Genomic DNA, 49,241 nt, shown 5'->3' with positions numbered 1-49,241 from the left:
CCACGGCCTCGTCAACGCCCTGGACGCAGTCAGCTAGCCCCACCGCTAGTTGTAGGTCCGTGAAGGCCACATTGAGGGACTCAGAGTCCCTCAATGTGGCCTTCACGGCATTTTGGGGGAGAGGTAGACGGGCGGGCGGGGGCGGGTGGTGGCGGTCAGGTAGGCAGCCTGGAGTTCGGCAATGACGCCGTCGGGATCCTTTATGAGGCGGGACGGCAGAGTTTGTACGACAGGAATGCCCGCTGCCGCGTACCGGGTGTTTCTCTCCAGAGTTCGGGCGTAACCGTCTCGGCCGAAGTGGAAGTCGACGGAGTCGATTTCCCAAGCCAGACCCACGTCTTCCCACCAGGCATCCGGACAGCCGACGTAGTTTCCCGCGCGACCCCAGACTTCGATGTTCCAATGACTTGGCTGGAACTGGAGTCGACGGCTCAACGTTTTCGCTCTCGCTTCGGCTACCGATCGAAGGTTTGCCCATTCGGCCAGGAGTCGCCTGGGAATCGCGGTTCCTCTCTTGGTCCCGCGATCCAGTTCGTAAGCGAGGGCGTTTGGGGCGCATCGACCATGTTGAATGGCTTCGATCAGCAATTGCCCGATCGGCTCGACCTTGCGAATACGTCGAATCGCGTCAGTGGTGGCACGTACCAGCGGCGCGAGCGGGATGCCATCCTTGAAAACGGCTTTCGGCAGCCTGACGGTACGTTCGACGGTCACGAACTCGGAGCTGAGGATCTTGTGCTGATGCGGAACCAGCACAAGGATTCCGTCTCCCTGAGGCAGTTCGCGCGATCTCAGCCCCTGCCGACGACATGCTTCGGTTCCGGTGATGACAGCGTCCGCCCCGGCGTAGAGCAGGGCCGCGATGGCTCGTTGATCCTGTGTCGGTTCGTTGCTATGTAGCAGGATTATCCCCGGTAACAAGCGCTGCCAGGGACCCCCGGGTAAGCATTTTCGGTAGATCGACTTGCTGCCCATATCGAGCGATTCCAACGTGGTGGCTTTGACGACGCCCATTCGGCTGCGTTCCTGCAGCAACTCCGGGCGATCAGCCCACCTTCCCCTTTTCCGCACACCCCCATGGTGCGAACTCTCTCCTTCCTACACCAGGCCCTCGCTCTACGCCTGTGGATAACTCACCCCCTGTGGACAACTCGCCCCTTCCTCTCGCCTAAAGGCAGAAAGACCGTGAAGGCCACATTGAGGGACTCAGAGTCCCTCAATGTGGCCTTCACGGACCGTAGTGGAGCGGAGCGAAACGGAGGTCGCTTAGACGCGCTTAAACAACAGGGCGCGCTTCACTTCTTGGATTGCCTTGGTCACCTGGATGCCGCGGGGGCAGGCGTCGGTGCAGTTGAAGGTGGTGCGGCAGCGCCACACGCCTTCGGAGTCGTTCAGGATGTCGAGCCGCTCTTCGGCGGCTTCGTCCCGTGAGTCGAAGATGAACCGGTGCGCGTTGACGATCGCGGCCGGGCCGAAGTAGGAGCCGTCGTTCCAGTACACCGGGCACGAGGACGTGCAGCAGGCGCAGAGGATGCACTTGGTGGTGTCGTCGAACCGGTCCCGGTCGGCCTGCGACTGGAGACGCTCGCGGGTCGGCTCGGGGCTGTAGTTGATCAGGTACGGCTTCACCGCGCGGAAGGCCTCGAAGAACGGGTCCATGTCGACGTAGAGGTCCTTCAACGTCGTCATGCCCTTGATCGGGGCGATCGTGATGGTGGTCTTGCCGTCCTTCGACAGCAGGTCCTTCATCAGCACCTTGCAGGCCAGGCGGTTGACGCCGTTGATCTGCATCGCGTCGGAGCCGCAGACGCCGTGCGCGCAGGACCGGCGGAACGCGAACGTGCCGTCGAGGTAGTCCTTCACGTAGAACAGCAGGTTCAGCAACCTGTCCGTCCGCTGCGCGGGGACTTCGTAGGTCTCCCAGTGGGCTTCGCTGTCGATCTCCGGGTTGAACCGCAGGATCTTGAGCGTCACCGTGATGGGGGTGTGGTCCGACTTGGGAGAGTTCTCAGCGGAAGTTTCATCTGTCACTGTTGCGGTGGTCATCAGTACTTCCGCTCCATCGGTTCGTAGCGGGTGAAGGTGACGGGCTTGTAGTCGAGCCGGATGTCCGAGGACAGGCCATCCCCCTGCTTGTAAGCCATGGTGTGCCGCATGAAATTCGTGTCGTCGCGGTTCGGGTAGTCCTCGCGGGCGTGGCCGCCGCGGGATTCCTTGCGCGCCAGCGCACCGACGATGAGCACCTCGGCCAGTTCCAGCAGGAAGCCGAGTTCGGCGGCTTCGAGCAGGTCGGTGTTGTACCGCTTTCCTTTGTCCGCCACCGTGATGCGTCCGTAGCGCTCCTTCAGTGCCTGGATGTCGGTGAGCGCCTGCTTCAGCGTCTCCTCGGTGCGGTACACCGAAGCGTGCGAGTCCATGGTCTTCTGCATGGCGGTGCGGATGTCGGCGACCCGCTCCTCGCCGTGCTCGGACAGCAGCATCGCGAGCTGGTCTTCGACGACCTTGGTCGGGTTCTCCGGCAGTTCGACGAGCTCGTGGTTCGACGCGTACTCGGCGGCGGCGAGCCCGGCGCGGCGGCCGAAGACGTTGATGTCGAGCAGCGAGTTGGTGCCGAGCCGGTTCGAGCCGTGCACCGAAACGCAGGCGACCTCGCCGGCGGCGAACAGGCCGGGGATGACGTGTTCGTTGTCCCGCAGCACTTCGCCGTGGACGTTGGTCGGGATACCGCCCATGACGTAATGGCAGGTCGGGAAGACCGGCACGGGCTCCTTGACCGGGTCGACGCCGAGGTAGGTGCGCGAGAACTCCATGATGTCCGGGAGCTTCGCGTTCAGCGTCTCTTCGGGGATATGCGTGACGTCGAGGACGACGTAGTCCTTGTTCGGGCCACAACCGCGGCCCTGCAACACTTCCTGCACCATCGAGCGGGCGACGATGTCCCGCGGCGCGAGGTCCTTGATCGTGGGCGCGTAGCGCTCCATGAATCGTTCGCCGTCGGAGTTGCGGAGGATCCCGCCCTCACCGCGCACGGCTTCGGAGATCAGGATGCCCAGGCCCGCGAGGCCGGTCGGGTGGAACTGGAAGAACTCCATGTCCTCGAGCGGCAGGCCCTTGCGGAACACGATGCCGAGACCGTCACCGGTCAGGGTGTGCGCGTTCGACGTCGTCTTGAAGATCTTGCCGGCACCGCCGGTGGCCATCACGATCGACTTCGCCTGGAACACGTGCAGCTCGCCGGTGGCCAGCTCGTAGGTCACGACGCCGGAAGCGACCGGGTTGCCGTGCTCGTCCTCGCTCAGGAGCAGGTCGAGCACGTAGAACTCGTTGAAGAACTCTGTGCCGTGCTTGACGCAGTTCTGGTACAGCGTCTGGAGGATCATGTGGCCGGTGCGGTCCGCGGCGTAGCAGGCGCGGCGCACCGCGGCCTTGCCGTGGTCACGAGTGTGCCCGCCGAAGCGGCGCTGGTCGATCTTGCCTTCGGGTGTCCGGTTGAACGGCAGCCCCATCTTCTCCAGGTCGAGCACCGCGTCGATGGCTTCCTTCGCCATGATCTCGGCGGCGTCCTGGTCGACCAGGTAGTCGCCACCCTTGATCGTGTCGAAGGTGTGCCACTCCCAGTTGTCTTCTTCGACGTTGGCCAGCGCGGCGCACATGCCGCCCTGTGCCGCGCCGGTGTGGGACCGGGTCGGGTAGAGCTTGGTGAGTACCGCGGTGCGGGCGCGCTGGCCGGACTCGATGGCCGCGCGCATCCCGGCGCCGCCGGCGCCGACGATCACCACGTCGTACTTGTGGAACTGCATCTTCAAGACTCCGCTTACTCGTGGTGGGTCAGTCGGCCGGCATGTTCGGGTCGAAGGTGAAGATCACCATCGTGCCGACGGCCAGGATGAGCACCATCGAGACGTAGAGCACGATCTTCAGCCAGAACCGCGTGCTGTCCTTGCGGGCGTAGTCGTCGATGATCGTGCGCAGCCCGTTGCCGCCGTGGATCTCGGCGAGCCACAGCATCGACAGGTCCCAGAACTGCCAGAACGGGGACGCCCAGCGACCGGCGACGAAGCCCCAGTTGATGCGGTGCACCCCGCCGTCGAGGATGTTCATGATCAACAGGTGGCCCAGCACGAGAATAACCAGTGCCAGCCCGGAAATCCGCATGAACAGCCAGCTGTAGAGCTCGAAGTTGCTGCGGCGCGGGGTCGGGCGGCGCGGGGCGCGCGGGTTCGCGATCGAGGGAGGTCCGGCACTCAATGCTGTTTTAGACAACTCAGTTTCCCCCGAACATGATTTCGACGGTCCGCTTCATCATGAAGAAAGCACCGGGAAGCATCACGGCGATCCAGATGACGGCGATAGTCCAGAGCATCGGCTTCTGGTACTTGGGGCCCTTTTCCCAGAAGTCCACGAGCATCACGCGGATCCCGTTGAGGGCGTGGTAGAGCACGGCGCCGACCAGGCCGACCTCGAGGAGGTTGACGATCGGGGTCTTGTAGGTCTCGATGACCTGGTTGTAGGTGTTCGGGGAAACCCGGACCAGAGCGGTGTCGAGTACGTGCACGAACAGGAAGAAGAAGGTGAGTACGCCGGTGATGCGGTGCAGCACCCAGGACCACATGCCCGGGTCGCCCCGGTAGAAGGTCCCCTGCCGGCGAGAGGCACCCGCCCGATTGCTCGCTCCCGCTTCAGCGGTGCTAGCCGTGGTGGACATCGGTGAACGGCCTCCAACGTCATGACTGTTGTGCCCGCTTGACCGTAATTCCGCCATATCACTGAAGCGTCCACTTGGGACATCTCCGGCGACGGTGCCGAGATCTGGGGTCATCGAGCGTGGATAAAAGGATGCTAGACCCGGCCACCGGATGCGGCTCACCCTCGGGTTCCCGTCTGTGACCGACCAGACACCGAGGTGGCAAGCCACGGCCCGAAAATGTGGCGCAGGCCACTTGAAATAGTCATTTTCACCCGGATAAAGACGTCACTCAGCGTTCCGGGCGACACGTAAGGGGCGTCACGCCACAGGGCGAAACCGATCACAGGGGGTGTGCGAACGGTAGCCGCGCCGACTCGCCAGTAAACGTTTAGGTTACGTAGCGTGGCTTTCCTATGGCGCTTTCGGGGCAGCCGGGTACGGTTCGCCAGTCGAACCCGGCAACTGGGGCCGGGTCGTTCTTCAATTCATCCGCTGGATCAGCGGGGAGGGAGACACACCTTGCATCGCATGCGTGGAACCGCGCTGGTAGCGGTGGCTGCGGCCGGCGTCCTACTGCTGTCGGCCTGTGGATCGTCGTCCGACACGGGAAGCACCCCTGCGCCCTCGGGCACCGGTGCGGCGACGTCGTCCATCAAGGTCGGGCTGGCCTACGACATCGGCGGCCGTGGTGACCAGTCGTTCAACGACTCGGCGGCGCGCGGTCTGGACAAGGCCAAGGCCGAGTCCGGCTTCGAGGTCAAGGAGCTCGAGGCGGCTCAGGGTGAGACGGACGCGCAGAAGGAAGACAGGCTGCGCCAGCTCGCCGAGGGCGGTTACAACCCGGTGATCGGTGTCGGCTTCGCCTACGCCAAGGCCATCGGCACGGTCGCCAAGGACAACCCGGACGTGAAGTTCGCGATCATCGACGACTTCACCGCGGGCACCGACGACGGCCCGAACATCGCGAACCTGACCTTCGCCGAGAACGAGGGCTCGTTCCTCGTCGGTGTCGCCGCCGCGCTCAAGAGCAAGACCGGCAACGTCGGCTTCATCGGCGGGGTCAACACGCCGCTGATCCAGAAGTTCGAGGTCGGCTACATCGCGGGTGTCAAGGCTGTGAAGGCCGACGCGACCGTCCAGTCGAAGTACCTGACCCAGCCGCCGGACTTCTCCGGCTTCAACGACCCGGCCAAGGGCGAGACCGCGGCGAACGGCATGTTCGACGCCGGCGCCGACGTCGTCTACGCGGCGGCGGGCGGTTCCGGTAGTGGCGCGTTCAAGGCCGCCAAGGCCAAGGGCAAGCTCGGCATCGGCGTCGACTCCGACCAGTACAACCTGCCCGCGATGGCCGAGGTCAAGGACGTGATCATCACGTCGATGGTGAAGGAGGTGGACCTCGCGGTCTACGACTTCGTCAACTCGGTCAAGGACGGCAAGTTCGCCGCCGGCAACAAGATCTACGACCTCAAGGCCGGTGGCATCGACTACGCCACCAGCGGTGGCAAGATCGACGACATCAAGACCCAGATCGACGGATACAAGGCCAAGATCGTGTCCGGGGAGATCAAGGTCCCCGCGACCAAGTAGTGCTTCGGCGTTCTGCCTAGGATGCCTGGGATCTAGACGACGACGGACCCGTGGCGGGTATCAATCCCGCCGCGGGTCCTTCACCGTTCTCAAGGAGTGTGCGCGATCAGCGAGGATATTTTGGGCGACACAGCTGTGACTCCTCCGTCTGAATACGCGGTGGAACTGCGAGGCATCACCAAGCGGTTCCCCGGCGTGGTAGCGAACTCCGACATCAACGTCGGGGTTCGGAGCGGCACCGTGCACGCCCTGGTGGGTGAGAACGGCGCGGGCAAGTCGACCCTGATGAAGATCCTCTACGGGATGCAACGTCCCGACGAGGGCACGATCTCGATCAATGGCGGGCTCGTCGACTTCCAGACCCCGGCGGACGCCATCACCGCCGGGATCGGCATGGTGCACCAGCACTTCATGCTGGCCGACAACTTCACCGTGCTGGAGAACGTGGTTCTCGGCACGGAACCCAAGGCGGGCATGGGCCTCGACTTCAAGGCCGCCCGCGCCAAGATCAAGGACATCTCCGCACGCTACGGCCTCGGTGTCGACCCGGACAGGCTCGTCGACGAGCTCGGGGTCGGCGAGCGGCAGCGCGTCGAGATCCTCAAGGTCCTCTACCGCGGCGCGAAGATCCTGATCCTGGACGAGCCCACGGCCGTGCTGGTGCCGCAGGAGGTCGACGAGCTGTTCGGCAACCTGCGTGAGCTCAAGGCCGAGGGCCTCACGATCCTCTTCATCTCCCACAAACTCGACGAAGTGCTTTCGGTCGCCGACGACATCACCGTCGTCCGCCGCGGCACCACCGTCGCGAGCGTGGTGCCCGGTGAGGTCACCGCGCGCCAGCTCGCCGAGCTGATGGTCGGCAGCGCGCTGCCGGTGCCGGAGCTGCGCGAGTCGACGGTGACCGAGACCCCGGTGCTGGAGGTCCGCGACCTCAAGGTGACGTCGTCCGACGGCCGCACGGTGCTGGAGAACCTCTCGTTCACCATCCACGCGGGCGAGGTACTCGGCATCGCGGGGGTCGAAGGCAACGGGCAGGCGGAGCTGGTCGAAGCGCTGATGGGCATCCGCCCGCTGAGCGCCGGCCACATTTCGCTGTCGGGCAAGGACATCGGCAAGCTCAACACCCGCAAGCGCCGCGACGCCGGGATGGCCTACATCCCCGAAGACCGGCACCGCCAAGGGCTGCTGCTCGAGGCGACGCTGTGGGAGAACCGGATCCTCGGTCACCAGACCAAGGCGCCCAACGTGCGCGGCCCGCTGATCAACCGCAAGGGCGCGCGGGCCGACACCGAGCGCATCGTCGCCGAGTACGACGTCCGCACCCCGGGCATCGAGGTCGCGATCGCCTCGCTTTCCGGTGGTAACCAGCAGAAACTGATCATCGGCCGCGAGATGACCGGCGACCCGGTGGTGCTGATCGCCTCGCACCCGACCCGTGGTGTCGACGTCGGCGCGCAGGCCGCGATCTGGGAGCACATCCGGCGCGCCCGCGCCGAGAAACTGGCGGTACTGATGATCTCCGCTGACCTCGACGAGCTCATCGGCATGTCCGACCGGCTCTCGGTGATCCTGCGCGGCAAGCTCGTCGCGGAGTACGACCCGAAGTCGGTCACCCCGGAGGAACTCGGTTCCGCGATGACCGGGGCGGGGGACCAGGCCTGATGAAGAAACTCTCCCTCCGCTCGGCCGGGCTCGGCCTGGCCGCGCCCGTCGGCGCGCTGATCTTCGCGCTGCTGCTGTGCGCGCTCATCCTGGTGATCACCGGCCACTCGCCGGTCGAGGTCGTCGACCAGATGGTCAAGTCGGTGCAGCGGCCCCGGACCGTGGCCAACTCGCTGAACAGCGCGACGACGTACTACCTCTCGGCTGTCGCGGTGGCGATCGGCTTCAAGATGCGGCTGTTCAACATCGGCGTCGACGGGCAGTACCGGCTCGCCGCGATGATGGCCGCCGCGGTCGGCGGCGCGTCCTTCATGGGCAGCCTGCCGTCGTTCCTGCGCATCCTGATGACGATCGTCGTCGCGATGCTCGTCGGTGCCGTGTGGGCCGGGATCGCCGGTTTCCTCAAGGTGACGCGAGGGGTCAGCGAGGTCATCTCGACGATCATGCTGAACGCGATCGCCACCGCGGTGGTCGCCTACCTGCTCAACCCGGCGCGGCTCGCGGTTTCGGTGGCCGGCAGCAACAACATCGGCACCGCGCCGATCACCGAGGGCGGCCAGGTGCCCGGGTTCGACTACCCCGGCTCGTCGTCGAAGATCTTCGGCCTGATCTTCCTCGCGGTGCTCGTCGGTTTCCTCTACTGGTTCATGCTCAACCGGACACGCTTCGGTTTCGACCTCAAGGCGACCGGGCTGTCCGAGTCCGCCGCGGTCGCGAGCGGCGTCAACGTCAAGAAGATGATCGTGGCGAGCATGCTGCTCTCCGGCGGGGCCGCGGGCCTGGTCGGGATGCCGCAGCTGCTGGGCGCGTCGCATTCGTACGCGCTCGATTTCCCTTCGGGCCTGGGTTTCACCGGGATCGCGATCGCGCTGCTCGGCCGTAACCATCCGGTCGGCATGGCGTTCGCCGCGCTGCTGTGGGGTTTCCTCGACCAGGCGTCGAACGTCCTGGACATTTCCGGGGTGCCCAAGGAGATCGTGGTGATCATGCAGGGCGTTATCGTCCTGTCGGTGGTCATCGCCTACGAGCTCGTGCGGCGCTACCGGCTCCGGCTCGAACAGCGAGAAGTCGGTAAGGCACTGGGCACGACCAAGACCCCTGCGGAGGTTTCAGCATGAGCGCGGGTGGATTGACCGTCGGCGTGGAGGACACGCTCGCTCCGGCCAAACGGCGCATGTCGCCGATGATGTACCTCTACATCGCTGTGGCGGCAATGCTTTCGGTGTCGCTGGTCCGGGTGCTGACCGGCGCCGACGACCTGACGTCGAGCGGAACCGTCGCCGCCGCGCTGACGGCCGCGGTGCCGATCGCGCTCGCCGGTCTCGGCGGGCTGTGGTCGGAACGCGCCGGCGTGGTGAACATCGGTCTCGAAGGCATGATGGTGCTCGGTACCTGGGGCGCCGGGTTCGCCGGTTACCAGTGGGGACCGTGGGCCGGGGTCGTCGTCGGCGTGCTGCTCGGCGCGTTCGGCGGGCTGGTGCACGCGGTGGCCACGGTGACCTTCGGTGTCGACCACATTATTTCCGGTGTGGCGATCACCTTGGTGGCGCCCGGTTTGACGCTGTTCCTCGCCAAGCTGTACTTCGCGAAGGCACCCGGCGGCGGGCAGAAGCAGTCGCCGCCGATCGAAGACGTCAGCCGGGTCAGCGTGCCAGGATTGTCGACGGCGTTGGGTGATCTGGAGTCGAAGCACTGGTTCTTCGTCTCCGACATCGCGGGCATCCTGCGCGGGCTGATCACCAACCTGTCGCTGCTTTCCCTGCTGGCGGTGGTGTTGTTCGTCGTCACCGGGTACGTGCTCTGGCGGACGCCGTTCGGGCTGCGGCTGCGGTCCTGTGGTGAGGCGCCGCACGCGGCCGAATCGCTGGGTGTGAACGTCTACAAGTACAAGTACGCGGCGATCGTCGCCTCGGGTGCCTTGGCCGGTCTGGGTGGCGCGATCCTCGCGATCAACTCCAGCCAGTTCCGTGACGGGCAAACAGGTGGCCGCGGGTACATCGGCCTCGCGTCGATGATCTTCGGCAACTGGCGGCCGGGCGGGCTGGCCGCGGGTGCCGGGCTCTTCGGGTACACCGACGCGATGCAGTTGCGTGGCGAGGATTCCGTCCACGCGCTGCTGTTGCTGCTCGGTCTCGCGCTGCTCGTGCTCGCCGTGATCCAGTTGCGTGCCAAGCGATTCGCCGTCTCCGTCGTCGCGGCCGTGCTCGGCGTGGCGTTCATCATCTGGTTCGCCACCACCGACCAGGTGCCGCCGGAGCTCGTCGGCGCGACGCCGTACGTCGTCACGCTGCTGGTTCTTTCCCTTGCGGCACAACGGCTTCGGATACCGAAGTACGTCGGTCAGCTGTATCGGCGGGGGCAGGGCGGATGATCGACTGGGACGGGTTGCGGGCACAGGCGGTTCAGGCCGCGCAGAGCGCGTACGCGCCGTACTCCGGCTTGCTGGTCGGCGTCGCCGGGATCGTCGACGACGGCCGCGTGGTGCTGGGCTGCAACGTGGAGAACGCTTCGTACGGGCTCGGGCTCTGCGCGGAGTGCACGATGGCCGGGCAGCTGCGGCTGTCCGGCGGCGGGCGGCTCGTCGCCGTCGCGTGCCGCAGCGGGTCGGGTGACCTGCTGATGCCGTGCGGACGGTGCCGCCAGATCCTGTTCGAGCTCGGTGGTGGCGACTGCCTGGTCGACACCCCGAGCGGGATCCTGCCGATGACGTCGGTGCTGCCCGACGCGTTCGGCCCGGAAGACCTGCCCGCCTGAAGACCACTCAGCTGAGGACCCGTTTTCCGACGGAGCCTTGGCAGAGTTCGACGGAGTACGCCATCAGCGCACCCGCCTGCGCGTCACGGAAGTGGCGCTGAATAGGCGAACTCTTGAGGTAACCGGAGCCGCCGCCGACCCGGACGCCGAGTTCAGCCACGGACTTGGCGACCTGGTTGGCGAGCAGCTTCGCTTCCATCGAAGCGTCGAGCGAGCCGGGGTCGCGGCGGTCGGCGAGCCACATGGCTCGCTGGGCGAGAAGCCGGGCGGACAGCAGCTGGACGTGGGCGTCGGCGACACCGAACTCGACCCACTGCAGTTCGGCGACCGGGCGCTGGGTGGTCGGCACGATCCGGGCACGGGCGTGCGTGATGAGGGCGTCGAGCGCGGCTTCGGCAACGCCGATCGACAGCCAGGGCAGGCCCAGCGCGATGATGTTCGGATCGACGGGCGAGAGGTTCTCGCACTGGTTTTCCTCGCGCAGCAGCGTTCCGTCGAGGGTGACCAGCTGGCTGCGGGTGGCGCGCAGGCCCATCGAGTCCCAGATGGGCTCGAACCGGACGCTGTCGTCCTTCGGCACCCCGAAGAACGACGGAACCCCGTCGACCTGGGCGTTGACCAAGAAGTGGTCGGCGATCTCGCAGCCGGAGACGAACCGCTTGGCTCCGTCGAGACGGTGGCCGCCGGGCGCGGGTTCGGCCTGCTGGAGCGGGAACAGGAAGAGGTTCCCGCCGGTCGGCTCGGACAGCGCGTTGGCGAAGCGGGCGCCGCGGGCGAGCTCGGCGGCGTAGAACGCGCCGGATTTCCCGTACCGCACCAGGGTTGTCGCCGCGCCGAGGTGCATCACCCAGATGCACGCGGTCGACGGGCAGGCCTTGCCGACGACGGCGATGATCTCGCCGAGCGCCTGGTACGACAGGTCCGAGCCGCCGTGCCCGGACGGCAGGGTGGCGACGTCGAGGCCGGCGGCGTGCAGCGCGCGCAGGTTCTCCACCGGCAGGGTCGCCCGGTCGTCGTGCTCGTCGGCGCGGGCCGCGAACTCGGGCGCGAGCCGCTCGGCGGCCTCCACCCAGTGCCGTTCGTGGTCAGGGATCGGGAACGGGGAGGCCGTCATGGACATAGGCTAACCAGAGCTTGAGAAACGAGGAACGATTATGAGCACCTTCGCGGCAGTGGATGTCATCCGGACCAAACGGGACGGTGGCAGGCTCAGCGACGAGCAGATCGCCTGGGTCGTCGACGCCTACACGCACGGGGCCGTCGCGGAGGAGCAGATGTCCGCGCTGGCCATGGCGATCTTCCTGCGCGGGATGGACGCGGGCGAGATCTCGCGGTGGACCGGCGCGATGATCGACTCCGGTGAGCGGCTCTCGCTCGAGGTCGACCGCCCGACCGTGGACAAGCACTCCACCGGCGGCGTCGGCGACAAGATCACGCTCCCGCTCGCGCCGCTGGTCGCCGCCTGCGGTGCGGCGGTGCCGCAGCTGTCCGGGCGCGGGCTCGGGCACACCGGCGGCACGCTCGACAAGCTGGAGTCGATCCCCGGCTGGCGCGCGGAGCTGTCGACGGCCGAGATCATGAAGCAGCTCAACGAGGTCGGCGCGGTGATCTGCGCGGCCACCGAAGGACTCGCGCCCGCGGACCGCAAGCTCTACGCGCTGCGAGACGTCACCAGCACGGTCGAGTCGATCCCGCTCATCGCGAGTTCGATCATGAGCAAGAAGATCGCCGAGGGATCCGCCGGGCTGGTGCTGGACGTCAAAACCGGGTCCGGCGCGTTCATGAAGACGCGTGAGCAGGCTCGGGAGCTGGCGCGGACGCTGGTCGAGATCGGGACCGCGCACGGCGTCGCGACCACGGCGTTGCTGACCGACATGGGCACGCCGCTCGGCAACGCCGTCGGGAACGCGGTCGAGGTCGCCGAGTCGGTCGAGGTGCTCAAGGGCGGCGGACCGGCTGACGTCGTCGAGCTGACCGTCGCGCTGGCTCGGGAGATGCTGGCGCTGGCGGGGATTTCGGTGGATCCTGCGGAGGTTCTGGCGTCCGGACGGGCGTACGAGACCTGGTGCCGGATGATCAGCGCGCAGGGCGGCGATCCCGAGGCCGCGCTGCCGAAGCCGAAGCACGTGCACGTCGTCTCGGCGGAGCGCGACGGGATTCTGTCCACTGTGGATGCTTACGGCGTCGGTGTCGCGGCTTGGCGACTCGGGGCCGGACGTGCTCGCCGGGGCGATCCCGTCCAATACGCCGCCGGGATCCTCTGCCTCGCGAAGCCCGGCGCCCACGTCACCGCCGGTCAGCCGCTTCTGGAACTCCACACCGACACCCCCGACGCCGTCCCCTCCGCCCTCGCTTCCCTAGACGGCGCCCTCACCATCTCCGACACTTTCCCAACCTCCACCTCCGGCATCGTCCTCGAAACCATCAAGCCCTAGGCGCGATCTCTCTCGCGCCAGACGTCGCCATCTGTCGACAGATGGCGAGCACGAAGAAGGGCCCGTCACCAGGTGACAGGCCCTTCTTCGTGGGGTGGCTTAGCTTTCGGAGCCTTCTTCGACTACTTCGCCGTTGGTCTTGGCCTTGCCGTTCTCGTTGGCCTTCGGCGACCGGCCGTTACGCGCGGTGCGGCGCGGCTGGCGCGGGGCCGGGGGCGGCGGAGCCATCAGCTGCATCTGCGACTGGGCCGCGGGGCCGCCACCGAGCATGAGCTCGGCGAAGGTCGCCATGGCCTCGTCGAGCTGGCCGCCGATGCGACGCTCGGACTCTTCGGCGCTCTTGCGGACCACCGAGGTGACCGAGTCCGTGTCCGGCTGCTTCGACAGCGTGCCCTCGACCTTGGACAGGCCGGACTTGAACGAACCGTCGAGATCGCCGAGCTGTGAGGTGAAGCCGTCCTCGACCTTGTCCAGCCGGGCGGCCAGCGCGTCGAGCGTGCCGGTGACCTTCTCGAGCCGGTCGCCGAGCTTGTCGAGCCGGTCCGAGGCGTCGATCATCTCGCCGGTCTCGGTCAGCGCGACCTTCAGTGCTTCGGTGTTCTCGCCGATGCGGGCCTTCGTGTTCTTGTCGAGCTCTTCGACCCGGGTGCGCAGTTCGTTGTCGGAGGTCTCGATCCGGGCGCGCAGGTCGTTGTCCGAGGTCTCGATGCGGTCGCGCAGACCGGCTTCCGAGTTCTCGATCCGCTCGCGCAGGCCGGTCTCGGCGGCGTCGACCCGCTCGCGGACCGGGCTGATGACCGACTGCGGCAGCGCGTCGAGCTTGCTGTCCTGCTTGTCGAGGTGACCACCGAGCTCGTCGAGCCGGCGGTGGATGTTCTGCAGCTTGTCCTCGAGGCCGTCCATCCGGCCGGCCACACCCTCGAAGCGGGCGCCGACGCCGTCGAGCCTGCCGTCCAGCTGGGCGAACGGCTTGGCCAGCTTGTCGACGATGCTCTCGACCGTGCGGGCGAGCGCCGCGATGGCGTTGTCCTGAGCTTCGAGCCGCGCCATGGTCTCGTCGGCGCGCTCGGCCAGGACGCTGACCTCGGTACGGTCGGGCAGTTCGGAGAGCCGCTTGCGGACCGCGCCGAGCGAGTCCACCGGGGCGAGCCGGGCGTAGATGTCGTCCAGCGCGTCGAAGATCTGCTGCTGCTCGCTCTCGCGCACTTCGGCCGCGCGCACCAGCATGTTGCGCATCCGGTCGAAGGACGGTGCTGCAATCTGGTTATCAGTGGTCACTGCGGTGTCCTTCGTGGGCGGGGAAATGGGGGAGGGACGTCACGGCAGCTTATCTATTGCGGAATTGCTGTGTGTATGGCCCCCGTGAAGCCGACAATGCTGTGGTCAACTCCGATGGCCGATTCAGCCCATGATCAGCAAGCTGAGGGTTAAACCGACCTCGGGAACCTACGTCCACGTAGGTGAATCACACCGATACTACTGTCGGGCTATGTCCGACGAAACACCTGTCTTGTCATCGACAACTATTCGCCGTGTGCCCAAAGTCCTGTTGCACGACCACCTGGACGGCGGATTGCGCCCCGGCACAGTGGCTGAACTGGCGGAATCGACGGGCTACCGCGACCTCCCCGTGGTCGGCGCCGAGGAGCTCGGCCGGTGGTTCGTGGCCGCCGCGGACTCGGGATCGCTCGAGTCGTACCTCGCCACATTCGCCCATACGTGTGGTGTCCTGCAAACGGCTGACGCGCTGGTCAGGGTATCCGCGGAATGTGCCGAGGACCTGGCTGAAGACGGGGTCGTCTACGCCGAAATCCGTTACGCACCGGAGTTGTTCGTCGAGCACGGACTGTCACTCGATGAGGTGATTCAAGCGGTGCAGGAGGGGTTCGCGGAGGGTGAGCGGCGGGCCGCCGCGAAGGGCGGGCGCATCCGGATCGGCACCCTGCTTTGCGCAATGCGCCATCGCGACCAAGGTCTCGAAATCGCAACGCTTGCTGTGCGTTACCGCGACGAGGGGGTCGTCGGCTTCGACATCGCCGGGCCCGAAGCCGGGTATCCACCCGCCCGTATTTCGGACGCATTTGACTATTTGCGTGACAATAATGCGCATTTCACTATTCACGCGGGTGAGGCTTTCGGGTCGGCGTCGATCTCTGAAGCGATTCACCGATGTGGCGCCGAGCGACTCGGGCACGGTGTGCGGATCGTCGACGACATCTTGGTCTCCGGTGATGAAGTCCATTTGGGACGGTTGGCGCGTTATGTGCGGGACAGGCGAATCCCTTTGGAGATCTGCCCTTCCTCGAATGTCCAGACGGGAGCGGCCTCCTCGATCGCCGAGCATCCGTTCGGCCTGCTCGCCCGGCTGGGCTTCCGCGTCACGATCAACACCGACAACCGGCTGATGAGCGGCTGCACCATGTCCGGCGAGTTCGAGGCGCTGCGCGACGCGTTCGGCTACGGTCTCGCGGACTTCGAGCGGTTCACCGTCGACGCGATGAAATCGGCCTTCCTGGATTACGACGAGCGCCGAGACCTGATCGACAACGTCATCCGGCCCGGCTACGCCCTGCTCGCACCAACGGGTTGTGTTACTTAGCTCCGGTAAGTAAAATCCAGAATGTAAGATTCATCTCTCATATTCTGGGACGGCGGCGGACGTGGCACGAGTAGCGGAACAGGATCCGGTGAAGACACCCAACCGATGGCTGATCCTCGGCCTCGGTCTCGCCGCCCAGACCGCGAGCTGCGCGTTCCTCTACGGGATCCCGTTCCTGGTCCCGCAGATGCGCGCGGCGGAAGGGCTCACACTCGCCGAAGCGGGCACGGTCGTCGCGGCGCCGAGTATCGGCCTGCTCTTCACCCTGATCGCCTGGGGCGCGCTCGCCGACCGGTACGGCGAGCGGCTGATCATGGCGCTAGGGCTCGGTTGTTCCGGCCTGCTGTTGCTCTACGCCGGACTTGGCTCACATTCGCTGACCGCGCTCTTCGTGCTGTTCCTGCTGGCGGGCGCGAGCACAGCGTCGGTCAACGCCGCGAGCGGGCGGGTGGTGATGGGCTGGTTCCAGCAGTCGGAGCGCGGCGTCGCGATGGGGATCCGGCAGACCGCGCAGCCGCTCGGTGTCGGCGTCGCCGCCGTCGGACTTCCGCCGCTCGCGGACCACTGGGGTTTCCAAGGCGCGATCCTGCTGCCCGCCGGGCTGGCTATCGTCGTCGCGTTGCTGGTCACGTGGTTTGTCGTCGACCCGCCGCGGCCGGCGAAGACGGCCGACGCCGGACCCAAACCCGCGTCGCCTTACCGGAAACCGACGCTGTGGCGGTTGCACGGCGCGAGCAGCCTGCTCGTGGTGCCGCAGTTCGCCGTCTCCGCGTTCGCACCCGTGTACCTGGTGACAGTGCATCACTGGAGCGCGTTGTCCGCGGGCTGGTTCCTCGGCGCGGTTCAGGTGCTCGGCGCCGGCGGACGGCTGGTTTCGGGATATTGGTCGGATCGCGTCGGCAACCGGCTCGGCCCGATGCGGCAACTCGCCGTCGCCAGCGCCGGGGCGATGCTGCTCGTCGCGCTCGGCGACGCGACCTGGCCGTGGCTGGTCGTGCTCGCGCTGGTGCTCGCCGCGGTGATCACGGTGAGCGACAACGGTTTGGGCTTCACCGCGTCGGCCGAACTGGCCGGGATCTCGTGGGCGGGCCGGGCGATGGGGGCGCAGAACACCACCCAGAACATCGCCGCTTCCCTGACCCCGCCACTGCTCGGCCTGGTCATCGGCGACTCGCGCTACGCGCTGGCCTTCTGTATCGCCGCGGTTTTCCCGCTGCTGGCCATCGCCCTGGTCCCCGTCCGCGCCGAGCGGGTCGCACTTTCTCGCTGAAGTGCCCTCTCTCACGACGTGAAAGAGGGCACTTCGGCGAGAAAGTGCCGGGGCTAGCCGACGTTCAGGCGGTCCTCGAAGGAGGCGACCAGCTTGCGCCACGATTCCTGCTCGGCGTCGAACGGCGCGCTCGGCGCGAGCCGCGTCGGGTCGGGCTTGAGCACGAACGAAACCAGCCACCCGAGGGTTTCCGAGCTGGACAGCTCCTCGAGCACGCTCTCGTCACCGGCCCACTCGGCGGTGTCCGTCAGCAGTTCGACGGCCAGCTCGAGTTGGGTCGGGTCGATCGCCTCGACGCCTTCGGCGATGTCGTCGTCGATGCCCGTGAGCACGTAGGTGTTATCCGAGTCGACGTCGATCTCGAGCTCACCGGCCGTCGCCTTCTCCAGCACGTCGTCCCAAGTGGACATTCCGGCGATGTCGGTGCCGGAGAGGTCGTTGCCGTCGGCGAGCTTGCGGATGAGCGCCTTCTCGGAGGTGAAGACGTCGATCTCGCCGTCGGAGCCGAGGAACACCGGCTTGTCGTCCTGGTAGAAGCACCGGAGCGTGTAGTACTCGTGCCCGGCGGTGATGATCTTGATCGGGTCGATGCCGACCTCGGCCCAGAACCCGACCGGCTCGTCGTCTTCCTCGGCCGCGTCCTCGTCGGCGTCGTCCACCGCGTCGAGGTCGTCGTCCGCCGCGGCGGCTTCGGCTTCGGCCGACTCCTCCAGGAACGTCGCGAGCTCTTCGGCTGTCTGCTCAAGCAGCGGCGCGTCGACGTCGGGGACGGTGATGAGCTCGTCGATCGTGTCGAGGACGATGTCCCACTTCTTGGAGACCGCCTCGGAAAGCTCGATCCACAGCAGGTCGCCGTCGCGGCCGGTGAACGGCAGCGTGCCCTGCTCGAGCAGCGAGAAACCTTCGACGCTGTCGAGGATCTCGTGCACCTCTTCGAGGTCGCAGACGTCGGCGAGCGACCGCACGATGCCGACGATCTCGGCGAGCTCGGCGATCGTCCAGTGGGTGCGCTCCTCGGCGATCAGCTCCGGTACGCCGACCAGGTCGTACGAGTGGTCGTCGTCGGGGATCAGCTCGGGGACGTTGAGCGACGGGACCGTCTTCCACGCGGGGTGGTCGATCAGATCGTGCTGCTCCGCGGTCCGCACGAACGCGGCCAGATGGGCCGCGTCCGGGAAGGCGTACAGGTCGTCTTCATCGCCGAGGAAGGCTTCCCATTCCTCGCCGTCTTCCCGCCAGCGCGGGGCCCACAAGGTGACCAGGTCGCCCTGCGGAAGCCCGAGTTCGATCGGGATGATGTCCTGTGCCATTCCTACCCTCCGGAACTACCTGCCTGTGTGCGCCCCGGCCTGGGGTTACCCCAAAGATGGTGCGCGGTACGCGCAGCCTACGGGTTTCGCCTGTGCGCCGCGATCGCCCCTCGGCAACTCGGTACGAAGGGATGGCACCATAGGGGGTCTCATGACACTCGCAGACGCTCTTCCCGCAGATCCGGACCCCGACAAGCTCTTCGAAGCGTTCTCAGAATGGACCGCTGAGCGGGGCCTTGAGCTGTACCCGGCGCAGGAAGAGGCGCTGATCGAGGTGGTCTCGGGGGCGAACGTGATCTTGTCGACGCCGACCGGCTCCGGCAAGAGCCTCGTGGCCGTCGGCGCCCACTTCACCGCGATGGCACACGGCAAACGGAGCTACTACACCGCGCCGATCAAGGCACTGGTCTCGGAGAAGTTCTTCCAGCTCGTCGAGATCTTCGGCCCGGAGAACGTCGGCATGATGACCGGCGACTCCGCGGTCAACGGCGACGCCCCGATCATCTGCTGCACGGCGGAAATCCTGGCGAACATCGCGTTGCGGTTCGGTGCCGACGCCGACGTCGGCCAGGTCGTGGCGGACGAGTTCCACTTCTACTCCGAGCCGGACCGCGGCTGGGCGTGGCAGATCCCGATCCTGGAGCTGCCGAAGGCGCAGTTCGTGCTCATGTCCGCGACCCTCGGCGACGTGTCGTTCTTCGAGAAGGACCTGACGCGCCGCACCGGCCGGCCGACAGCGGCGATCACCTCGACGCAGCGTCCCGTCCCGCTGACCTACCGGTACGCCCTGACGCCGGTGCACGAGACGATGCTCGAACTGCTGCACGGCGGGCAGGCGCCGGTGTACATCGTGCACTTCTCGCAGGCCGCGGCCGTTGAACGCGCACAGGCGTTGATGAGTATCAACGTCTGCACGAAAGCCGAGAAGGAAGCGATCGCCGTCGCACTCGGCGACTTCCGGTTCTCCGCGGGCTTCGGGCGTGCGCTGACCAGGCTGGTCCGGCACGGTATCGGCGTGCACCACGCCGGGATGCTGCCGAAGTACCGGCGGATGGTCGAGCAGCTCGCACAGGCGGGGCTGCTGAAGGTGATCTGCGGGACGGACACCCTCGGCGTCGGCATCAACGTGCCGATCCGGACCGTGGTGTTCTCCGCGCTGACCAAGTACGACGGCGTGCGCCAGCGGCATCTCAAGGCCCGCGAGTTCCACCAGATCGCCGGCCGCGCCGGCCGCGCCGGGTACGACACCGACGGCTACGTCGTCGTCGAGGCGCCCGACCACGTCATCGAGAACGCGAAGGCGCTGGAGCGGGCGGGCGACGACCCGAAGAAGAAGCGGAAGATCACCCGCAAGAAGGCGCCCGAGGGGTTCGTCAACTGGACGGACAGTACTTTTGAGCGGCTGGTGGCCGCCGAGCCCGAGCCGCTGACGTCGAGCTTCCGCGTCAGCCATTCGATGCTGCTGAACGTGATTTCCCGGCCCGGAAACGCTTTCGACTCGATGCGGCATCTGCTCGAGGACAACCACGAAGAGCGCCCGGCGCAGCGCAAGCACATCCTGCGGGCCATCCAGATCTACCGCGCGCTGCTGGCCGCCGGTGTCGTCGAACGGCTCGACGAGCCCGACGAGCAGGGCCGCACGGTGCGGCTGACCATCGACCTGCAGTTCGACTTCGCGCTGAACCAGCCGCTTTCGCCGTTCGCGTTGGCCGCCATCGACCTGCTCGACATCGAGTCGCCGAGCTACGCGCTCGACATCGTGTCCATTGTGGAATCCATTGTGGACGACCCGCGCCCGGTGCTGTCGGCGCAGAAGTTCAAGGCACGCGGCGAAGCCGTGCAGGCGATGAAGTCCGAGGGCATCGAGTACGACGAGCGGATGGAACTGCTCGAAGACGTCACGTACCCGAAGCCGCTGGAAGAGCTGCTGCAGGTCGCGTATTCGAGCTACCGCAAGGGCGCGCCCTGGGTCGACGACTACGAGCTCTCGCCGAAGTCGGTCGTGCGCGACATGTACGAGCGCGCGATGAACTTCGTGGAGTATGTGGGTTTCTACTCGCTGTCGCGGTCGGAAGGCCTGGTGCTGCGGTACTTGACCGACACCTACGACACGCTGCGCCACACCGTCCCGGACGAAGCCAAGACGGAAGCCTTGCAGGACCTCATCGAATGGCTCGGCGAGCTCGTCCGGCAGGTCGACTCCAGCCTGCTCGACGAGTGGGAAGCACTGCGGAACCCGGACGAGGAAGAACAGGCCGCGGTGCTAGTCAAAGGCGGCCTGCCGGACGGCCCGCCGCCGGTCACCCGCAACGAGCGCGCCTTCCGCGTCCTGGTGCGCAACGAACTCTTCCGCCGTGTCGACCTCGCCGCGCGCCGGGCGTACTACGACCTCGGCGAGCTGGACGCGTCGTCCGGCTGGGACGCGGACGCCTGGCAGGAAGCGATGAACGGGTACTTCGAGGAGCACGACGTCCTGGGTACTGGCCCTGACGCGCGCGGGCCGCAGCTGCTGCTGATCGAGCGGGAGCCGGCGGTGTGGAAGGTGCGGCAGATCTTCGACGACCCCGAGGGCGACCACGACTGGGGCATCAGCGCCGAAGTCGACCTGGCGGCCTCGGACGAAGCCGGGTTCGCCGTAGTCCGCGTAACCGGCGTCGACCGCCCCTAGCGCTCCGCCATCTGTCGACAGCTTTATGGGGGTCTGGCGGGCCATCGTGAGCGGTGGAAAATTCTCACTCCAGCTGGCGGGTCGCGCGGACTCTGCGAGAGAGGCACTTTGGTGAGAAAGTGCGCCGCGGTCGTGACCCCAATGCGGCGTTGGGGGCATTGAGCGCCCCCAACGCCGCATTGGGGTACTTCCAAGCCCACACCGCGCTATGAAGGGGCCCTTCCTCGCGGAAAACGAGAGGAAGGGCCCCTTCCTAGCGTCCTGCGTGCCCACCGCACCACGAGATGTCGACATCACGTGATCTCTCGGTATCCAAGAGACCCCACCTGACGACAGCGGCGCCGCGACCTAGGAGTCGACTCCGGTCCGCGCCTATTTTCGCTACAGATGGCGGCCGTCGGCTAGGCGCTTTCTCGCCAAAGTGCGTGCGCGTGGCGGGTTAGTTCGGGGGTGGTGGGCAGGTGGTGGGGTCGGGTTCCTGGTCGCAGGGCAGGAAGGACTGGATGTTCACCAGTGCCTGGTTGCCGGGGCCGGAGGAGAGGCCGGTGAGCAGCGGGCTGAGGTTCTCGGTGGCGCCGCAGTTTTTGAAGGGCGGGAGCGTGAAGCCCTGGTATTTGGGGTCTTCGTTGGCCGGGTCGGTCTGAAGCGTGCCACCGACAAAAGCGTCGTAAGGGCCCGTGACGTCGAGCGAGATGGGGGTGGCGGTGACGCAGTCCGGGCCGACGTCCAGCGGGACGCCGTTGACCTTGGCGTCGCTCATCCTGGCCATGAGGTCGACGTGGCTGTGGCCGGTGATGCCGTCGGTGAACGCTTCGATGAAGATGTTGCGGCTGTCCTGGTAGTCCACCGGGAGCATCTCGAGCGTGGCGCTGGTCGGCATGAAGCCGTACGCCAGGAAGGTCACCCGCGACGGCGGGAAGAAGACGTTGCCGCGGGCGATCAGGGTGCCGTCGTCGGCGATCTTCACCGTGGCGTTCACCATGAACGCGGGGCCGATGGTGGTTTTCGCGCCGAGCTTCTTGACCGTGGACCAGCCTTCGAGCAGCTGGGGCTGGAGGGTGAACTCGTTCGGGTCCGGGGCGTCCATGGTGCCCACTTCCCCCGCCGGGTCCTTTGTGGACTCGCTGCTTGGTGCCGGGGTTTTCTTCGCGGGTGCGAGCACGACGACGCCGCCGAGCGCCGCGTCCTGGTCCGCGTCGAGGGTGCAGGGGACCGCGTCGGCGCCCAGGGTCAGGGTGGGCGCGCCGACGGTGAACTGCACCTGACCCGGCTCGCTTTTGGCGAACTCCGGGATCTCGCCGGACGCGGTGAGCGTCAGCTCGCCTTCCGCGGGGACCGGGGTCGCGGGCACCTTCAGCGTGACCGTCACCGGCTTCTTGTCGTCCTTGTTCACCGCGATGACGTCCAGCGCCATCGAACCCTCGACGGACTCCCCATTGAGAACACCTTGTGGCAGCACGAGTCTCACCGCGAAGTCGGTGATGATGGCCGGCTGTCCCGACGGGACCATCGCGGGCAGGGTCGCCGTCGCGTGCAGCGAGACACTCGCCGGTGTGGCGAAGGCGCAGGTGGCTTTCAGATCCTTGTCCACTTTGTGCAGCCCGGCGGGCGCGGCAGGCGGAGCCGGATCCGGCTCACCCTGCGCGGCCGAGCCGACGCCCACCAGCCCGCTGTTCGCGGCGGCGACGAGTCCGGCCAGTGCCAGCGCGGTGAGTGCCCGGGTCCGGTTCAACAGGTGTCCTTTCAGGTGCCTGTCGTGAAGGGTGACCGGGGTTCCGGCCACCCTTCACGACCTGTTCATCGTGCCGATCAGGTCACCGCGAGCGACGGCGAGAACGCCTTGTTCTGCACCGGGCTCGTCGCCACGTTGCAGGTGAAGCTCCACGGCGTCCAGGTGCCGTCCTTCTTGTGGAACTCGAGCGGCGCGGTGATCGTGGAGCCGAGCGACAGCGTCGACGAGCCGGCGGCGGTCGGGGTGAGGGCCGGGACACCGGTGCCCGCGTCCTGGGCGAGGTTGAAGGTGAGCGGTCCGGGGACGTACGGGCTGGCGATCTGCGTCGGCACATCGACGGCGGTCACGGTGGCCGAGGCCGGGGTCGCGTTGGTGATCGTCACCGGGACGTCCGCCTTGCCCCGCACACCGTCGTAGTTGGCGGCGTTCAGCAGCGCGTGGATGGCACTGCTGATCGACGCCGTGCCGGTGATGCCGCTCGGGGTGACGGGGGTGCCGGCCGGGACACTGTCCGGCGCGTTGAACGCCGCCGTGACGGCCAGCGGCCGCTGCCCGATGGCGGGGAAGTTGCACGTGTAGCTCACGGTGCCGGTCTGATAGGGAATATCGACGGCCGACGCGGTGCCCGACGCCAGCATGAGGCCGACGCCGACCAGCGCGCCCGTGGTCATGACGCCGGCGGACAACTTGCTCAGTTTACGGGACATACCTGTCAGCTCCTTTGATGAGAGTTTACGGCTCGGGGGATGGCTGTCCATATTTCTTTTCGGCGGTCTATTGCGCATGATCGTCGAAAAGGAGTTTGTTTTCCGGAGCGGCGTGGGAGGCTTTTATGTAGCCGAACCACTGTGCTCGCCCATCAGTGTGCTTGCCCACTGAAATGGAGGTTACTCGCGAGTTACGTAAGGAACAAGTCTCTGTATCGACAAAGTGCTTTGGTCACCATCGGTGATGGATTTCTTGTCAGTGCCCGATTGTCGCGATGATGTTTTTTGTGCGCCGATGATAAAAACATCGGCCGTGGCCGGCAACACGGACATCCCGGGTTAGCATCGCGCGATGAGGCTGCTGATGTGAAGGATCATTCACTGAAGAGAAATGAGACTGCCTTGCGGAATTCTGTCGTCTTCTCCCGGGTGGCACGTGGTGGTGCCGTGGCGGCACTGGTGCTCGGATCGACCCTCGGCACCGGTGTCGCGCAGGCGGCCGCGCCCGGCGGAGTGCTTGCCTGGGGCCAGATCGACTACGGGAAAACGGCGGTGCCCGCCGCGGCGGCGAGCGGGGTCACCGAGATCTCCGCGGGTGGCCTGAATGGGCTCGCCCTCAAGAACGGCACCGTGCTTTCCTGGGGGGACAACCATTACGGCCAGTTGAACGTGCCCGCCGCCGCGGCCTCCGGGGTCACCGCTGTGGAGTCGGGCTGGGCGCACGAGCTCGCGTTGAAGAACGGAGCGGTGCTCGCCTGGGGAAACAACTGGTACGGCCAGCTGGCCATCCCGGCGGCCTTGTCCTCCGGCGTCAGCGCGATTTCCACGAGCAATTTCCACAGTCTCGCGCTGAAGCAGGGCAAGGTGACCAGCTGGGGTTCACGCTCGGACGTGCCCGCCGCGGCCACTTCCGGCGTCACGGTGATTTCGGCGGGCGGGGATCACAATCTGGTGCTGAAGAACGGCGGCGTGCTCGCGTGGGGGTCGAACACCTTCGGCCAGGCCACGGTTCCCGCGGCGGCGACCTCGGGCGTCACCGCGATCTCGGCCGGGTTCCAGCACAGTCTCGCGCTCAAGAACGGCGGCGTGATCGCCTGGGGTGACAACACTTCCGCCCAGCTCGACATGCCGGCCGAAGTGTCTTCGGGAGTCGTCGCCATCGACGCCGGATACAAGCACAACCTGGCGTTGAAGTCCGACGGCACGGTCTGGGCCTGGGGCGGAAGCGCCGACGGGAGCGAGAGCATCGTGCCCCCCAACGCCTGCGCGCCCCTGCTCGGCGTGTCCGCCGGAAGCCAGCTCAGCCTCGCCCTCCGCGACTCCGCTTCCGCCCCCTGCCTCTGAACGCCGTGAAGGCCACATTGAGGGACTCTGAGTCCCTCAATGTGGCCTTCACGGCCATCGGGGGTGGGGGGGTGGGGGGTGGGGTCAGACGGTGGAGGTCAGGTTCAGGCTGATGGTGTTGCCGGGGCCCGAAACCATCGCGCCGAGTGCCAGGTCGGCGATGAAACAGTCCTTGAACGACGGGATGGTGTAGGTCCCGGTCTGGGTGATGGTCGGGGCGAACAGGTCGACGTTCTTGGTGATCAGGTCCATGGAGATGGGCGAGACCGTCTTGCAGCTGTTCGGCACTGTGGGCAGCGGGATGATCGGCACGATCAGGCCCACCCGGATGTCGCTGATCTCCATGTTCACGCTGGCGTGCGTGACCAGGTCGCCGTTGGCGATGACCCCGCTGATCGGGCCGGCGGGCACGACCTTGATGGTGGCCTTGATCCAGAAGATCCCGGACGCCAGCGAGATGTTCGCCGTGGAGGGCGGCAGCGAGAGGTCGCCGCGGATCCCGACGTTGTCACCGTCGATGACGATCGCGCCGTCCAGCTTGCCGGGGCCGAGGTTGACGGTGCTGCCGGTCTTCTTCACCACGGTGCTGCCGGTGACGGCGAACGTCACCGGGAACTCCTCCGGGTCGGCGGCCGACGCGGGGGTGGCGGCCAGGGTGCCCAGCGCGATGGTCGTCGCGGCGGTGAGAGCGGCCATCTTGCCGAGTTTGCGGGTGTATTTCGGGCGCACGGAAGAAAACATCTTTGTTCTCCTTGTCTATCTCCGGATCGATATCTCGGGGTTGATATTTCAGCGTGGGGTCAGGTCGGTGATGACCCACGTGCCGTTTTGTTTTTCGGCCGTGACCGAAAGCTGGGACGCGGCCGAACTGATCGCGGCGTTATCCGCTCTGGTCGCGGATTGGTCGAGGAAAACGAGCAGTTTCGCTTGATCGCCGATCAGTGATTGCACGGCTGAGCTCACCACTCTCGTGGACAACACCAGCTTTTGCCGCGGCGCCAGTTGCCGCACTTGGCCGAACAACTGGTTATAGGTGTCCAGCGCTTTTCCGCGCAGCAGTTTCGACGCCGCCTGCTCGGTCACTTCGGTCCTGTCGTAGGAATAGGAAAAGATCCGGTTCAGCGACAGCGTCACCGCCGAGTTCACCTCGGCCGTCGCGCCGGTGTCGGCCAGCGCGTGGTTCGCGGCGGACCCCGACGACCGGAGCGCGTGCGCCTCGACGGTGAACCAGGCTCCCGCCCCGGCGAGCACCACCGCGGCCGCGACCAGCAGCAACGGCAACCGCGCCCGGCGAGGCCCGGGCGTAACCAGAACCTCTTCCACCTCGGGCTCAACCACGTCGGTGCTCATCGCGATCCCACCGGGACCTGGTCGAGCGCGCTGAGTTTCCAGCCGTCGCCGGTCCGTGTCAGCTGTGCGGCGAACCGGTTGCGCTTGGTACCGGGCGCCACTCCCTCCTTCGCGACGGTGATCTCCACCGACGCCAGCAGTTTCGCCGTCCCGGCGTGCTCGTTGAGCTCGTTGACCGCCGCGTCCAGCACCTTGCCGGTGGCGACGGTCTTGCCGTCGGCCAGTGTCTGCTTGGCCTTGTCGTCGGTGCTCGCCAGCTTGTCGTGCAGCGGCCCGGTCGACGCCGTCAGCCAGCGCCCGATCCCGCCCTTGACGTCGTGGTAGTCGAGGGTGCTGAGCACGGCGACCTGCTCACGCCCGGCCCGCAACGCCTCGTCGCGGGCGTTCACGTACGCCAGCGTCGGATCGTTGGCCGCCCGCAGCCATGACCAGCCCGCCCACCCCGCGAACACCGCCGAAGCCGCCAGCAGCACGATCGGGCCCGTTTTCCTCATTTGCCAAGCCACAGCAACTCCTCGAGGCTCGTCGAAACCCGCTGCAGACCGGGAAGTCTCAGCGGCTCGGAGAAACCGCCCGGCACCACCGCGTCCGGGACACCGCCCTTGGGCGCGTTCTGCGCCCCGCGGACCGAGCTGATGTCGCCCCGCGGCAGCGTGCAGGCCGCCGCGGTGTTGAACGGGACTGACGTGACTTCCCGGCTGCTCCGGCGGGTTGTGCTTTCGTAGCCCTGGTCGCAGGGCGGCGGATCGTAGAACGTCAGCGCGAGCGAAAGCCGCCCGCTGTCCGCGGTGATGGCCGCCGAGGTCGCCGCGACGGCCTTGGGCGTGTTCACCAGCAGCTCGTCGATCCCGTTGATCCGGGTGGCGAAGACCTGGGACGTCGTCAGCAGGTTGGCCACCAGCACCGGCAGCCCGGGACTGTTCTCCCGCAGGAGGCTCGACAGCTCCGTCGCGGCGCCCGGCGCGGTGCTGATCAGCTCGCGCAGGTCACCGTCCGAAGCGGACAGTTGCGTCGCGAAAAGCCTGGCGTTTTCACTGAAGGCCCGCCACTCCCGCGACGAGTCGGCCTGCGTCTGCAACACCGTGGCGCCGTCGTTGATCAGTTTGTCGGTCTGCGGCAGGTTTTGCGACGCGGCGTCGGTGAACTCGCTCGCTGAGTCCAGCAGCGCCCGGAGGTTCGGCCCGGCGCCCCGCAACGCGTCGTCGAACTCGTTGACGACGGTCCGCAGCGAGTCCGTCGGCACCGACGCGGACAGCGAGTTCAGGTTGCCGAGCAGGTCCTGCACCGGCAGCGGCAGCCTGGTCGACTCGCGGGGGATGACCGAGCCGTCGCCGAGGAACGGGCCGGTGCCGGTGCGCGGCTGAAGGTCGACGTACTGCTCGCCGACCGCGGACCGGTTCGCCACCACGGCCTGCGAGTTGACCGGGATCGGTTCGGCGGAGTCCTTGATGATCAGGTCCGCCTCCATCCCGGTGTCGGTCAGCCGCAGCTCGCCGACCCGGCCCACCGCGACCCCGCGGTAGGTGACCTCGCTGTTGGTGAACAGCCCGCCGCCGTCGGAAAGCTGCAGCCGCACGACGTATCCGCCGGCGCCGAACAGCCGGTCGAGCCCGGCGTAGTCGGCGCCGATGAACGACATCGCGGTGAGCGCGATGACCACGAACGCCAGCACCTGGATCCGTACCTTGGTGGTCAGCATCAGCTGGGACCTCCCGTGCCCGGCAACGGAAGGACGGGCACACCCTCGCCGGGCGGTGGGAGCTCGACGCCGTCGGCCGGCACGATCGTCGCGTACACGTTGAGGTAGTCACCCTTGATCCCGTCGAGCACCGCGTCGGTGAACGGGAAGGTCGGCAGGATTTCCAACGCCCGGGGCAGACTCTCCCCGGCTTCCGCGAGCCGCTCGAGGATCGGCGCGAGCGCGGTCAGATCGGCGACGAGATCCGCTTTGCTCTTGGTGATGGTGTCCACCGCGACCCCGGACAGGTCGTCGAGCGACTGGAGCATCGTCACCAGCTGTGTGCGTTGCTCGGTCAACGTCTTGAGGCCGGGAGTGAGATCGGTCAGTGCGCCGGAAACCTGCTGACGCCGGTTCGCCAGCGTCGTCGCCAGCCGGTTCATCCCGTCGAGTGCGGCGGTGATGTCGCCGCGGTGTGCGTCCAGATTGGTCGCCAGTTCGTCCACTCCGGACAGGAACGACCGGATCTGCTGCTCGTTCCCGGCCATCACCTTGGTCAGTTCCTGGTTGATGGTCTGGAGCTGGCCGATGCCACCACCGTTGAGCAACAGCGATAGCGCGCCGAAGATCTCTTCGAACTCGGGATTGCGGTTGGTGCGGTCCGTGGTGATCACCGCGCCGTCGGTCAGCCGGCCAGGGGACGCGTCGGTGTCCGCCGCCGCGAGTTCGACGAACTTCTCCCCGAGCAGGCTGGATTGCCGCAGCCGCGCGAGCGCGTTCGACGGCAGCACGACGTCACCGTTGACGGCGACGACCGCCTCGGCCGTCCAGCCGTCGGCGCCGAGCCGGATCGTCTCGACGCGGCCGACGGGCACGTCGTTGACCTTCACCGCGGCTTGCGGCACCAGGTCGAGCACGTCGGCGAACTGCACGGTGACGCGGTACGGGTGGTCGCCGATGTCGGCGCCGCCGGGCAGCGGGAGGTCGTAGACACCCTTGAACTCACCGGACGAACAGGAGGAAACCGCCAGGCAGCAAGCCATCGCCAGGAGAACGCGCTTCATTTCCCACCTCCGGTGACCAGCGGAAGCGGTGGGTCGTAGTAGTCCGGCAGCACGCTCCGGCCCTGCAGCGTGCCCGTCTTCGGATCGACGGCGCTGAGCACGTTGCCCGCCGCGAGCGGCAGGGTGTCGAGGGCTTCGGCGAGCGCGGCCCGCTGGTTCACGAGCGTCTGCGTGGTGACCACCAGGTTGTCCACATTGGACTTGATGGCCGCGCGGTTGTCCTTGACGAACCGCTGGATGTCGGCGAGTGCGCCGCCGAGCGTGTTCAGCGCGCCCGCGAGTTCCTCACGGTCGTTGGCCAGGCTCGTCGACACCGACGCGAGCTGCGAGTTGACGCTCGACACCTGACTGTCGTTGCCAGCCAGCATGGTCGTGAACTTCTGCAGCTCGGTGATCGTGCCGAAGAGATCGTTCTTCGAGCCCGCCAATGTCCTCGCGAGGTCGGCGAAGTTGCGCACGGTCTCGTTGAACGACTTGCCGTTGCCGTTCAGGTTCGCCGCGCCCGTGTTGAGCAGGTCGGACAGCGCGCCGTCGGCGTTGGCGCCGTCCGGGCCGAGCGCGGTGCTGAGCGTGTTCAGGCTCGCGTACAGCTCGTCGAGTTCCACCGGCGTGCCCGTGCGGTCGATGCCGACGACGGCGCCGTCCGCGAGCCGCGGGCCGCCGCGCGCGGGCTTCGAGAACTGCACGTACCGGTCGGCCACCACACTCGGGGCGATGACGAGGATGTTCGTGTCCGCCGCGACCCCCACCGAACCGTCGACGGTCATTTTGACCTCGACCTGCTCGCCGCGCGGGGTGACGGTGTCGACCTGTCCGATCCGGACACCGAGCACGCGCACGTCCGAACCGCTGTAGACGCCGACCGCGCGGCTGAAGTACGCGGTGACGCTGTGCTGGCCGTTGCCGGAGAAGATCCACCACAGCACGCCGATGACCACCAGCGCCAGCACCAAGGCGATGGCGACGTAACGGTTGAGTCCGGCCTGGAATCGGGTCGTGTTCATTTGTGGCCCCTCGGCGGCGTGCAGGGATCGCGGTTGTCCGGGATCAGCCCGCACAGGTAGCTGTCCACCCAGCGGCCGTTGCCGGCGGAGTTGTTCACCACACGGAAGTACGGCCCGGCGAGCTGGATGCTCTTCTCGAGGTTCGCGTTCTGCCGCTTGAGGATGTCGGTGACCTTGGTCAGCTGGTCGAGCGCGGGCTGGAGCTGTCCCTGGTTGTCGCGCACCAGACCGGAAAGCTGTGTCGCGAGCCGCTGTGCTCCCTCGAGCAGGTCGTGGATGGCGTCACGGCGGTTGTTCAACTCGGTGAGCAGCAGGTTCCCGTCGTCGAGGAGCTTGTCGAAGTCGCCGTTCGACGCGGAGAGCGTGCCGGTGATCTTGTGCGCGTTGTCGAGCAGTTCGGCGAGCTGGTCATCGCGGGAGGAGATCGTCTTGGACAACGAGGTCAGCCCGTCGAGCGCGGTGCGGATGTGCTCGGGGGAGTTCTTGAACGTGTCGGAGATCGTCCGGAAGCTCTCCGCCAGCTGACCGGTGTCGATCGCGCCGACGGTGTTCGCCAGCCCGTTGAACGCGTCGGTGACGTCGTACGGTGTCACCGTGCGGGTGCGGGGGATCGGCTGCCGGGGGTCCTGCTCGGTGTCGCCGATCGGGTGCAGGGAAAGGAACTTCCGGCCGAGCAGGGTTTTGATCTTGATCTCGACGGAGGTCTTGTTCCCGACCCACGCGTCCTTGACCCGGAAACCGACGCGCACGTGGTCGTCGTCCAGTTCGACCCTCGTGACCTCGCCGACCTTGATCCCGGCCACCCGCACTTCGTCGTCGGCCTGCAGGCCCGCCGCCTCGGAGAACTCGGCTTCGTACAACGTGCCGGAGCCGACGATGGGGAGGTTCTCGTAGTTGAAGGTCGCGGTCAGCAGCGCGGCCATCACCAGGCTGCCGACGGCGCCCAGTACGTACGGATTGCGTTCCTTGAACGTTTTCACTGGCACCTCGCAGCGGTGACGGGCAGGCCGCGCGGCGGATCGGTGCGCAGGGTCGCCTCACAGAGGTAGAAGTTCATCCACGACGCGTACGAACCGAGCCTGCCGATCTCGTTGAACTTTTGTGGCAGCTTGTCCAGCAGGTTGTTGATGTCGTCGGAGCCGTTGGCGAGATTCTGGGACAGATCACCGAGTCCGGTGATGCTGTCCTTCAACGGCGGCCGGGCGACGTCGAGCAGCCCGGCGGTGGCCTGGGAAAGCCCGCCGATGCCTTCGATCGCCTCGCCGATCGCCGTCCGGTCCCCGGCGAGGCCGGACACCAGCTGCCGCAGCGTCGAGATCAAAGTCGACAGTGAGTCGCCCTTGTCGTTGATGTTCTTCAGCACCGAGTTGAGGTTCGTGATGACGTCACCGATCACCCTGTCGCGGCTCGCCAGTGTCGAGGTGAGCGAACCGGTGTGGCTCAGCAGGCTCTCGACGGTCCCGCCTTCGCCCTGCAGCACCTGGACGATCTCGCCGGACAGCTGGTTGACGTCGTTCGGTGACAGGGCTTGGAAAAGCGGCTTGAACCCGTTGAAGAGATCGGTGAGGTCCAGCGCGGGCGTGGTGCGTTCGAGCGGGATCTCGGCGCCCGGCGCGAGCGTGTCCGCCGAGCCTTTGCCGCGCACGAGGGCGATGTAGCGCTGGCCGACCATGTTGCGGTACTTGATGACCGCGGTGATGTCGGCGGGCAGCTTCCGTCCTTTGTCGACGGAGAACCGCACGTGCGCGAGGTTCTGGTCGGCGACGGCGAGCTCCTCGATCTGTCCTACCCGGACACCCGAGATCCGGACGTCGTCACCGACGTTGAGCGCGGTGGCGTCGAGGAACTTCGCGCCGTACTGGTCGGTGTCGCCGATGCCGGTGTTGGTGATCGAGATGGCCAGCAGGGTGGTCGCGAGCACGGTGATCACGATGAAGATGAGGCCCTTGACGAGTGGGCCGACGAAGTTCCTCATTTGAGGGTCACCTCCGTGCCGCGGTACAACGGCCCGACCAGGACGCTGCTCCACGGGGACACCTGAGCGACCGGGACCCCGAGCGAAGGCGCGATCAGCGTGGCGAGAAGTTCCTGCTCCTGCGGGGAGTTGGCGACCCCGAGGTCGTCCTCGCCACCGGGGAACAGCGGATGTGCTGCACTGCCGGGCGGAACCGCGGCGGTGCCTTCGGTCGGGACGACGCCGCTCGGGTAGCAGCGCGGTCCGCCGCCCGCCTTGTAGACCGGGTCGTCTTTGCCCGGTCTGTACGGACCGCGGGGGTCGGTCACCGAGACGTCGACGTGCAGCCCGGGCTGTTTCGTGCCCGCGCCGAGCACCTTGTTCATCGCGGGTTTGAGCGCGGTCAGCGCCTGGAGGGTGCAGGGGAAACTGGGCGAGTAGCGCGCGGCCACCTCCAGCGGGCCCCGGCTGGTCGCGGAGAGTCCGATGAGATTGTCCTTGTTGTTGCGCAGGAACGTGGTGACGTCCTGCGAGGACGAGGTGACCTGCGGATAGAGGTTCGCCAGCTCCCCGCGTTTTTCGTCGACGGTGTTCAGCGTGACCGCCGATTCGGTGAGCGCGTCGAGCAGATCCGGGGCGATGTCGCCGTAGAGCTGGGTGACGGTCGCGAGATTGCGGAGGTCTTCGTCGAGTTTCGGCAGGTTCGGGTTGAACTCGCGCAGGTAGCCGGCCGCGGTGGAAAGCGTCTGGCCGAGCTGTTCGCCGCGGTTCTGCAACGCCGTCGACACCGCTGTCAACGTCGTCGCGAGTTTCTGCGGCTGCACGGCTTGCAGCACCGGGAGCAGATTGTCGAACACCTTTTCCAGCTCGATCGCGTTCGCCGATCGGTCCTGCGGGATGACGTCGTCCGCGGTGAGGTGCGGTGCGGTGGAACGGTCCGGAATGGACAGTTGGACGTACCGTTCGCCGAAGAGGGTTTTGGGGATGAGCAAGGCGGAGACGTCGTTGGGCAGCTTGTCGATCTTCCCGGGTTCCATCGCCAGGCCGATTTCCGCGCCGGTGCCGGTGCTGCGGATGGTCCGGATCTCGCCGACGACGACCCCGCGCGTCTTGACCTCGCCGCCGATGCGCAGCTGGTTGCCGACCCGGTCCGTTTTGAGCGTCACCGGGATCGAGGAGACGAAATCCTTGTTGTAGACCTGGATCGACAGCGTCACGAACACCGCCATCACCACCAGGAACGCGACCCCGGCGGTACGGACCCCCAGTTTGCGGCTCATCCGGCGACCTTGACCGTGGTCGTGGCGCCCCAGATCGCCAGGCTGAGGAAGAAGTCGATCACGCTGATCGCCACGATCGCGGTGCGCACGCCCCGGCCGACGGCCACGCCGACGCCCGCGGGACCGCCGCTGGCGCGGAAACCGTAATAGCAGTGGGCGAGCACGACGACCACGCTGAACACGAGCACCTTGCCGAACGACCACAGCACGTCACCGGGTGGCAGGAACAGCAGGAAGTAATGGTCGTAGGTCCCGGCGGACTGGCCGAAGAACCAGATGGTGACCTGTCTCGACGCGAGATACGACGTCAGCAGGCCGATCGCGTAAAGCGGGATGACGGCGAGGAAACCGGCGATGATCCGGGTGGTCACCAGGTACGGGATGCTGGGGATGCCCATGACCTCGAGCGCGTCGATCTCCTCGGAGATCCGCATCGCGCCGAGCTGGGCGGTGAACCCGCAGCCGACCGTGGCCGACAGCGCGAGCCCGGCCACGAGCGGCGCGATCTCGCGGGTGTTGAAGTACGCCGAGACGAACCCGGCGAACGCCGAGGTGCCGACCTGGTTGAGCGCGGAGTAGCCCTGCAGGCCGACGACCGTGCCGGTGAACACCGTCATCCCGACCATCACGCCGATGGTGCCGCCGATGACGGCCAGCGCGCCGGTGCCGAAGCTGACCTCCGCGAGCAGCCGGGTGATTTCCCGGCCATAGCGGCGAATCGCGCGCGGAGCCCACGCGAGGGCGCGCAGATAGAACAGGATCTGCTCGCCCAAGCTATCCAAGAAGGTGAATCGCCGGTCGATCGCTCCTCGGACGCGCTCGCCCCTGGTGGTCACCATGGCGGCCTCACATCCCCTTCGGTGGAACGAGCTGCAGGTACAGGGTGCTGAGCACGAGGTTCAGCAGGAACAGCAGCAGGAAGGTGATGACCACCGACTGGTTGACGGCGTCGCCGACGCCTTTCGGGCCGCCCTTGGGGTTCAGCCCGCGGTAGGAGGCGACGATCGCGGCGACGAACCCGAAGATCAGCGCCTTGATCTCGCTGATCCAGAGGTCGGGCAGCTGGGCCAGCGCGGAGAAACTCGCGAGATACGCGCCGGGGGTGCCGTTCTGCATGATGACGTTGAAGAAGTAGCCGCCGAGCACGCCGACCACGCTGACCATGCCGTTGAGGAACACCGCCACGCCCATCGCGGCGAGCACCCGCGGCACGATCAGCCGTTGGACGGGGGAGACGCCGAGAACTTCCATGGCGTCGATCTCTTCGCGGATCGTGCGCGACCCGAGGTCGGCGCACATCGCCGAACCGCCCGCGCCGGCGATCAGCAGCGCGGTGACGATCGGGCTGGCCTGCTGGATGATCGCCAGCACACTGGCCGCGCCGGAGAACGACTGCGCGCCGATCTGCGTGGTCAGCGAGCCGACGTGGAGCGCGATGACCGCGCCGAACGGGATGGCGACCAACGCCGTCGGCAGGATCGAGACGCTGGCGATGAACCAGAACTGCCCGATGAGTTCGCGGGCTTGGAACGGGCGCTTGAACAGGCAGCGGAGAACGTCCAACGCCAGCGCGTACAACCGTCCTGTTTCCCGCAGCGCGGCGGCGCCGGGAATGGAGGACGGGCCGGATGTCCGGATTCCCACGACACCTCCGCAGTCGGTCACGCGAATAGCGTCGGTGCGATTCCCCCAATGCTCCGAATGGCGTATTATCGGGAAAAGTGGCCGTACCGACAGATGGCTTTGCTACTGGTCAGTACGTTAACTTTGCCCTCACGGGGGAACAAGGGTCATTCTTTTTCTTGAACTTTTATGACAATTACTCGCGCGACTTTTGTCGGCGCCGCATAAGGAATGGCACAAGATCTTCTGAGTGCAGTCTGTGCACGCCCGAGTGCACGCCATGCGCTCCCAAGCGCGCCCTGCGCACGCGGCCACCCGGGAAAGTGTCGATATGTTCTCCGAGGTGGGCGCCGGAACGCCATGAAGGGAACCTTCCTGGCGTTTCTTGAGAGGAAGGGTCCCTTCGTAGCGTGGGGAGCCGGGGGCTACTTCGCCAGGTCGGCGACGATTTCGTACGAGCGGCGCCGGTCCTCGTGGTCGTGGACCATGGTGGTGATCATCAGCTCGTCGGCGTCGGTGTCCGCCAGCAACGTCTCCAGTCCCTTCCGGACGGTCTCGGGCGAACCGGCGATGTTGCTGTCGAAGCGCTCCTCGATGAACGCGAGGTCCATCTCGGTGTACGGGTACGCCTCGGCTTCCTCGGGCGTGGGCAGCGGGATGGGCCGTCCGCGACGCAGGCTGAGGAAGGTGAGGCCGCCCGGGCCGGCGAGCCAGCGGGCGCGGTCGTCGGTCTCGGCGGCGATCACGGAGACGCCGAGCATCACGTACGGCTCCTGCAGCACCTCGGACGGCCGGAACGCGTTGCGGTAGATCTGCACGGCCGGGATGGTGTTCTCCGCGCTGAAGTGGTGCGCGAACGAGAACGGCAGGCCGAGTTGCCCGGCGAGTTGCGCGCTGAAGCCGCTCGAGCCGAGCAGCCACACCGGCGGCTTGTTGCCTTCGGCCGGGGCGGCGCGTACCGCGCGGCCTTCACCGGGCTCGAAGTACTCGCGAAGCTCGGCGAGCTGCTGCGGGAAGTTTTCGGCGGAGAGGCCACCCGGCCCGCGGATGGCGAGCGCGGTGCGCTGGTCGGAGCCGGGCGCGCGGCCGATGCCGAGGTCGATCCGGCCGGGGTGGAACGCCTCGAGCGTGCCGAACTGCTCGGCGACGATGAGCGGCGCGTGGTTGGGCAGCATGACGCCGCCGGAGCCGACGCGGATCGTCTCGGTCGCGGCGGCGACCTGTCCGATCAGGACGGCGGTGGCCGAGCTCGCGATACCCGGCATGTTGTGGTGCTCGGCGAGCCAGTAGCGGTTGTAGCCGAGGCTTTCGGTGTGCTTGGCCAGGTCGAGGGTGCATTGCAGCGCTCCCCGGACATCGGACCCGCTCACCACGGGCGAGAGGTCGAGCACGGACAGTGGCACGTCAGACAGAGAAGTCACGCTTACGTGCAACGCCCGTCACGCCCGAACTCTTCCCACTAAGCGGGGCGATCAACACCACATAGGAGTTGCTGAGTGCCGCCGGACGCCCCCAGCCGTCCGGCGGCACTCCCCGAGAAGACCGCCCCCCCCGGCGGTCCCTATGCCGTGCCGATGGTCGCGGCGTCGGCGGAGAGGGCTGTGAGTGAACTTCCCCAGTGGAAATTGATTAACACAATGCACCCCTTTGTTTGAAATTCAGACGCACGTATTGCCGGTAGGTCCCTTCCCGGCAGGGGCGCGCCCGATGCACTGTTTTACTGCGGATAAGTTGTTCGGTGTCAGGAGCCGGGCACCGAACAACAACCTCTGAACAACCCGGAACCCGCGGAAAACACGGGTGACTCGACGAAGGGAGGTCCCGTGCCTCGTCCGGAGCGGCCGCTCGACGACGGTGACGACGCGCTGCGGGAGTTCGCGGCGGACCTTCGCCTGCTCCGGGAAAAGGCCGGTGGACTCGCTTATCGGGAACTGGGACGCCGGGCCCATTATTCGGCGGGGACGCTGTCGGAAGCCGCCGGTGGCCGCAAGCTGCCAAGCCTGGCCGTGACCCTGGCCTACGTCCGAGCCTGCGGTGGCGACGAAGCCGAGTGGGAAGCCCGCTGGCATACCATCACCGCCGACGGTGACGGCCGGCCGAACAACTCCGGTACTGAGAACGCCGTCCCGCCCTATGCCGGTCTGACGCCGTTCGGGCCCGAAGACGCCGACCGTTTTTTCGGCCGCGAACCCTTGGTCGAGAAAATCGTTTCAAGACTTTCCCGGAATCGGTTTGTCGCCGTGCTCGGCGCGTCCGGATCGGGTAAATCCTCGTTATTGCGCGCCGGTTTACTGCCCGCGGTGAAGACGGATACGACTCTTCTGCTCACTCCGGGTGCGCATCCGTTGCAGGAATGCGCAGTCAGAATGGGCGCGGAACTGGGACTCGCGCCCGGTGGCCTGCTCACGGAATTCACCGCCGAGCCGCGCAATCTCGGTCTCGTCGCCCGTCAGCTCCTCGCCGCGCGAGCCGCCGACGGCGATTTCGTGCTCGTCGTGGACCAGTTCGAAGAGGTCTTCACCCTCTGCCACGACGCCGAGGAGCGCGCCCGGTTCATCGCCGCACTGGTCGCCGCGACCACCGAGCCGCACAGCCGGACGCGGGTCGTGCTCGGCGTGCGCACTGACTTCTACACGCATTGCGCGCAGCATCCGGAACTGGTCAACGTCCTGCAGGAGTCGCAGATCCTGGTCGGCCCGATGACCACGGAGGAGCTGCGCCTCGCCATCACCCAGCCGGCCATCAGCACCGGCAACCGCGTCGAGACCGCGCTCGTCTCCCGGCTGATCGCCGACGCCACCGGCCAGCCCGGGGTCCTGCCGCTGCTTTCGCACGCGCTGCTGGAGACATGGCAACGCCGTCGCGGCACCACGCTCACCCTGGCCGGCTACGAGTCGACAGGCGGTATCGAGCGGGCCGTCGCGCAGACCTCCGAGCTGACCTACACCACCCTGAACGACCACCAGAAACACCTCGCGCGCCAGATCTTCCTGCGCCTGACCGCGCTCGGTGAAGGTACCGAGGACACCAAGCGCCGCATCACCGCGAGCGAGCTCGACAACGACGACCCGGACGTCACCGTGGTGCTCGGCAGCCTCGCGAGCGCCCGCCTGATCACCCTCGACGACGACAGCATCGAGATCGCGCACGAAGCGCTCATCCGCAGCTGGCCCCGGCTGCGCTGCTGGCTGACCGAAGACCGTGAAGGCCTGCGCGTCCACCGGGAACTCACCGAGGCGACCGGCGTCTGGGAAGCCGTCGACCGCGACACCGGCGCCCTCTATCGCGGCACCCGCCTGGCCCGCGCCCGCGACTGGGCCGTCGACGAGGACCGCGGGCTGACCATTCGCGAACAGGCGTTCCTCGACGCGAGCCTCGCCGCGGAAACCCGGGAACAGGACGTCGCCCGGCGCAGCACACGAAGGCTGCGACAGCTCGTCGCGCTGCTCGCCGTGCTGCTCGTTTTGGCTGTCTCCGCCACGGTTTTCGCCGTCTCGGCGGGGAAGACGGCGACAGAACAGCGCAACTCGGCGTTGTCGCAGAAGGTCGCGCACCAGGCGACTTTGCTGCGTGCGGCGAACCCGGCGCTGGCCGTCCAATTGAGCCTGGCCGCCTATCAGCTCGTCCCCGGCACGGACGCTCGCGGCGGCCTGCTCAGCACGTTGGCCATGCCGTACGCCACCCAGCTGACCGGGCACACCGACAACGTCAACGCCGCCGTCTTCCGCCCGGACGGAAAAGTACTGGCGACGGCGAGCTGGGACACCACGGCGAAACTGTGGGACGTCTCCGATCCGCACCACCCGCGCGAGCTGTCGACGCTCATCGGCCACACCGGCAACGTCGAGGGCCTCGCCTTCAGCCCCGACGGGCGCACGCTGGCCACGGGCAGCTGGGATCACACCGTCCGGATCTGGGACGTGACCGACCCGGGCACCCCGCGCGGGCTTTCGGCGCTGTCCGCGCATACCGACAACGTCCGCGCGCTGGCGTTCAGCCCCGACGGCAAGATACTGGCCACCGCCGACAACGACAGTCTCGTCCGGCTCTGGGACCTCACGAACCCGAGCCGTCCCGGCCGGACGACCGAGCTGGCCGGGCACACCGGCACCGTCAACGCCGTCGCGTTCAGCCCCGACGGGCGCCTGGTCGCGAGCGGCGGCAGCGACAAGATCGTCCGGATCTGGACCGTGGGATCGGCTGACCCGCCCAGAGAACTGGCCGGACACACCGGCCAGGTCAACTCGGTCTCGTTCAGCCCGGACGGCCGGACACTGGCCAGCGGCGGCGTCGACATGACCGCGCGCCTGTGGGACGTCAGCGATCCCGCCGATCCCAGCGGTCTTTCGACGCTCACGGGTCACACGGGCATCGTGCGCTCGGTGGCGTTCCGGCCGGACGGCCGCGAGCTCGCGTCGGCGAGCGTGGACCGCAGCGTGCGGCTCTGGAACATCACCGATCTCCGCGCTCCCAAGCAAAGCACCGTCCTGACCGGGCACACGGCATCCGTCGTCTCGGTGGCGTACAGCAGGGACGCACGCACGCTGGTCAGCTCCGGCGACGACCACACGGCGTGGCTGTGGGACCGCCCGGGACCGGTGCTCACCGGCCACGACGCCCGCGTGTGCGAGGTGTCGTTCAGCGCGGACGGGCGGCTGATGGCCACCGGCGGGCGCGACAACGAGAAGGTCGTCAAACTCTGGGACACCTCCGACCCACACAACACGCGCGAACTCGCGACGCTGGCCGGCCATATCGACGGCGTCTGCGCGGTGGAGTTCACGCCGGACGGGAAAACCCTCGCCACCAGCAGCTGGGACGGCAAACTTCTGCTGTGGGACATCAGCGATCCGGCCAAGATCGGCCCGCCGATCGTCACCATGGACCACGCCATCGACGTCGACGCGGTGGCGTTCAGTCCGGACGGGCGGGTCATGGCGGCCGTCGGCGACACGCGCGTGGTCAAGCTGTGGAACGTCGAGGACATCCGGAATCCGAAGGAACTCGGGAGCCTCGACCCGCACGCCGACGACGTCCAGGCGGTCACCTTCAGCCATGACGGCCGGCTTCTCGCGACGACGAGCTGGGACGACACCGTGCGGCTCTGGAACGTGGCCGATCCCGCGCACCCCGGTGCGCTTTCCACGCTCACCGGGCACACCGACGCCGTGTTCTCCGTGGCGTTCAGCCCGGACGGCCGCACCCTGGCCACCGGGGGTCAGGACCGCACGGCCCGGCTCTGGGACATCACGGACCCGCGCAAACCCGGCACGCCCGTGATCCTCACCAAGCACACCGACTCCGTCGACACGGTCGCCTTCAGCCCCGACGGCCGCACTTTGGCGACCAGCAGCGCCGACCGCACCGCGCAACTGTGGGACGTCACCGGCAGCACGCCGCAGCTTTCGGCCGTCCTTGTCGGGCACACCGACCGGCTCTACCAAATCGCGTTCAGCCCCGACGGCAAGACGCTCGCTTCCGCCGGCTCGGACCGGACCGTGCGGATGTGGCAAGTCGGCACCGACGAGGTCGCCGCTCGTATCTGCGACATCGCTTCGCCGAAGATCACGCCCGCCGAGTGGGCCGAATACTTCCCCGGCGTCGACTACCACCCACCGTGTCCGTCGTGAGTGGCTACCGGAACGCCGTGAAGGGAACCTTGAGGGACTCAGAGTCCCTCAAGGTTCCCTTCACGGCATCAACGACAAGCCACGAGGCACCCACCCAAGTCGAGCCCTGCCACCCACCGTTCTGAGCACTGTTACGCACTCACGAACTCAGTGCGGCAGCCAGTCCGGGTTGGACGCGAGCACGGTGAGCTGCTGCGTCGCGCGGGTCAGCGCGACGTAGAGCACCCGGCGCCCGGTGGTCGACTCGGTGATCAGGTCGTTCGGTTCGACCAGGACCACGGCGTCGTACTCGAGTCCCTTGGAATCGAGGCTGCCGACGACCTTGAGCCGCTCGTCGACCTGACCGGCGAGCCAGCGCTCCACCTCTTCGACGCGATCCATCGCGGTGATCACGCCGACAGTGCCTTCGACGGTGTCCATCAGTTCCTTGGACGCCGCCTGCACGGCCGCTTCCATCCCGGTGGCCTCGACCGCCCGTACCTCCGGCACGAGCCCGGTGGTGCGCACGGCCTGCGGCAGGTCGTCCTCGCCGGCGTGGCCGACGACGACCTTGGCGGCGAGGTCGAAGATCTCCTTCGAGTTCCGGTAGTTCGTGCGCAGGGTGTAGCGGCGGCGCGCGGCGCTCTGGCCGAACGCCTGGTCGCGGGCCTGCGCGGCCTCGGCGGGATCCGGCCACGAGCTCTGCACCGGGTCCCCGACGACCGTCCAGCTGGCGTACTTGCCGCGCCTGCCGACCATCCGCCACTGCATCGGCGAAAGGTCCTGCGACTCGTCGACCACGACGTGCGAGTACTCGTCGTAGTGCTCGGCGCGGTGTGTCCCGCTGCTCGACCGCGACGGGTTCACCTCGACCATTTCCTGACGGCGGCGCCGTTTCGGCTCCGGGCCGATCAGCACGCGCAGCTCGTCGAGCAGCGCGACGTCGGCCACCGACCAGCCGCGGGAACGGTCGCCAAGATCCTTGGCCAGCAAGGAGATCTCGCCCCGGTTCAGCAGTCCCTTGCCCGCGCTGGCGAGCCGCCTTTCGTCCGACATCCACCGCAGGATCTGCGCGGGGTAGAGCACCGGCCACCACTCGACGAGGAACCGGTGGAACTCGATCCGGTCGCCGAGCTCGTAGATCAGCTCGGCCTTGTCGAACGACTTGCCGTCCTCCTTCGCGTGCTCGTCGGCCCGCGTGGCGAGCGCTTCGAGCAGCATCTCGGCCGCGCGGATCCGGGACCGGTTCGGCGGCGCGCCCGCGGTGTGGACGCGGCGGCGGACCTTCTCCAGGTCCTTCGCGTCGAGCTTGAGGACCTCGCCGCGATAGACCATCCGCATGTTCGTCGGCGCGTCCGGCGGGGTTTCGCGCAGCGACCGCAGGAGCAGCTTGCGCATGCGCAGCGACCCCTTGATCGCGGCCAGCGGCGCGGCGTCCTGCCGGGTCGCGTTCAGGCCGTCGAGGACTTCGCCGAGCGCGCGCAGTTCGACGTTCGTCTCACCCATCGACGGCAGCACGCGCTCGATGTAGCTGGTGAAGACCCCGGACGGGCCGACGACGAGCACCCCGGCGCCACCGAGCTGACGGCGATACCGGTACAGCAGGTACGCGGCGCGGTGCAGCGCGACGGCCGTCTTGCCGGTACCCGGGCCACCGGTGATCTCGGTGATCCCGCGCCACGGCGCCCGGATGATCTCGTCCTGTTCCTTCTGGATGGTCGCGACGATGTCGCGCATCTTCTCGCCGCGCGACCGGCCCAGCGCGGCCATCAACGCGCCTTCGCCGACGATCTGCATGCCGTCCGGCACCGCGTCGGCCATCAGCACGTCGTCGTCCACGTCCAGCACGTTCTGGCCGGAGCTGCGGATGACCCGGCGCCGGATGACGCTCATCGGCTCTTCGGCCGTCGCCTGGTAGAACGGCGCGGCCGCCGGCGCGCGCCAGTCGGTGACCAGGTTGTTGAAGTCCGCGTCGCGGATGCCGAGCCTGCCGACGTAGTCGACCTCGGTGTCCAGATGGTCCAGCCTGCCGAACACCAGTCCTTCGTACTCGGCGTCCAGCGTCTGCAACGTCTGGTTCGCGTGGAAGACCATCATGTCGCGCTCGAACAGCATCGACGCCTGCTCGAAAATAGCCTCCCGACCGGCCCCGTGGCCGATCTCATACCCCTTCGACCGCATGGCCTCAGCCTGCGTACGCAGTTCCCCGAGCCGGGTGTACACCCGATCGACATGGGACTGCTCGATGGCGATCTCGGCCCGTCTGACCCGAGGTTCCGACACTCATCGCTCCTAAGCAGTTCAAACGCCTTCGAGGGCGAAGAAGAACTCTACGCGTTCCCGGCTGGACGTTCGTCAAGTGTCATGTAGTGCACTCCGCGACGCCGGTGGGGGAGGATGCACGCGTGACCAGGATCGTGGCCGGGAAGGCGGGCGGCAGGCGGCTCAAGGTGCCCGCGAAGGGCACGAGGCCGACCTCCGAGCGAGTGCGTGAGGCGCTGTTCAACGCGCTGGAAGTGGCCGGTGAGCTGGACGGCTCCCGGGTACTGGACCTTTACGCGGGTTCCGGCGCGCTCGGGCTGGAGGCGCTGTCGCGCGGGGCCGTCGACGTGTTGTTCGTCGAGTCGGGCAGGCAGGCGACCGACGTCCTCAAGGGGAACGTGGCCGACGTCGGCCTGGGCGGCACCGTCCGATCGGGACAGGTCGAGGCCGTCGTCGCGGGTTCGGTCACCCAGCCGTTCGACCTCGTGCTGATCGACCCGCCCTACGCCGTCGACTCGGCTCAACTGGGCGCGATCCTCACCGCGCTTTCCGCCGGTGGCTGGGTCGCCGACGGCGCGCTCGTGGTGATCGAGCGGGCCACCCGTGACGGTGAACCCGACTGGCCCGGGAACTTCGAGCCGATGCGGATCAAGCGCTACGGCGACACCGCCCTGCACTGGGGCGAGTACGCGCCGGGGGAAAACACGGCGGAAACGACTATGTGACGCAAGCGGCATGAGCGCGCGCGACCCCTTCGGGCTTGGTAGCGTCCGTCCATGCGGCGTGCGGTTTGTCCCGGCTCTTACGATCCAGCTACCAACGGCCACCTCGACATCATCGAGCGTGCGTCCGAACTCTTCGACGAAATCGTCGTGACGGTCATGATCAACAAGAGCAAGAAGGGCTTGTTCACCATCGAGGAGCGGATGGAGATGCTCCGCGAGACGACGGTGAAACTGCCCAACGTCCGCGTCGACTCCTGGCACGGCCTGCTCGTCGACTATTGCCGCGAGAACGACATCATCGCGATCGCCAAGGGCCTGCGTTCGGTCAGTGACTTCGACTACGAGCTGCAGATGGCCCAGATGAACCGTGAACTCTCCGGCGTCGAAACGCTGTTGATGGCGAACAACCCCGTCTACGGCTTCGTCTCCAGTTCGCTGGTCAAGGAGGTGGCGACCTACGGCGGCGACGTCGAGTCGCTGGTGCCTCCGATCGTCTTCGCGCGGCTCAAGGAACGGCTCTCCGAACTCGCGTAACCCGATTGGCTCAAGCCGTTGGTAGGCATTCCGAGTGTTAACCCCGATGCTCTGTCGAAGCTCACCGCACCGGGTTACGGTCCGAAAATGACCAACAGGAAATCACGCCTTACCGCCGCCCTGTTCGCCTTCGTCCTCTTGTTCCTCGGCGGGACGGGACTGGCCGAAGCGACTCCGTCCGCCGCGCCCGTTTCGATCCAGCAGAACGCCTGTGGTGACCTCACCGGCTTCAGTCGCGTCGCGCTGTCCAGCCTCCCCAAAGAAGCCACGACGACCTACAACCTGATCCAGACCGACGGCCCGTTCCCGTACCCGAAGAACGACGGCGTCGTCTTCCAGAACCGGGAGAAGATCCTGCCGGCCTGTAGCTCCGCGTACTACCACGAGTACACCGTCCCGACGCCTGGCTCTTCGAACCGCGGCGCCCGTCGCATCATCACCGGCAACGCGGGCGAGTACTTCTACACCGGCGACCACTACGCCTCCTTCAAGGTCGTTACCGTGTAATGCAACCCATCAGGTCTCCTCGTCCGTGAGTAACACCGGAACACGGACGAGGAGGCTGGATGAGGACTGGGGACGATGCGAGCTTCAGGGAGTTCGCCAGGGGGAAGGCGCTGTCGCAACGACGGACGGCGTATCTCCTGTGCGGCGACTGGCATCTCGCGGAGGATCTGGTCCCAACCGCCCTCATCAAGCTCTACCGGGTCTGGCCGAAGGTCAGCCGGAAAGGGCCCGTCGACAACTACATGAGGCAGGTCCTGCTGCGCTGCTGGCTCGACGAGCAGCGGCGACCGTGGCGGCGCAAGGAAAACCGCGACGGCGTCGTGCCCGAATCGGCCGGTGCGCACACGGATCCCACCGGGATCTCGGATCTACTGCTTCTCGCCCTCGCCGAGGTTCCACCGAAACAGCGCGCCGCCGTGGTGCTCCGCTATTGCGCGGATCTGCCCGTCGCGGAGGTCGCCACCGCGCTGCGCTGTTCGGAAGGGACGGTCAAGAGCCAGGCCGCGCGGGGTCTCGAAGTCCTCCGCGCCGCCGTGACGCGACGGGAAGCCGAGCGGCTCCCCGTCGAGAGGAGCAGGTAGTGGACGACAAGCAGCTCGTGAACGGACTACGCGGATTGGCGCTCGCCGAACCGCAGCTGGGATTCGATCCCGACGAGGTGGCGACGACGGCCGCCAAGAAGATCCGCAGCCGCCGGGCCACGATCGGCGTCGGGCTGGCGACCCTCGCCGTACTCGGCTCCGCGGTGACCTTCCTCGGGCCGGGGGACACGCAGGCGCCGACCCAGGTCGCCATTCCCAGCGCACCTCCGCCGATGAACGGCCTTCCGCCTGCCACTGACCCACAGCTGCTCAGGAACCTGGAGCATCTGCGCGAGGTCCTGCCCAAGCTGTTGCCTGACGCCACGGACATCGCTGTGCCGGACCTCGAACCGGGCCAGCACCCCGGGACGATGACCGCCGTCGTCGAGTTCCGCGACGGCGCCGGGCCCGCGTCGTTCAACGTGACGATCACCAGCCCCAAAGGGCGGGCCAACATGAAGAAGGCCACTGACATCTGCAAGCCGGGCAAGAGCCCGCGCTGTGAGATCGTCCCTCAGTCCAACGGCGACAAGGTGCTCTTTTCGGAGTACGACTCCGGTGCGGACGCCTCCAACTACCGGGCCGACGGTGGCTACATCGGGATTCTGAACAGCAGTTTCGTCTCGGGCCTGCTGGCCGAGCGCTATGACTTCAAGGACGAAGAGGGCTTCTACAAGATGGACCGCGGACGGCTGCCGCTGAACGAAGATCAGCTGACGCAGCTCGTCACCGATCCGGCTTTCTCCCTCGAATAGACCGCCGTGGGCCGGGCGTGGTCCCGGGGGACACGCCCGGCCCTGGCTTCGTCCGGCGGATCCGGTGCCGGTAGGGGCAAACTGAACTCAGCGAAACGGGGATTGCTTGCGTTAAGCATTAGGGAGTGGCCGTGTACCGGGTTTTCGAGGCTCTCGACGAGCTCGTCACGATCGTGGAAGAGGCACGGGGAGTGCCGATGACCTCCAGTTGTGTCGTGCCACGCGGCGACATGCTCGAGCTGCTCGACGACGTCCGGGACGCGTTCCCCCAGGAAGTCGACGACGCTCAGGACGTGCTCGACAAGCGCGACCAGCTGATCCACACCGCGCGGACCGAGGCCGACAGCACCGTCGGGGAGGCCAACGCCGAAGCGGCGCGAGCCGTCGACGACGCGGCCGCCGAAGCCGAGCGGATCATGGCCGAGGCGAGGGCACGCGCGGAGCAGATGATGTCGGACGCGCACGCCGAAGCCGAGCGCATGGTCATCGCGGGTCAGGCCGAGTACCAGAGCCTGACCGATCGCTCACGCGCCGAGTCGGAGCGGATGGTCCAGGCCGGCCGCGACGCCTACGACAGGGCGATCGACGAGGCCCGCAACGAGCAGGCCCGGCTGGTCTCCCAGACCGAGGTCGTCCAGGCCGCGCACGCCGAATCGGCGCGGATCGTCGACGAAGCACACGCCGAAGCCGACCGTCAGCGCGTCGATTGCGACGCGTACGTCGACGGCAAGCTCGCGGAATTCTCGGAGCTGCTGGCGACCACGCTGCGCACCGTCGACTCCGGGCGCAACCACCTGCGCGCCCCGGCGGGCATGGGTGGCACCGGACGCACCGCGCTCTACGACTACCAGGGCTGAGACCTGCTGTTCGCGGTCGCGTAAACTTGTCTGCGATATGTCTGAAGACAAGCTTCCGCCGCCGCGTCCGCCGCGGGTGGACCTCCGCAGCCCCTGGGTGCTCGACACCCGCGAGCTCGCCCGCCATGCCGGGCTGAGCCGTTCCTTCCACCGTTCGGCGCCGCTCGAGACGGCACTGGGCGTGCCCGACGTCATCGTCGTGCCCAAAGACACCGAGGTCGAGCTCGACCTGCTCCTCGAATCCGTCGTCGAAGGCGTGCTGCTCACCGGCACGGCGTCGGTGACGGCCACCGGGAACTGCTCGCGCTGCCTCGACCCGATCTCCGAAGACATCGACGTCGACCTGACCGAGCTGTACGCGTACCCCGGTTCGACGACCGAGGAGACGACCGACGAGGACGAGATCAGCAGGCTCGTCGACAACCGGATCGAGCTGGAACAGCTCGTCTGCGACGCGATCGTGCTGGCCATGCCGCTGGTGCCGTTGTGCGAGGAAGACTGCCTCGGACTGTGCGTCGACTGCGGTGTCAAGTGGGCCGATCTCGAGCCCGGACACGGGCATGAGAAGATAGATCCTCGGTGGGCCGCGCTGGTCGAACGTTTCGACGAAACCGATGTTTCTGACGAGACCGCGGCGAGTGGCCCCGATAAGCAAGCCTGACGAGCACCAGCTCGATCCAGTGTTAACTAGGTGTATCTAAAGAGTATGCTCGCCCGCGCGAGCAGACCGTGATAAGGAGATGTTGTGGCCGTCCCGAAGCGGAAGATGTCGCGATCCAACACCCGCGCGCGCCGCAGCCAGTGGAAGGCGGCTCCGGTTCAGCTGGTGCCTTGCTCCAACCGCGCCTGCAAGCAGCCGAAGCTCCAGCACATCGCCTGCCCGACGTGCGGCCAGCACGCCGGCCGTCAGGTCGTCGAACCAGCCTGAGGCGGACGATATGGGAGGCAAACCGCCCCGAGGGCCGGCTCCCGATCCCACGCCGCTACTGGAAGCGCTCGGCATCACTTTTGATGACGAGCTTCTGACGCTTTCGCTGACCCACCGTTCTTATGCTTATGAGAACGGTGGGCTTCAGCCCAACGAGCGTCTTGAATTCCTTGGCGATGCGGTGCTCGGCTTGGTCGTCACCGATCACCTTTACAACACGCACCCCGATCTGCCTGAAGGGCAGCTCGCGAGGCTTCGTGCCAGCGTGGTCAACATGCACGCACTGGCACGCGTTGCCCGCAGGCTGGGCGAAGGCGGGCTCGGCGCACATCTGCTGCTGGGCAAGGGCGAAGAGCTCACCGGCGGCCGGGACAAGGCGAGCATCCTCGCCGACGGACTGGAAGCCGTGATCGGCGCCGCGTATGTGGCGCACGGTACCGACGTCGCCAGGAAACTGGTCCACCGCCTGTTCGACGACCTGCTGGCCGAAGCGCCGCTGCGGGGAGCCGGACTGGACTGGAAGACCAGCCTCCAGGAACTCGCCGCGACCAACGGGATGGGCGTTCCCGACTACCGCGTCGAGGACACCGGACCGGATCACCGCAAGGAGTTCACCGCCACGGTGTTCGTCGCCGGGCGCGAACTCGGGCACGGCGACGGCACGACCAAGAAGGAAGCCGAGCAGAAGGCTGCCGAGATGGCTTGGCGCGTGCTGAACGAAGAGCTCGGCAACGACGAAAAAGAGTGATTCCCACTCCTGTAGCCGTGTTCCCCATTTGTGTAGCCGTGTTCCCCGTTGGGGCGGTCTTCGGGCGCGCGCGGGTTGAAGCAGAATAGAGCCATGCCTGAACTCCCCGAGGTCGAAGTCGTCCGATTGGGGCTGCAGGCCCATGTCGCGGGCCGGGAAATCGCCAAGGTCGAAGTACTGCACGAGCGGGCCATCCGCCGTCACGTGCTCGGCGCCGACGATTTCACCGGCCGTCTCGCGGGCACCACGATCAACGCGGCCCGGCGGCGCGGCAAGTACCTCTGGCTCGAACTTTCCGACGGCGAAGCGGTTCTCGCGCACCTCGGCATGAGCGGGCAGATGCTCGTCCAGCCCGAAGGCGCGCCCGACGAGAAGCACCTCCGCGTCCGAGTCCGCTTCGCCGACGAAGGCCCGGAACTCCGCTTCGTCGACCAACGCACCTTCGGCGGCCTCGCGCTCTCCGACCTGGTCGAGGTCGACGGCGATTCCCTGCCGAGCACCATCGCGCATATCGCCCGTGACCCGATGGACCCGAAGTTCGACCCCGAAGCCGCCCTGCGGGCCCTGCGTTCGCGGCGCACCGAGGTCAAACGGGCTCTGCTGGACCAGACGCTCATCTCCGGCGTCGGCAACATCTACGCCGACGAAGCCTTGTGGCGCTCCAAACTGCATTGGGCCCGCTCGACCACGCGCCTGACCAACCCGCAAGGCCGCACCCTCATCTCCGCCGCCACCGACGTGATGAACGAAGCGCTCGTTGTCGGCGGGACGTCGTTCGATGCCTTGTACGTCAACGTAAACGGCGAGTCCGGCTACTTCGACCGCTCGCTGGACGCCTACGGGCAAGAGGGCCTGCCGTGCGGCCGCTGCGGCACCCCGATCCGCCGCGACCCGTTCATGAACCGCTCCTCCTTCTCCTGCCCGAAATGCCAACCCCGCCCCCGCCCCTGACCCCTGCTCGGCACCGGCGGCGGGTGCTGAGTGGCGGGCCACGCCCCCAAAGCGGCGTTGGGGGCGTCGAGTGCCC

General features: G+C 67.1%; 43 protein-coding genes and 1 pseudogene. 21 read left to right on the top strand and 23 right to left on the bottom strand.

Features of this window, described 5'->3' with window-relative positions:
* Window positions 1–102: 102 nt before the first annotated feature.
* The 5 genes from VGP60_RS30025 to sdhC form a co-directional block, all read right to left on the bottom strand.
* Window positions 103–1,014 carry a hypothetical protein gene (locus VGP60_RS30025; RefSeq protein WP_327551501.1) on the bottom strand — a complete coding sequence of 304 codons (912 nt, stop codon included), beginning with the start codon at window positions 1,012–1,014 and terminating at the stop codon, window positions 103–105.
* A 252-nt stretch (window positions 1,015–1,266) separates the two neighbouring features.
* Window positions 1,267–2,046, bottom strand: coding sequence for a succinate dehydrogenase iron-sulfur subunit (locus VGP60_RS30020; protein WP_327551500.1), 780 nt, complete (start codon window positions 2,044–2,046; stop codon window positions 1,267–1,269).
* Window positions 2,046–3,800, bottom strand: coding sequence for a succinate dehydrogenase flavoprotein subunit (gene sdhA / locus VGP60_RS30015; RefSeq protein WP_327551499.1), 1,755 nt, complete (start codon window positions 3,798–3,800; stop codon window positions 2,046–2,048). The genes VGP60_RS30020 and sdhA overlap by 1 nt, the downstream gene beginning before the upstream one ends.
* A 28-nt stretch (window positions 3,801–3,828) precedes the next feature.
* Complete coding sequence (locus VGP60_RS30010) at window positions 3,829–4,263, bottom strand: succinate dehydrogenase hydrophobic membrane anchor subunit (protein WP_327551498.1); 435 nt, start codon at window positions 4,261–4,263, stop codon at window positions 3,829–3,831.
* Window position 4,264: 1 nt separating this feature from the next.
* On the bottom strand, window positions 4,265–4,705 hold the full coding sequence (gene sdhC, locus VGP60_RS30005; protein ID WP_327551497.1) for a succinate dehydrogenase, cytochrome b556 subunit: 441 nt from the start codon (window positions 4,703–4,705) through the stop codon (window positions 4,265–4,267).
* A 510-nt stretch (window positions 4,706–5,215) separates the two neighbouring features.
* On the opposite strand from sdhC, the gene VGP60_RS30000 reads away from it, so the two are divergent.
* The 5 genes from VGP60_RS30000 to VGP60_RS29980 all read left to right on the top strand — a co-directional run bounded on the left by VGP60_RS30000 (window position 5,216) and on the right by VGP60_RS29980 (window position 10,690).
* Window positions 5,216–6,274 carry a BMP family ABC transporter substrate-binding protein gene (locus VGP60_RS30000; RefSeq protein ID WP_327551496.1) on the top strand — a complete coding sequence of 353 codons (1,059 nt, stop codon included), beginning with the start codon at window positions 5,216–5,218 and terminating at the stop codon, window positions 6,272–6,274.
* A gap of 135 nt (window positions 6,275–6,409) precedes the next feature.
* The gene (locus tag VGP60_RS29995) at window positions 6,410–7,936 is read left to right on the top strand and encodes an ABC transporter ATP-binding protein (RefSeq protein ID WP_327551495.1); all 1,527 of its coding nucleotides are present in this window, start codon (window positions 6,410–6,412) and stop codon (window positions 7,934–7,936) included.
* Window positions 7,936–9,054, top strand: coding sequence for an ABC transporter permease (locus VGP60_RS29990; RefSeq protein ID WP_327551494.1), 1,119 nt, complete (start codon window positions 7,936–7,938; stop codon window positions 9,052–9,054). The genes VGP60_RS29995 and VGP60_RS29990 overlap by 1 nt, the downstream gene beginning before the upstream one ends.
* On the top strand, window positions 9,051–10,307 hold the full coding sequence (locus VGP60_RS29985; protein ID WP_327551493.1) for an ABC transporter permease: 1,257 nt from the start codon (window positions 9,051–9,053) through the stop codon (window positions 10,305–10,307). The genes VGP60_RS29990 and VGP60_RS29985 overlap by 4 nt, the downstream gene beginning before the upstream one ends.
* Window positions 10,304–10,690, top strand: coding sequence for a cytidine deaminase (locus VGP60_RS29980; protein ID WP_327551492.1), 387 nt, complete (start codon window positions 10,304–10,306; stop codon window positions 10,688–10,690). The genes VGP60_RS29985 and VGP60_RS29980 overlap by 4 nt, the downstream gene beginning before the upstream one ends.
* A 7-nt stretch (window positions 10,691–10,697) precedes the next feature.
* Here the strand turns inward: VGP60_RS29980 and VGP60_RS29975 are convergent, their stop codons facing one another.
* Entirely contained in the window at window positions 10,698–11,804 is a 1,107-nt protein-coding gene (locus VGP60_RS29975; RefSeq protein WP_327551491.1) for an acyl-CoA dehydrogenase family protein, read from the bottom strand.
* Between the two features lie 40 nt (window positions 11,805–11,844).
* On the opposite strand from VGP60_RS29975, the gene VGP60_RS29970 reads away from it, so the two are divergent.
* Window positions 11,845–13,125: a thymidine phosphorylase gene (locus tag VGP60_RS29970; protein ID WP_327551490.1), complete on the top strand. Its 1,281-nt coding sequence runs from the start codon at window positions 11,845–11,847 to the stop codon at window positions 13,123–13,125.
* A 99-nt stretch (window positions 13,126–13,224) separates the two neighbouring features.
* Here the strand turns inward: VGP60_RS29970 and VGP60_RS29965 are convergent, their stop codons facing one another.
* Entirely contained in the window at window positions 13,225–14,403 is a 1,179-nt protein-coding gene (locus VGP60_RS29965) for a PA containing protein (protein WP_327551489.1), read from the bottom strand.
* Between the two features lie 211 nt (window positions 14,404–14,614).
* Here VGP60_RS29965 and VGP60_RS29960 point away from each other — a divergent pair, with 211 nt between their 5' ends.
* Window positions 14,615–15,724 (top strand): adenosine deaminase, encoded by a 1,110-nt coding sequence (locus VGP60_RS29960; protein WP_327551488.1) that lies wholly within the window; start codon window positions 14,615–14,617, stop codon window positions 15,722–15,724.
* 61 nt (window positions 15,725–15,785) lie between these two features.
* Window positions 15,786–16,994 (top strand): MFS transporter, encoded by a 1,209-nt coding sequence (locus VGP60_RS29955; RefSeq protein WP_327551487.1) that lies wholly within the window; start codon window positions 15,786–15,788, stop codon window positions 16,992–16,994.
* 53 nt (window positions 16,995–17,047) lie between these two features.
* On the opposite strand, the gene VGP60_RS29950 is transcribed toward VGP60_RS29955, so the two are convergent.
* The gene (locus VGP60_RS29950; RefSeq protein WP_327551486.1) at window positions 17,048–18,304 is read right to left on the bottom strand and encodes a primosomal protein; all 1,257 of its coding nucleotides are present in this window, start codon (window positions 18,302–18,304) and stop codon (window positions 17,048–17,050) included.
* Between the two features lie 151 nt (window positions 18,305–18,455).
* Here VGP60_RS29950 and VGP60_RS29945 point away from each other — a divergent pair, with 151 nt between their 5' ends.
* On the top strand, window positions 18,456–20,972 hold the full coding sequence (locus VGP60_RS29945) for a DEAD/DEAH box helicase (protein ID WP_327551485.1): 2,517 nt from the start codon (window positions 18,456–18,458) through the stop codon (window positions 20,970–20,972).
* 439 nt (window positions 20,973–21,411) lie between these two features.
* On the opposite strand, the gene VGP60_RS29940 is transcribed toward VGP60_RS29945, so the two are convergent.
* The gene (locus VGP60_RS29940) at window positions 21,412–22,704 is read right to left on the bottom strand and encodes a DUF6801 domain-containing protein (protein WP_327551484.1); all 1,293 of its coding nucleotides are present in this window, start codon (window positions 22,702–22,704) and stop codon (window positions 21,412–21,414) included.
* Window positions 22,705–22,781: 77 nt separating this feature from the next.
* Window positions 22,782–23,411 (bottom strand): DUF6801 domain-containing protein, encoded by a 630-nt coding sequence (locus VGP60_RS29935; RefSeq protein WP_327551483.1) that lies wholly within the window; start codon window positions 23,409–23,411, stop codon window positions 22,782–22,784.
* 402 nt (window positions 23,412–23,813) lie between these two features.
* On the opposite strand from VGP60_RS29935, the gene VGP60_RS29930 reads away from it, so the two are divergent.
* A complete protein-coding gene (locus tag VGP60_RS29930; protein WP_414640423.1) occupies window positions 23,814–24,755 on the top strand; it encodes an RCC1 domain-containing protein in 942 nt (313 codons plus the stop codon).
* 84 nt (window positions 24,756–24,839) lie between these two features.
* Here the strand turns inward: VGP60_RS29930 and VGP60_RS29925 are convergent, their stop codons facing one another.
* From VGP60_RS29925 to VGP60_RS29870, 12 genes are all read right to left on the bottom strand, one after another.
* Entirely contained in the window at window positions 24,840–25,496 is a 657-nt protein-coding gene (locus VGP60_RS29925) for a hypothetical protein (RefSeq protein WP_327551482.1), read from the bottom strand.
* 48 nt (window positions 25,497–25,544) lie between these two features.
* A complete protein-coding gene (locus tag VGP60_RS29920; RefSeq protein WP_327551481.1) occupies window positions 25,545–26,105 on the bottom strand; it encodes a hypothetical protein in 561 nt (186 codons plus the stop codon).
* Window positions 26,102–26,611, bottom strand: a complete 510-nt coding sequence (locus tag VGP60_RS29915; RefSeq protein WP_327551480.1) for a hypothetical protein — start codon at window positions 26,609–26,611, stop codon at window positions 26,102–26,104. The genes VGP60_RS29920 and VGP60_RS29915 overlap by 4 nt, the downstream gene beginning before the upstream one ends.
* The gene (locus tag VGP60_RS29910; protein ID WP_327551479.1) at window positions 26,596–27,804 is read right to left on the bottom strand and encodes an MlaD family protein; all 1,209 of its coding nucleotides are present in this window, start codon (window positions 27,802–27,804) and stop codon (window positions 26,596–26,598) included. The genes VGP60_RS29915 and VGP60_RS29910 overlap by 16 nt, the downstream gene beginning before the upstream one ends.
* Complete coding sequence (locus VGP60_RS29905) at window positions 27,804–28,847, bottom strand: MCE family protein (protein WP_327551478.1); 1,044 nt, start codon at window positions 28,845–28,847, stop codon at window positions 27,804–27,806. Before VGP60_RS29905 ends, VGP60_RS29910 begins: the two co-directional genes overlap by 1 nt.
* A complete protein-coding gene (locus VGP60_RS29900) occupies window positions 28,844–29,851 on the bottom strand; it encodes an MCE family protein (protein ID WP_327551477.1) in 1,008 nt (335 codons plus the stop codon). Before VGP60_RS29900 ends, VGP60_RS29905 begins: the two co-directional genes overlap by 4 nt.
* Window positions 29,848–30,831 carry an MCE family protein gene (locus tag VGP60_RS29895; RefSeq protein ID WP_327551476.1) on the bottom strand — a complete coding sequence of 328 codons (984 nt, stop codon included), beginning with the start codon at window positions 30,829–30,831 and terminating at the stop codon, window positions 29,848–29,850. The genes VGP60_RS29900 and VGP60_RS29895 overlap by 4 nt, the downstream gene beginning before the upstream one ends.
* Window positions 30,828–31,826, bottom strand: coding sequence for an MlaD family protein (locus VGP60_RS29890; RefSeq protein ID WP_327551475.1), 999 nt, complete (start codon window positions 31,824–31,826; stop codon window positions 30,828–30,830). Before VGP60_RS29890 ends, VGP60_RS29895 begins: the two co-directional genes overlap by 4 nt.
* Window positions 31,823–33,085 (bottom strand): MCE family protein, encoded by a 1,263-nt coding sequence (locus VGP60_RS29885; protein WP_327551474.1) that lies wholly within the window; start codon window positions 33,083–33,085, stop codon window positions 31,823–31,825. Before VGP60_RS29885 ends, VGP60_RS29890 begins: the two co-directional genes overlap by 4 nt.
* The gene (locus VGP60_RS29880) at window positions 33,082–33,924 is read right to left on the bottom strand and encodes an MlaE family ABC transporter permease (RefSeq protein ID WP_327551473.1); all 843 of its coding nucleotides are present in this window, start codon (window positions 33,922–33,924) and stop codon (window positions 33,082–33,084) included. The genes VGP60_RS29885 and VGP60_RS29880 overlap by 4 nt, the downstream gene beginning before the upstream one ends.
* A gap of 7 nt (window positions 33,925–33,931) precedes the next feature.
* Window positions 33,932–34,729, bottom strand: a complete 798-nt coding sequence (locus tag VGP60_RS29875; protein ID WP_327551502.1) for an ABC transporter permease — start codon at window positions 34,727–34,729, stop codon at window positions 33,932–33,934.
* Window positions 34,730–35,133: 404 nt separating this feature from the next.
* Complete coding sequence (locus tag VGP60_RS29870) at window positions 35,134–36,129, bottom strand: LLM class flavin-dependent oxidoreductase (protein WP_327551472.1); 996 nt, start codon at window positions 36,127–36,129, stop codon at window positions 35,134–35,136.
* A gap of 402 nt (window positions 36,130–36,531) precedes the next feature.
* On the opposite strand from VGP60_RS29870, the gene VGP60_RS29865 reads away from it, so the two are divergent.
* Window positions 36,532–40,338 carry a helix-turn-helix domain-containing protein gene (locus tag VGP60_RS29865; protein WP_327551471.1) on the top strand — a complete coding sequence of 1,269 codons (3,807 nt, stop codon included), beginning with the start codon at window positions 36,532–36,534 and terminating at the stop codon, window positions 40,336–40,338.
* A 147-nt stretch (window positions 40,339–40,485) separates the two neighbouring features.
* Here the strand turns inward: VGP60_RS29865 and VGP60_RS29860 are convergent, their stop codons facing one another.
* A complete protein-coding gene (locus tag VGP60_RS29860) occupies window positions 40,486–42,600 on the bottom strand; it encodes a HelD family protein (RefSeq protein WP_327551470.1) in 2,115 nt (704 codons plus the stop codon).
* A gap of 122 nt (window positions 42,601–42,722) precedes the next feature.
* Between VGP60_RS29860 and rsmD the strand changes: the two genes are divergently transcribed.
* From rsmD to mutM, 10 genes and pseudogenes are all read left to right on the top strand, one after another.
* A complete protein-coding gene (rsmD, locus tag VGP60_RS29855) occupies window positions 42,723–43,304 on the top strand; it encodes a 16S rRNA (guanine(966)-N(2))-methyltransferase RsmD (protein WP_327551469.1) in 582 nt (193 codons plus the stop codon).
* Between the two features lie 51 nt (window positions 43,305–43,355).
* Window positions 43,356–43,838: a pantetheine-phosphate adenylyltransferase gene (gene coaD, locus VGP60_RS29850; protein WP_327551468.1), complete on the top strand. Its 483-nt coding sequence runs from the start codon at window positions 43,356–43,358 to the stop codon at window positions 43,836–43,838.
* 87 nt (window positions 43,839–43,925) lie between these two features.
* Window positions 43,926–44,342 (top strand): annotated as a pseudogene (locus tag VGP60_RS29845) (ribonuclease domain-containing protein); the annotation flags it as partial.
* Between the two features lie 62 nt (window positions 44,343–44,404).
* Complete coding sequence (locus VGP60_RS29840) at window positions 44,405–44,926, top strand: SigE family RNA polymerase sigma factor (RefSeq protein WP_327551467.1); 522 nt, start codon at window positions 44,405–44,407, stop codon at window positions 44,924–44,926.
* Window positions 44,926–45,681, top strand: coding sequence for a hypothetical protein (locus VGP60_RS29835; protein ID WP_327551466.1), 756 nt, complete (start codon window positions 44,926–44,928; stop codon window positions 45,679–45,681). The genes VGP60_RS29840 and VGP60_RS29835 overlap by 1 nt, the downstream gene beginning before the upstream one ends.
* A 131-nt stretch (window positions 45,682–45,812) precedes the next feature.
* Window positions 45,813–46,538 carry a DivIVA domain-containing protein gene (locus VGP60_RS29830; protein WP_327551465.1) on the top strand — a complete coding sequence of 242 codons (726 nt, stop codon included), beginning with the start codon at window positions 45,813–45,815 and terminating at the stop codon, window positions 46,536–46,538.
* A 37-nt stretch (window positions 46,539–46,575) separates the two neighbouring features.
* Window positions 46,576–47,199, top strand: a complete 624-nt coding sequence (locus VGP60_RS29825) for a YceD family protein (protein ID WP_327551464.1) — start codon at window positions 46,576–46,578, stop codon at window positions 47,197–47,199.
* A gap of 84 nt (window positions 47,200–47,283) precedes the next feature.
* On the top strand, window positions 47,284–47,466 hold the full coding sequence (rpmF, locus tag VGP60_RS29820; protein WP_327551463.1) for a 50S ribosomal protein L32: 183 nt from the start codon (window positions 47,284–47,286) through the stop codon (window positions 47,464–47,466).
* Window positions 47,467–47,476: 10 nt separating this feature from the next.
* On the top strand, window positions 47,477–48,214 hold the full coding sequence (gene rnc, locus VGP60_RS29815) for a ribonuclease III (RefSeq protein WP_327551462.1): 738 nt from the start codon (window positions 47,477–47,479) through the stop codon (window positions 48,212–48,214).
* A gap of 93 nt (window positions 48,215–48,307) precedes the next feature.
* On the top strand, window positions 48,308–49,165 hold the full coding sequence (mutM, locus tag VGP60_RS29810) for a bifunctional DNA-formamidopyrimidine glycosylase/DNA-(apurinic or apyrimidinic site) lyase (protein WP_327551461.1): 858 nt from the start codon (window positions 48,308–48,310) through the stop codon (window positions 49,163–49,165).
* The last annotated feature ends 76 nt before the right edge of the window (window positions 49,166–49,241 follow it).

The sequence above is a fragment of the Amycolatopsis sp. genome (assembly GCF_036008905.1).
Classification (GTDB): domain Bacteria; phylum Actinomycetota; class Actinomycetes; order Mycobacteriales; family Pseudonocardiaceae; genus Amycolatopsis.
Note: the sequence above shows the minus strand (reverse complement) of the source record. Positions and strands in the feature narration are given on the sequence as shown.

Bases quoted from the DNA above. Each gene is read 5' to 3' on its own strand.
- sdhC (WP_327551497.1), bottom strand. From the start codon at position 4,705: ATGTCCACCACGGCTAGCACCGCTGAAGCGGGAGCGAGCAATCGGGCG.
- coaD (WP_327551468.1), top strand. From the start codon at position 43,356: ATGCGGCGTGCGGTTTGTCCCGGCTCTTACGATCCAGCTACCAACGGC.
- VGP60_RS30020 (WP_327551500.1), bottom strand. From the start codon at position 2,046: ATGACCACCGCAACAGTGACAGATGAAACTTCCGCTGAGAACTCTCCC.
- VGP60_RS29925 (WP_327551482.1), bottom strand. From the start codon at position 25,496: ATGTTTTCTTCCGTGCGCCCGAAATACACCCGCAAACTCGGCAAGATG.
- VGP60_RS30025 (WP_327551501.1), bottom strand. From the start codon at position 1,014: ATGGGCGTCGTCAAAGCCACCACGTTGGAATCGCTCGATATGGGCAGC.
- VGP60_RS29900 (WP_327551477.1), bottom strand. From the start codon at position 29,851: ATGAACACGACCCGATTCCAGGCCGGACTCAACCGTTACGTCGCCATC.
- mutM (WP_327551461.1), top strand. From the start codon at position 48,308: ATGCCTGAACTCCCCGAGGTCGAAGTCGTCCGATTGGGGCTGCAGGCC.
- VGP60_RS29880 (WP_327551473.1), bottom strand. From the start codon at position 33,924: ATGGTGACCACCAGGGGCGAGCGCGTCCGAGGAGCGATCGACCGGCGA.
- VGP60_RS29990 (WP_327551494.1), top strand. From the start codon at position 7,936: ATGAAGAAACTCTCCCTCCGCTCGGCCGGGCTCGGCCTGGCCGCGCCC.
- VGP60_RS29840 (WP_327551467.1), top strand. From the start codon at position 44,405: ATGAGGACTGGGGACGATGCGAGCTTCAGGGAGTTCGCCAGGGGGAAG.
- VGP60_RS29950 (WP_327551486.1), bottom strand. From the start codon at position 18,304: ATGGCACAGGACATCATCCCGATCGAACTCGGGCTTCCGCAGGGCGAC.
- VGP60_RS29985 (WP_327551493.1), top strand. From the start codon at position 9,051: ATGAGCGCGGGTGGATTGACCGTCGGCGTGGAGGACACGCTCGCTCCG.
- VGP60_RS29980 (WP_327551492.1), top strand. From the start codon at position 10,304: ATGATCGACTGGGACGGGTTGCGGGCACAGGCGGTTCAGGCCGCGCAG.
- VGP60_RS30000 (WP_327551496.1), top strand. From the start codon at position 5,216: ATGCGTGGAACCGCGCTGGTAGCGGTGGCTGCGGCCGGCGTCCTACTG.
- VGP60_RS29970 (WP_327551490.1), top strand. From the start codon at position 11,845: ATGAGCACCTTCGCGGCAGTGGATGTCATCCGGACCAAACGGGACGGT.
- VGP60_RS29935 (WP_327551483.1), bottom strand. From the start codon at position 23,411: ATGTCCCGTAAACTGAGCAAGTTGTCCGCCGGCGTCATGACCACGGGC.
- VGP60_RS29920 (WP_327551481.1), bottom strand. From the start codon at position 26,105: ATGAGCACCGACGTGGTTGAGCCCGAGGTGGAAGAGGTTCTGGTTACG.
- VGP60_RS29945 (WP_327551485.1), top strand. From the start codon at position 18,456: ATGACACTCGCAGACGCTCTTCCCGCAGATCCGGACCCCGACAAGCTC.
- sdhA (WP_327551499.1), bottom strand. From the start codon at position 3,800: ATGCAGTTCCACAAGTACGACGTGGTGATCGTCGGCGCCGGCGGCGCC.
- VGP60_RS29960 (WP_327551488.1), top strand. From the start codon at position 14,615: ATGTCCGACGAAACACCTGTCTTGTCATCGACAACTATTCGCCGTGTG.
- VGP60_RS29910 (WP_327551479.1), bottom strand. From the start codon at position 27,804: ATGCTGACCACCAAGGTACGGATCCAGGTGCTGGCGTTCGTGGTCATC.
- VGP60_RS29885 (WP_327551474.1), bottom strand. From the start codon at position 33,085: ATGAGCCGCAAACTGGGGGTCCGTACCGCCGGGGTCGCGTTCCTGGTG.
- VGP60_RS29975 (WP_327551491.1), bottom strand. From the start codon at position 11,804: ATGACGGCCTCCCCGTTCCCGATCCCTGACCACGAACGGCACTGGGTG.
- VGP60_RS29890 (WP_327551475.1), bottom strand. From the start codon at position 31,826: ATGAGGAACTTCGTCGGCCCACTCGTCAAGGGCCTCATCTTCATCGTG.
- VGP60_RS29905 (WP_327551478.1), bottom strand. From the start codon at position 28,847: ATGAAGCGCGTTCTCCTGGCGATGGCTTGCTGCCTGGCGGTTTCCTCC.
- VGP60_RS29825 (WP_327551464.1), top strand. From the start codon at position 46,576: ATGTCTGAAGACAAGCTTCCGCCGCCGCGTCCGCCGCGGGTGGACCTC.
- rnc (WP_327551462.1), top strand. From the start codon at position 47,477: ATGGGAGGCAAACCGCCCCGAGGGCCGGCTCCCGATCCCACGCCGCTA.